Source organism: Sphingopyxis sp. YR583, assembly GCF_900108295.1.
Classification (GTDB): Bacteria; Pseudomonadota; Alphaproteobacteria; order Sphingomonadales; family Sphingomonadaceae; genus Sphingopyxis.
The window spans coordinates 55,860-112,436 of sequence record NZ_FNWK01000001.1 but is presented as its reverse complement, the minus strand read 5'-3'; the positions used below and the strand labels follow the sequence as shown (position 1 = coordinate 112,436).

General features: G+C 64.3%; 55 protein-coding genes and 2 tRNA genes (2 of these 57 running past the window's edge). 40 read left to right on the top strand and 17 right to left on the bottom strand.

The genetic code is table 11. The annotated features are described in order from the left end of the window. From dapA to BLW56_RS00500, 13 genes are all read left to right on the top strand, one after another. Positions 1-168 carry the end of a 4-hydroxy-tetrahydrodipicolinate synthase gene (dapA, locus tag BLW56_RS00560; RefSeq protein WP_093508747.1) on the top strand. 708 nt of this gene lie to the left of the window's left edge, so the window shows 168 of its 876 coding nt (coding positions 709-876); the start codon falls outside the window, past its left edge; it ends in the stop codon at positions 166-168. 8 nt (positions 169-176) lie between these two features. Further along, on the top strand, positions 177-662 hold the full coding sequence (gene smpB, locus BLW56_RS00555; protein ID WP_058536096.1) for an SsrA-binding protein SmpB: 486 nt from the start codon (positions 177-179) through the stop codon (positions 660-662). Further along, positions 659-1,282 (top strand): DUF2062 domain-containing protein, encoded by a 624-nt coding sequence (locus BLW56_RS00550; RefSeq protein ID WP_093508746.1) that lies wholly within the window; start codon positions 659-661, stop codon positions 1,280-1,282. Before smpB ends, BLW56_RS00550 begins: the two co-directional genes overlap by 4 nt. Before the next feature lie 96 nt (positions 1,283-1,378). Then, entirely contained in the window at positions 1,379-3,433 is a 2,055-nt protein-coding gene (locus tag BLW56_RS00545; RefSeq protein WP_093508745.1) for a M13 family metallopeptidase, read from the top strand. Between the two features lie 89 nt (positions 3,434-3,522). Continuing rightward, positions 3,523-5,907 (top strand): hybrid sensor histidine kinase/response regulator, encoded by a 2,385-nt coding sequence (locus BLW56_RS00540; RefSeq protein ID WP_256203239.1) that lies wholly within the window; start codon positions 3,523-3,525, stop codon positions 5,905-5,907. Beyond that, positions 5,897-6,250 carry a response regulator gene (locus tag BLW56_RS00535; RefSeq protein ID WP_093508744.1) on the top strand — a complete coding sequence of 118 codons (354 nt, stop codon included), beginning with the start codon at positions 5,897-5,899 and terminating at the stop codon, positions 6,248-6,250. Before BLW56_RS00540 ends, BLW56_RS00535 begins: the two co-directional genes overlap by 11 nt. A 121-nt stretch (positions 6,251-6,371) precedes the next feature. Continuing rightward, the gene (gene recA / locus BLW56_RS00530) at positions 6,372-7,451 is read left to right on the top strand and encodes a recombinase RecA (RefSeq protein ID WP_093508743.1); all 1,080 of its coding nucleotides are present in this window, start codon (positions 6,372-6,374) and stop codon (positions 7,449-7,451) included. A 162-nt stretch (positions 7,452-7,613) separates the two neighbouring features. Further along, on the top strand, positions 7,614-8,429 hold the full coding sequence (gene speB, locus BLW56_RS00525; protein ID WP_093508742.1) for an agmatinase: 816 nt from the start codon (positions 7,614-7,616) through the stop codon (positions 8,427-8,429). A gap of 20 nt (positions 8,430-8,449) precedes the next feature. Further along, on the top strand, positions 8,450-9,076 hold the full coding sequence (locus BLW56_RS00520) for a glutathione S-transferase family protein (RefSeq protein ID WP_093508741.1): 627 nt from the start codon (positions 8,450-8,452) through the stop codon (positions 9,074-9,076). Positions 9,077-9,122: 46 nt separating this feature from the next. Then, complete coding sequence (locus BLW56_RS00515; protein WP_256203238.1) at positions 9,123-9,659, top strand: hypothetical protein; 537 nt, start codon at positions 9,123-9,125, stop codon at positions 9,657-9,659. 124 nt (positions 9,660-9,783) lie between these two features. Continuing rightward, positions 9,784-10,524, top strand: coding sequence for a hypothetical protein (locus BLW56_RS00510; RefSeq protein WP_093508739.1), 741 nt, complete (start codon positions 9,784-9,786; stop codon positions 10,522-10,524). 60 nt (positions 10,525-10,584) lie between these two features. Then, positions 10,585-13,230: an alanine--tRNA ligase gene (alaS, locus tag BLW56_RS00505; RefSeq protein ID WP_093508738.1), complete on the top strand. Its 2,646-nt coding sequence runs from the start codon at positions 10,585-10,587 to the stop codon at positions 13,228-13,230. After that, positions 13,227-13,703: an SRPBCC family protein gene (locus BLW56_RS00500; RefSeq protein WP_093508737.1), complete on the top strand. Its 477-nt coding sequence runs from the start codon at positions 13,227-13,229 to the stop codon at positions 13,701-13,703. The genes alaS and BLW56_RS00500 overlap by 4 nt, the downstream gene beginning before the upstream one ends. On the opposite strand, the gene BLW56_RS00495 is transcribed toward BLW56_RS00500, so the two are convergent. Both BLW56_RS00495 and BLW56_RS00490 read right to left on the bottom strand, forming a co-directional pair. After that, complete coding sequence (locus tag BLW56_RS00495; RefSeq protein WP_093508736.1) at positions 13,700-14,113, bottom strand: holin family protein; 414 nt, start codon at positions 14,111-14,113, stop codon at positions 13,700-13,702. The two genes, BLW56_RS00500 and BLW56_RS00495, sit on opposite strands and share 4 nt — an antisense overlap. A gap of 64 nt (positions 14,114-14,177) precedes the next feature. After that, positions 14,178-14,747 (bottom strand): glycoside hydrolase family 108 protein, encoded by a 570-nt coding sequence (locus BLW56_RS00490; protein ID WP_093508735.1) that lies wholly within the window; start codon positions 14,745-14,747, stop codon positions 14,178-14,180. A 72-nt stretch (positions 14,748-14,819) separates the two neighbouring features. Here BLW56_RS00490 and BLW56_RS00485 point away from each other — a divergent pair, with 72 nt between their 5' ends. Both BLW56_RS00485 and BLW56_RS00480 read left to right on the top strand, forming a co-directional pair. Then, positions 14,820-15,797: an NADPH:quinone oxidoreductase family protein gene (locus BLW56_RS00485; RefSeq protein ID WP_093508734.1), complete on the top strand. Its 978-nt coding sequence runs from the start codon at positions 14,820-14,822 to the stop codon at positions 15,795-15,797. Positions 15,798-15,894: 97 nt separating this feature from the next. Then, entirely contained in the window at positions 15,895-16,221 is a 327-nt protein-coding gene (locus tag BLW56_RS00480; protein WP_177175744.1) for an EF-hand domain-containing protein, read from the top strand. Here BLW56_RS00480 and BLW56_RS00475 read toward each other — a convergent pair. The 4 genes from BLW56_RS00475 to BLW56_RS00460 form a co-directional block, all read right to left on the bottom strand. Beyond that, the gene (locus tag BLW56_RS00475) at positions 16,218-16,991 is read right to left on the bottom strand and encodes a TSUP family transporter (protein ID WP_093508732.1); all 774 of its coding nucleotides are present in this window, start codon (positions 16,989-16,991) and stop codon (positions 16,218-16,220) included. The two genes, BLW56_RS00480 and BLW56_RS00475, sit on opposite strands and share 4 nt — an antisense overlap. 78 nt (positions 16,992-17,069) lie before the next feature. After that, positions 17,070-18,125: a proline racemase family protein gene (locus BLW56_RS00470; protein WP_093508731.1), complete on the bottom strand. Its 1,056-nt coding sequence runs from the start codon at positions 18,123-18,125 to the stop codon at positions 17,070-17,072. Between the two features lie 27 nt (positions 18,126-18,152). Then, on the bottom strand, positions 18,153-18,896 hold the full coding sequence (locus BLW56_RS00465; protein WP_177175743.1) for a sulfite exporter TauE/SafE family protein: 744 nt from the start codon (positions 18,894-18,896) through the stop codon (positions 18,153-18,155). A gap of 115 nt (positions 18,897-19,011) precedes the next feature. Then, a tRNA-Pro gene (locus BLW56_RS00460) sits at positions 19,012-19,088 on the bottom strand. A gap of 258 nt (positions 19,089-19,346) precedes the next feature. Here BLW56_RS00460 and yajC point away from each other — a divergent pair. Genes yajC through secF form a run of 3 tightly spaced genes read left to right on the top strand, consistent with a single transcriptional unit; the run spans position 19,347 to position 22,338 of the window. Beyond that, positions 19,347-19,676 (top strand): preprotein translocase subunit YajC, encoded by a 330-nt coding sequence (gene yajC, locus BLW56_RS00455; protein ID WP_052182143.1) that lies wholly within the window; start codon positions 19,347-19,349, stop codon positions 19,674-19,676. 55 nt (positions 19,677-19,731) lie between these two features. Then, positions 19,732-21,345: a protein translocase subunit SecD gene (gene secD / locus BLW56_RS00450; RefSeq protein WP_093508729.1), complete on the top strand. Its 1,614-nt coding sequence runs from the start codon at positions 19,732-19,734 to the stop codon at positions 21,343-21,345. A 12-nt stretch (positions 21,346-21,357) separates the two neighbouring features. Beyond that, positions 21,358-22,338 (top strand): protein translocase subunit SecF, encoded by a 981-nt coding sequence (secF, locus tag BLW56_RS00445; RefSeq protein ID WP_093508728.1) that lies wholly within the window; start codon positions 21,358-21,360, stop codon positions 22,336-22,338. A 63-nt stretch (positions 22,339-22,401) separates the two neighbouring features. Here the strand turns inward: secF and BLW56_RS00440 are convergent, their stop codons facing one another. Then, positions 22,402-23,577, bottom strand: a complete 1,176-nt coding sequence (locus tag BLW56_RS00440; protein WP_177175742.1) for a glycosyltransferase — start codon at positions 23,575-23,577, stop codon at positions 22,402-22,404. Next, positions 23,578-24,138 (bottom strand): helix-turn-helix domain-containing protein, encoded by a 561-nt coding sequence (locus BLW56_RS00435; RefSeq protein ID WP_093508727.1) that lies wholly within the window; start codon positions 24,136-24,138, stop codon positions 23,578-23,580. It abuts the gene before it with no gap. Between the two features lie 88 nt (positions 24,139-24,226). On the opposite strand from BLW56_RS00435, the gene BLW56_RS00430 reads away from it, so the two are divergent. Next, a complete protein-coding gene (locus tag BLW56_RS00430) occupies positions 24,227-24,709 on the top strand; it encodes a DUF6456 domain-containing protein (RefSeq protein WP_093508726.1) in 483 nt (160 codons plus the stop codon). Here the strand turns inward: BLW56_RS00430 and BLW56_RS00425 are convergent, their stop codons facing one another. Beyond that, entirely contained in the window at positions 24,710-26,485 is a 1,776-nt protein-coding gene (locus BLW56_RS00425; RefSeq protein ID WP_093510705.1) for an ABC-F family ATP-binding cassette domain-containing protein, read from the bottom strand. It lies immediately after the preceding gene. A 134-nt stretch (positions 26,486-26,619) separates the two neighbouring features. Here BLW56_RS00425 and BLW56_RS00420 point away from each other — a divergent pair, with 134 nt between their 5' ends. Continuing rightward, complete coding sequence (locus tag BLW56_RS00420) at positions 26,620-27,366, top strand: SIMPL domain-containing protein (protein WP_093508725.1); 747 nt, start codon at positions 26,620-26,622, stop codon at positions 27,364-27,366. A gap of 19 nt (positions 27,367-27,385) precedes the next feature. Here the strand turns inward: BLW56_RS00420 and BLW56_RS00415 are convergent, their stop codons facing one another. Then, complete coding sequence (locus tag BLW56_RS00415) at positions 27,386-28,066, bottom strand: prolyl hydroxylase family protein (protein WP_256203237.1); 681 nt, start codon at positions 28,064-28,066, stop codon at positions 27,386-27,388. Between the two features lie 102 nt (positions 28,067-28,168). On the opposite strand from BLW56_RS00415, the gene BLW56_RS00410 reads away from it, so the two are divergent. The 13 genes from BLW56_RS00410 (at position 28,169) to BLW56_RS00355 (ending at position 38,341) form a co-directional block, all read left to right on the top strand. Next, a tRNA-His gene (locus tag BLW56_RS00410) sits at positions 28,169-28,245 on the top strand. 96 nt (positions 28,246-28,341) lie between these two features. Next, on the top strand, positions 28,342-29,391 hold the full coding sequence (locus tag BLW56_RS00405) for a Glu/Leu/Phe/Val family dehydrogenase (RefSeq protein WP_093508724.1): 1,050 nt from the start codon (positions 28,342-28,344) through the stop codon (positions 29,389-29,391). A gap of 49 nt (positions 29,392-29,440) precedes the next feature. Then, the gene (locus BLW56_RS00400; RefSeq protein WP_093508723.1) at positions 29,441-29,794 is read left to right on the top strand and encodes a YbaN family protein; all 354 of its coding nucleotides are present in this window, start codon (positions 29,441-29,443) and stop codon (positions 29,792-29,794) included. 174 nt (positions 29,795-29,968) lie between these two features. Next, positions 29,969-30,703, top strand: coding sequence for a heme ABC transporter permease CcmC (ccmC, locus tag BLW56_RS00395; protein ID WP_093508722.1), 735 nt, complete (start codon positions 29,969-29,971; stop codon positions 30,701-30,703). A gap of 3 nt (positions 30,704-30,706) precedes the next feature. Next, entirely contained in the window at positions 30,707-30,862 is a 156-nt protein-coding gene (locus BLW56_RS20255; protein ID WP_143043317.1) for a heme exporter protein CcmD, read from the top strand. Further along, positions 30,859-31,296, top strand: coding sequence for a cytochrome c maturation protein CcmE (gene ccmE, locus BLW56_RS00390; RefSeq protein WP_093508721.1), 438 nt, complete (start codon positions 30,859-30,861; stop codon positions 31,294-31,296). Before BLW56_RS20255 ends, ccmE begins: the two co-directional genes overlap by 4 nt. Continuing rightward, positions 31,293-33,263 carry a heme lyase CcmF/NrfE family subunit gene (locus BLW56_RS00385; protein WP_093508720.1) on the top strand — a complete coding sequence of 657 codons (1,971 nt, stop codon included), beginning with the start codon at positions 31,293-31,295 and terminating at the stop codon, positions 33,261-33,263. Before ccmE ends, BLW56_RS00385 begins: the two co-directional genes overlap by 4 nt. After that, entirely contained in the window at positions 33,260-33,790 is a 531-nt protein-coding gene (locus tag BLW56_RS00380; protein WP_093508719.1) for a DsbE family thiol:disulfide interchange protein, read from the top strand. The genes BLW56_RS00385 and BLW56_RS00380 overlap by 4 nt, the downstream gene beginning before the upstream one ends. After that, on the top strand, positions 33,787-34,221 hold the full coding sequence (locus BLW56_RS00375; RefSeq protein WP_093508718.1) for a cytochrome c-type biogenesis protein: 435 nt from the start codon (positions 33,787-33,789) through the stop codon (positions 34,219-34,221). The genes BLW56_RS00380 and BLW56_RS00375 overlap by 4 nt, the downstream gene beginning before the upstream one ends. Further along, entirely contained in the window at positions 34,218-34,913 is a 696-nt protein-coding gene (locus tag BLW56_RS00370) for a tetratricopeptide repeat protein (protein WP_256203236.1), read from the top strand. Before BLW56_RS00375 ends, BLW56_RS00370 begins: the two co-directional genes overlap by 4 nt. A 39-nt stretch (positions 34,914-34,952) precedes the next feature. Next, positions 34,953-36,914, top strand: a complete 1,962-nt coding sequence (locus BLW56_RS00365) for a potassium transporter Kup (RefSeq protein ID WP_093508717.1) — start codon at positions 34,953-34,955, stop codon at positions 36,912-36,914. 102 nt (positions 36,915-37,016) lie between these two features. After that, the gene (locus tag BLW56_RS00360; RefSeq protein WP_093508716.1) at positions 37,017-37,865 is read left to right on the top strand and encodes a hypothetical protein; all 849 of its coding nucleotides are present in this window, start codon (positions 37,017-37,019) and stop codon (positions 37,863-37,865) included. After that, the gene (locus tag BLW56_RS00355; protein ID WP_093508715.1) at positions 37,865-38,341 is read left to right on the top strand and encodes an AHH domain-containing protein; all 477 of its coding nucleotides are present in this window, start codon (positions 37,865-37,867) and stop codon (positions 38,339-38,341) included. Before BLW56_RS00360 ends, BLW56_RS00355 begins: the two co-directional genes overlap by 1 nt. Before the next feature lie 31 nt (positions 38,342-38,372). Here BLW56_RS00355 and BLW56_RS00350 read toward each other — a convergent pair whose 3' ends face one another. After that, entirely contained in the window at positions 38,373-39,077 is a 705-nt protein-coding gene (locus tag BLW56_RS00350; RefSeq protein ID WP_093508714.1) for a glutathione S-transferase family protein, read from the bottom strand. 4 nt (positions 39,078-39,081) lie between these two features. Next, the gene (locus tag BLW56_RS00345; RefSeq protein WP_177175741.1) at positions 39,082-40,245 is read right to left on the bottom strand and encodes a CaiB/BaiF CoA transferase family protein; all 1,164 of its coding nucleotides are present in this window, start codon (positions 40,243-40,245) and stop codon (positions 39,082-39,084) included. Between the two features lie 118 nt (positions 40,246-40,363). On the opposite strand from BLW56_RS00345, the gene BLW56_RS00340 reads away from it, so the two are divergent. Next, entirely contained in the window at positions 40,364-41,266 is a 903-nt protein-coding gene (locus BLW56_RS00340; protein ID WP_093508712.1) for a hydroxymethylglutaryl-CoA lyase, read from the top strand. Here BLW56_RS00340 and BLW56_RS00335 read toward each other — a convergent pair. After that, positions 41,263-42,174 (bottom strand): EamA family transporter, encoded by a 912-nt coding sequence (locus tag BLW56_RS00335; RefSeq protein ID WP_093508711.1) that lies wholly within the window; start codon positions 42,172-42,174, stop codon positions 41,263-41,265. The two genes, BLW56_RS00340 and BLW56_RS00335, sit on opposite strands and share 4 nt — an antisense overlap. Before the next feature lie 211 nt (positions 42,175-42,385). On the opposite strand from BLW56_RS00335, the gene BLW56_RS00330 reads away from it, so the two are divergent. Beyond that, positions 42,386-43,408, top strand: coding sequence for an acyl-CoA dehydrogenase family protein (locus tag BLW56_RS00330; RefSeq protein ID WP_093508710.1), 1,023 nt, complete (start codon positions 42,386-42,388; stop codon positions 43,406-43,408). On the opposite strand, the gene BLW56_RS00325 is transcribed toward BLW56_RS00330, so the two are convergent. Next, positions 43,405-44,535 carry an acyl-CoA dehydrogenase family protein gene (locus BLW56_RS00325; protein ID WP_177175740.1) on the bottom strand — a complete coding sequence of 377 codons (1,131 nt, stop codon included), beginning with the start codon at positions 44,533-44,535 and terminating at the stop codon, positions 43,405-43,407. The two genes, BLW56_RS00330 and BLW56_RS00325, sit on opposite strands and share 4 nt — an antisense overlap. A 49-nt stretch (positions 44,536-44,584) precedes the next feature. Continuing rightward, positions 44,585-45,334 (bottom strand): helix-turn-helix transcriptional regulator, encoded by a 750-nt coding sequence (locus BLW56_RS00320; protein ID WP_093508709.1) that lies wholly within the window; start codon positions 45,332-45,334, stop codon positions 44,585-44,587. A 148-nt stretch (positions 45,335-45,482) separates the two neighbouring features. On the opposite strand from BLW56_RS00320, the gene BLW56_RS00315 reads away from it, so the two are divergent. Both BLW56_RS00315 and BLW56_RS00310 read left to right on the top strand, forming a co-directional pair. Then, positions 45,483-47,921, top strand: a complete 2,439-nt coding sequence (locus tag BLW56_RS00315; RefSeq protein ID WP_256203235.1) for a TonB-dependent receptor — start codon at positions 45,483-45,485, stop codon at positions 47,919-47,921. A gap of 14 nt (positions 47,922-47,935) precedes the next feature. Further along, positions 47,936-48,835 carry an oxygenase MpaB family protein gene (locus BLW56_RS00310; protein WP_256203234.1) on the top strand — a complete coding sequence of 300 codons (900 nt, stop codon included), beginning with the start codon at positions 47,936-47,938 and terminating at the stop codon, positions 48,833-48,835. Here the strand turns inward: BLW56_RS00310 and BLW56_RS00305 are convergent. Further along, a complete protein-coding gene (locus BLW56_RS00305; RefSeq protein ID WP_093508706.1) occupies positions 48,832-50,526 on the bottom strand; it encodes an N-acyl-D-amino-acid deacylase family protein in 1,695 nt (564 codons plus the stop codon). The genes BLW56_RS00310 and BLW56_RS00305 overlap by 4 nt on opposite strands. 23 nt (positions 50,527-50,549) lie before the next feature. Further along, entirely contained in the window at positions 50,550-51,173 is a 624-nt protein-coding gene (locus BLW56_RS00300; protein ID WP_093510702.1) for a helix-turn-helix domain-containing protein, read from the bottom strand. 142 nt (positions 51,174-51,315) lie between these two features. On the opposite strand from BLW56_RS00300, the gene BLW56_RS00295 reads away from it, so the two are divergent. The 3 genes from BLW56_RS00295 to BLW56_RS00285 all read left to right on the top strand — a co-directional run. Continuing rightward, a complete protein-coding gene (locus tag BLW56_RS00295; protein WP_093510701.1) occupies positions 51,316-53,295 on the top strand; it encodes a serine hydrolase domain-containing protein in 1,980 nt (659 codons plus the stop codon). Then, positions 53,295-54,299: a dipeptide epimerase gene (locus tag BLW56_RS00290; protein WP_256203233.1), complete on the top strand. Its 1,005-nt coding sequence runs from the start codon at positions 53,295-53,297 to the stop codon at positions 54,297-54,299. The genes BLW56_RS00295 and BLW56_RS00290 overlap by 1 nt, the downstream gene beginning before the upstream one ends. 250 nt (positions 54,300-54,549) lie before the next feature. Next, positions 54,550-56,577, top strand: the 5' portion of a protein-coding gene (locus BLW56_RS00285) for a TonB-dependent receptor (RefSeq protein WP_256203232.1). The gene runs 135 nt beyond the window's last position; only the first 2,028 of its 2,163 coding nucleotides appear in the window; the start codon lies at positions 54,550-54,552; its stop codon lies off the right edge, out of view.

Below are 56,577 nucleotides of genomic sequence, written 5' to 3'. Positions count from 1 at the left end.
GATCTGCACAATGCGATGTTCTCCGACACCTCGCCAGGACCTGTAAAATATGCGCTGTCGCGCGTGCATGACTGGTTTTCGCCCGAAGTGCGCTTACCTATCATTGAGGCGAACGACGCGTCGCGCGCCGCCGTCGATGCCGCGCTGTCCGCGGCTGGAGTAATCTAGGTTTCGTAATGGCCCGTCCGCAGTCCGCCGCCGAATTCGACAAGAAGAAAGTCGTCGCCGAAAACCGGCGCGCGCGGTTCGACTTTGCCATCGATGAGGTGTTCGAGGCGGGGATTGCGTTGCAGGGGACCGAGGTCAAGTCGCTGCGCTTTGGCGAAGGCACGATTGCGGAGAGTTATGCCGAGGTAAAGGGGCACGAGGTGTGGCTGGTGAACAGCAATATCCCCGAATTCAGCCACGGCAACCGGCACAATCATGAACCCAAGCGCCCGCGCAAGCTGCTGCTCAGTGGCCGCGAGATCAACAAGATGCACGCCGCGGTCGCGCGGCAGGGAATGACGCTTGTCCCGCTCTCCATCTATTTCAACAGCCGCGGCCGCGCCAAGGTCGAACTCGCGATCGCCAAGGGCAAGAAGGCGCACGACAAGCGGGAGTCGATCAAGGAACGCGACTGGAAACGTGACAAGCAGCGGTTGATGAAGGACCGCGGATGAGCAGGGGCAAGCCGAAGGACAAGGCGGCGGTGATGAACTGGATCCGCCGCAACTCCCCGAGCCGCGAGGAACTTCTCGAAAGCCGCTTCATCAGGCCGTTCGCCCATAGGGTCGCGCACAGCCATTTGTGGCGCTTCACGCGCACGTCGGTGCGGCGCGGCACCGCGCTCGGGCTGTTCGTCGGCATTTTCTTCCTGATTCCGGGGGTGCAGATATTGGGCGTCGCGCTGCTCGCGCTGCCGTTCCGCGCCAACATCCCGATCGGCGCGGCGATGACCTTCCTGTCCAATCCGGTGACGACCCCGTTGATCCTTGCCGCGTCAGTGTGGCTGGGCAGTGCGCTGTTCGGCATGCACACCAACGTGTCGAACCTCTATATCCTCTATGACGAAGGCGCCTCGCTGGTCGAATGGTGGCATTGGTTCACCGCCAATGCGGGCACCGCGCTGCTGGGCGGACTGGCCGGCCTGTTCGTGATCTCCGTCGCGTCGGCGGTGGTCGGCTATATCCTCGCGTCGGTCATCTGGGACAATTGGATTCGCCTCCGCTGGCGCCGCAAGATTCGCCGCGCGCGCGACCAACGACATGAGTCATCGACCAGCGACACAGCCGCCGGTTGAACGCTCAAGCCGCAAGCGTATAGCTGTCCCATCGCTAATCTGCGCCGCATCTGCGCGGTGCGGATTTCCGCTTCATATTGAATACTGGGGAATATCATGACTCTGCATATTTCTTCGCGCCTGATGGCGACCGCCGCGCTTGGCGCGCTGATGCTCGCCGCCGTTCCAGCCGTCGCACAGGAAAAGTCGGTGCCCGCTACCGCTACCGCCGCCGCCAAACCCGAAATCGGCGATTTCGGTTTCGACCTGACGGGCATGGACAAGAGCGTCCAGCCGGGCGACGATTTCTACACCTATGCCAACGGCGCCTGGGCGAAGAACACGAAGATTCCGGACGACAAGTCGAACTATGGCATGTTCACCGCGCTGGGCGACCTGTCGCAGACGCGCACGCGTGAGATCCTCGATGTCGCGAAGGGTGACCCGAACAGCATGATCGGCCGCGCCTATGCCTCCTATCTCGATTCGGCGACGGTCGAGGCCAAGGGGCTCGCGCCAATCCAGCCGTGGCTGAACAAGATCCGCGCCGTCGAAAAGTCGGGCCTCGCGGCGCTGCTCGCCGAAGCCGATCGCAGCGGCGTCCAGCATTTCTTCGGCGGCTATGTCGGGCAGGACGACAAGAATCCCGACGTCTATACCTATATCATCTTCCAGGGCGGCATCGGCATGCCCGACCGCGATTTCTACCTGAAGGAAAATGAGCGCAACACGTCGCTGCAGGCGGCCTATCTCAAGCATCTCGAAAATGTCCTGACGCTGGCGGGCGAAGCCAATGCCCCGGCGCGCGCCAAGGCGATCTATGATTTCGAAAAGCAGGTCGCGACCGTCCACTGGGACAAGAACGACAGCAGCGACGCGGTCAAAGCCTATAACAAGATGACGGTCGCGGAGCTTGCCAAGGCCGCGCCGGGCTTCGACTGGTCGACCTTCATCCGCGGCATCGGGGTCAAGGAAGACACGCTGATCGTATCGCAGCCGAGCGCCTTCACGGGCGAAGCGAAGCTGCTTGCCGACGCGCCGATCGCGGTGATCCGCGACATGCTGATCGTGCGCAGCCTCGACAGCTTCTCGGGCGTTCTGCCCGATGCGGTCGCAAAGGAAGCCTTCTCTTTCTACAGCACCGCCCTGTCGGGTACCCCGCAGATGGAAGAGCGGTGGAAACGCGGCGTGGACTTCACCACGGGCAATCTCGGCGACGCGGTCGGCAAGGATTATGTCGCGAAATATTTCCCGCCCGAAACCAAGGCGGCGATGGACGAACTGGTCAAGAACGTCCTCGGCGCGATGGGCCGCCGTATCGACGGCCTGACATGGATGCAGCCGGCGACGAAGGTCAAGGCACGGAAGAAACTCGCCAATTTCACCACGAAGATCGGCTATCCCGATCAGTGGAAGGATTATGGCACGCTGGAAATCCGCGCCGACGACCTGTTCGGCAATGCGCTTCGTTCGAACCAGTTCGCACATGACGACAATATCGGTCATCTCGGCGGCCCGATCCGTCGCTGGGAATGGTTCATGACCCCGATGACGATCAACGCCTATGCCAATTTCGGCATGAACGAGATCGTCTTCCCCGCCGCGATCCTCCAGCCGCCCTTCTTCGATCCGCATGCCGACGCCGCGGTCAACTATGGCGGCATCGGCGCGGTGATCGGGCATGAGGTCAGCCACCATTTCGACGACCAGGGCGCGAAATATGACGAGACCGGAAAGCTTGCCGACTGGTGGACGCCGGAGGATGTGAAGGCGTTCGAGGCGGCGGGCCAGGCTTTGATCGCGCAATATAACGCCTATGAAATCCTGCCCGGCGAGCATCTCGACGGCAAGTTTACGCTGGGCGAGAATATCGGCGACCTTGCCGGCCTGACGATCGCCTATGACGCGTACAAGGCGTCGCTCGGCGGCAAGGAAGCGCCGGTGATCGATGGCCTGACCGGCGACCAGCGCTTCTTCCTCGGCTGGGCGCAGGTGTGGCGGCGCAACTACCGCGAGCAGAATCTGTCGCAGCGTATCACGACCGATCCGCATTCGCCGTCGATCCAGCGGACTTGGGTCTCGCGCAATCTTGACCCTTGGTATAAAGCCTATCAGATCAAGCAGGGTCAGAAGCTCTATCTGGCACCGAAGGACCGCGTCCGCATCTGGTGATGCACAATCAGGAAAGATAGCCGTTGACCGTGCAAAGCCTGCCCTCCGCTGATGGTGATGTCATCAGGGGGGCGGGTTCCGCCGGACCCTTGGCGGCGCCGGCGGGCCTGTCGCAGGTCGACAAGGCGGCACTCGGCGGGCTCGCCTTGCTGTCCGCCGCGTTGCTGTTCTGGGCGACGGGCAATATGATCCTGGCGGCGGGCTTCCTGGCGGGGCTCGCTGTATCGGCGGGCGGGGTGCTGCTCGCGCGCCGGTTGTTTCCGGCGGCGGTGACCGGCGAAGCGGTCGCACCCGACTGGACGATGCTGCGGCAGGCGGTGAATCACGACGATGTCGCGATCGCGGTCACCGATCGCGGCGGGCGGATGGTCTGCGCCAACGATCTTTTCGGAACATGGTTCAATGGCTTCGTGACGCCGCCCGGCCTGCCGCTGGAAGGACGCGGGGCCGAAACGCTCAAGAATGCCGGTCGTATCGCGTGGCGCGATGGCGAGGGTTATGCCGACGACCTCGCCGTGGGGCCGCTGCAATTGCGTGCGCAGGTGACGCGGGCGGGGCAGTCGGACGATTATCTGGTCTGGCGCTTTTCGGCGCTCGAACGGCTCGACCTCGTTGCCGAAATCATCCGTCATCTCGACGGTCCCGCCGGCCGCACGCTCGGTCATGCAGGGGTAATGGCCGCGCTCGTCAGCGCCGAGGGACGCTTGCGCGTCGCCAATCAGGCCTTCCTGCTTCGCGCGCTGGGCGAGGATGATGCGCGCCACTATGCTGGCCGCGACGTCGCGCCGATGATCCGGCTCGACGATGCCGGGGCGCTATATTTTGCGCGCGAAGGTGATCGCGCGACCCCCGTGCGATTGATCCAGATCCCGCTCGCGTCCGCCGACAGCAACACGCCGATGCTGCTCGCGATGCTCGACGAGGAAATGGGGCCGACCGATCGCGGCACCGCGCAAACCTACGTCGAAACTTTGCTCTCGCTGCTGCCTTTCGGGCTCGCCATGGTCGATCGCGACGGGCGCTTTCTCTATATGAACCGCGCCTTTGTCCGCGCTGCGAGCCTGCCCGAGGGCAAGATGCCGCGCTACCCCGGCGACATCGTCGTCGGAGAGGACAAGGGCGCGCTGTCCGACATGATCCGCCGCCACAGCAGCGGACAACAGGTCGGGGGCGATCTTTCGATCCGCCTCGCGGGGCAGAGCGGCGAGCCGGTGTCGATGCGCGTCGTCGGTGTGCGCGGACTCGGCGAGGCGGCGGTGCTGCTCAGCCTCAAGGATTCGAGCGAGGAGTCGCGGCTCAAACGCCAGGTCGCGCAGGCCTCGAAAATGCAGGCGGTCGGTCAGCTCGCGGGCGGCGTCGCGCACGACTTCAACAATATCCTGACCGCCGTTCTCGGCGCGTGCGACCTGATGCTGATGCGCCATACGCCGGGCGACAGCGACTATGACGATATCCAGCAGATTCGTAGCAACGCCAACCGTGCCGCCAGCCTGACGCGGCAATTGCTTGCCTTTTCGCGGCAACAGACGCTGCGCCCGCAGATCCTCCAGCTGCCCGACGTGATTTCGGAGGTGTCGCACCTCCTGAAGCGGCTGATCGGCGAAACGGTGCAATTGTCGGTGCATCATGGCCGCGGTTTGGGCGCGGTGCGCGCCGACCCCGGCCAGCTCGAGCAGGTGATCATCAATCTCGCGGTAAACGCGCGCGATGCGATGCCCGGCGGCGGGACGCTGACCATGGAAACCTTCCCCGTGTCCGCCGCCGACGTGCGGCAAATGGGCAATGAATTCATGCCGCCGGCCGATTATTGCGCGCTCAAGGTCAGCGATACCGGAACCGGTATTCCGCCCGATGTGCTGCCCAAGATTTTCGAACCCTTCTTCACGACGAAGGATGTCGGCAAGGGTACCGGGCTCGGGCTGTCGACGGTTTACGGGATCATCAAGCAGTCGGCGGGGTTCATCTTTGCCGACAGCAAGCTGGGGGAGGGGACGAGCTTTTCGATCTATCTGCCCGTCCATCGCGCCGAAGGCGAGGCGCCCGTCGTCGTGCCGCCGCCGGTCAAGCCCAAGAAGAGCCAATGGGGCACCGGAACGATCCTGCTCGTCGAGGATGAGGATATGGTGCGCGCGGTTGCGGAACGCGCGCTGACCCGTGCGGGTTATAACGTCGTCACCGCCGCGCAGGGTGAAGAAGGGCTCGAACGTTTCGCGCAAATGGAGAAGATCGATTTGATCATCAGCGATGTTGTCATGCCGACGATGGACGGTCCGGCGATGGTGCGCGCCATGCGCGCCAAGCGACCCGGTCTGCCCGTCCTGTTCATGTCGGGCTATGCCGAGGAGCAGCTGCGCCAGTCGATCGACATCGACAATGTCGCTTTCCTGCCAAAGCCCTTCTCTGTCGCGCAGCTCGCCGAGGCGACTTCGGCCGCGCTCGACGATGCCGCGCATCGGGTGTCCAATGGCGAGTGATCAACGCATCCTGCTCGTCGAGGATGATGTGCTGATCGGCATGATGCTCGCCGATATGTTCGACGCGCTCGACCTGCCCGAACCCGCGCAGGCGACCACGAACGAGGAAGCGCTCGCCTTCATTTCCGGCGAACCTCTCGGCGGCGCGCTGGTCGATATCAACCTTGGGGACGAAAAGGGCTGGCCGGTCGCCGACGCGCTTGCCGAACGCGGCATTCCCTTCGCTTTCACCTCGGGCGGAGGCGACGTCATTCCGCCCGCGCATGCGCATCGCAAGCTGATCACCAAGCCGTTCCGGATCAGTGACATCGAAGCGGCGCTGAAGGATTTTTCGGCGGAATAGGGGCATTTTCTTCCCGTTCCATTTAATTTTGTTCCCCGCTTGTTCACTGAGAACAAATGTGGTACATAGTTCCGGCGTTGCGATGCTTCTGCTGTCGCTCTAGAGCTGGAAAGGGACGGTCATGGCCGGACAATTGTCACTCGTCGAATCGGGGAAATCAGTGAACAACACGGACAGGCAGAAGGCGCTCGACGCCGCGCTCGCGCAGATCGATCGCGCGTTCGGCAAGGGCTCGGTAATGAAATTGGGCTCGAAGGAAGCCATGCAGGTCGAGGCGATCTCGACCGGCTCGCTCGGCCTCGACATCGCGCTCGGCGTCGGCGGTTTGCCGCGCGGCCGCGTCATCGAAATCTATGGTCCCGAAAGCTCGGGCAAGACGACGCTCGCGCTGCACACGCTCGCCGAAGCGCAGAAAACGGGCGGCACCGTCGCCTTCGTCGACGCCGAACATGCGCTCGACCCCGTCTATGCCCGCAAGCTCGGCGTCAACATCGACGAACTCATCGTGTCGCAGCCCGACACGGGCGAGCAGGCGCTCGAAATCGTCGATACCCTTGTACGATCGAACGCGATCGACGTGCTCGTCGTCGACTCGGTCGCCGCGCTCGTTCCGCGCGCCGAAATCGAGGGCGAGATGGGCGACAGCCACGTCGGCCTGCAGGCGCGTCTGATGTCGCAGTCGCTGCGCAAGCTCACCGGTTCGATCAGCCGTTCGCGCTGCATGGTGATCTTCATCAACCAGCTTCGCATGAAAATCGGCGTGATGTACGGCAACCCTGAAACCACGACCGGCGGTAACGCACTCAAATTCTACGCTTCGGTCCGCCTCGACATCCGCCGCACCGGCCAGATCAAGAATGGCGACGAGATCGTCGGCAACACCACGCGCGTCAAAGTCGTCAAGAACAAGGTCGCGCCGCCGTTCAAACAGGTCGAATTCGACATCATGTACGGGCAGGGCATTTCCAAGATCGGCGAAATCCTCGATATCGGCGTCAAGGCCGGGCTCGTCGAAAAATCGGGCGCCTGGTTCAGCTATGACTCGATCCGTATCGGTCAGGGCCGCGAAAATGCGAAGAATTTCCTGACCGAAAATCCCGAACTGCGCGAACGGCTCGAAGCCGCGATTCGCAGCCGCACCGACGCGGTGGCCGAGGAAATGATGGCCGGCCCCGACGACGAGGGCGACGACGACAATTGATAGTCCTCCGGCCGGTTCGCTTCGGCGGACCGGCCGGCTAACGGCGGCGGGCCTCCAGCCCCCTCCTTGCCCCATTGGGGTGCCTGCATTCCCTCTCCCCTGCAGGTCGGCCCGCCCGCCGTTGATCCTTGCGCCGCCCTTGCCAGCGGCTACAAGCGGCGCATGCCCGCGATCCGCCTCTTCGGCTTGCCCACCGACATCAACAGCAGCTTCGAACGCGGCGCCGCCGCCGGCCCCGCCGCGATCCGCGCGGCGCTGTGGAGCGACCGCGGCAATATGGCGAGCGAACTCGGTCCCGAGATCGGCACCGACATCGCGCTCACCGACGACGGCGACCTGTCGCTGACCGAAGACACCGCGCAGGACGACGCCGCGATCCGGCGCCACATCGCCTATGTGCGCGAAGATGGTGAAGTTCCGCTCGCCCTCGGCGGCGACCATGCCGTGACCTTTCCGCTCGTCGAGGCCGCGGCGGCTTGCCATGGGCCGGTGACGATCCTCCATTTCGACGCGCACCCCGATCTCTACGATGATTTCGCCGGAAATCCACGCAGCCACGCATCGCCTTTCGCCCGCATTTGCGAGGCGGGATATGTCAAAAGGCTGGTGCAGGTCGGTATCCGTACGCTCAACGCCCATTGCCGCGAGCAGGCGGCGCGCTTTGGCGTCGAGATCATCCCGATGGCGGGTTTTACCCCGGATATGGTGCCGGTCCTCGAAGGGCCGCTCTATATTTCGATCGATCTCGACGGTCTTGACCCGTCGGTGGCGCCGGGCGTCGCGCACCCGGAACCTGGCGGGCTCACGGTGCGCGAGGTACTGGCCGTGCTGCACAAACAAACCTCGCCTATCGTCGGCGCCGATATCGTCGAACTTCACCCCGGCCGCGATATCGGCGATGTCACCGCAATTTTGGGTGCCAAGCTGGTGCGCGAACTTGCGGCACTGATCGACCGCAACGGGCCGTACCGTACCTGAATGTCCAGAGGAGCATGTCCATGAGCCTGATCGTCCACCATCTGAACAACAGTCGCTCGCAGCGCATCCTGTGGCTGCTCGAGGAAATCAGCGCGCCCTATGAGGTCAAATATTATGATCGCGACCCGGTGACCAACCTTGCGCCGCCTGAATTGCTCGCAGTTCATCCGCTCGGCAAGTCGCCGGTGATCGAGGATGACGGCCGCGTCGTGACCGAATCGGGCGCGATTACCGAATATCTGTGCGAGCGGCATGGTGGCGGACATCTGGTTCCCGAACGTGGGACCGACGATCATATCAGTCACCTTGAGTGGCTGCATTTCGCCGAGGGGTCGGCGATGACGCCGATCCTGTTGCGCATCTATACCGCACGCCTTGGCGAAGCCGCTGCGCCGATCGAGCCGCGGATTTCGCAGCAACTCGATTCGCACTTCGCCTATATGGAAAGCCGTGTCGGCGAGAGCGGCCATTTCGTCGGCGACAGCCTTTCCGCCGCCGACATCATGCTGAGCTTCCCCGCGGAAATCGCTATCATGCAGGGGATGGCGCCGCGCTACCCCAAGCTCGCGGCCTTTGTGAACGCCTGCCACGATCGTCCGGCATGGCGCCGCGCACGCGAAAAGGGTGGCGCCTATTATGGCTATTGATTTTCGAGGCCGTGCTTTTCTTTTTGGCGCGGCACTGATCGCCGTTATGCCTGCCGCAATCGCGGCGCCGCCGACGCTCGCGCCGGAGTTCGAACGCGAGATCGTCGCGCCCGAAGACCGCGCGTTCAAGCCGTCGCCGTCCGACGAAGAAGGGGCGATCGACCGGTTCGCCGAATATACGCTCGCGCTGGAGAAACGCGATTTTGCCGCCGCTTATGCGATGCTGCGGCTATCGTTCCAGGCGTCGAACCCGCGGCTCGAATGGGAAATGAATCTGCGCAAGCGGGCGACGCTGTGGGCCGACGGACAGATACGGCCGCTGCGCCTGAGCTGGTATCTTGATCCCGCGGGACAGCCCGCCGGGCTCTATGCGGCGTTCGATTTTCGCGGCGATCGCAAGGACGGAACAATGGATTGCGGCTATGTCGTCGTCCATCGCGCCACGCCGGTGGACGGCTGGACGGTTGTGCGCACCGACACGTCCGAAGTCCCGGCCGACCTGATCGAAGACGGCGTGCCCAAGGCCGATGTGCTGCGGCAACTGCCCTGTTACCTGGGCAAGGGGATCGCGACAAACTTCTGAGACTGCGAAGAATTAAGCTTGCATCGGTGCGCTCTCCCCAACAGGATGGCCACGTGTCGCGAAGGGAATCTTCGACCTTTGCGGCATAGGGTCGCGGTTCGAAGGAATCGTTGGGGGTTTTTACATGACGGCCATTATTCTCGCGGCGCTTATGGCGTCCGCGCAACCCTTGCCTGCAATCAAGGTCGATGCGGTGCCCGGAAAGGGGTATGCAGCGACCGTGGCGAAGATCGATGCAGACCAATATGATCCGGTCGTCGACCGCATCAAGGTGCTTGCCGGGCAACGCTGCGGAGCCAAGAAGGTCCGCTTTGGCCGCTATTTTTTCGACAACCGGATCGACGTCGAGCGCGGCGTCACGGTCATCACGGACTTCCGGCAGGCCTTCACCTGTTACGATCCGGCGACCGATCCGTACAAGCCCGTTCCGGCTGATTGGAAAGCGAGCGCCGCTGACACAACCTCGGCGACGCGTTTCGCGCAGCGCTTCGTCGACAATCTCGACGCGGGCAATAGCGCATTGCTGGCGAAGTTGATGGATCCGCAGCTTGAGGCGACCGCAGCCGAGATGAAGCGGTTCAGCGACGAGGCAAAGATGCACCAAACGGGGACCGGCGAATTTTCGGTGCGGCTCGACGGCTGGTTGAACAATCCGCCCGACGCCGCCTATCCGGGCGCCTATGCCTATTTCGCGGTGTTGAGCTCGCATCCCGGGATCGCTGGAACCTGCGGCGGTATCTTGCTTTATCGCGTGCGCGAGGGCGAATATCAGATCTCGCAATATGATGTGCGTTACATCTCGCAATCGCTGATCGACGACGCTGGCTATAGCGACGAAGAACTCAACCGACTCTGTCAGCGCTAGGCGAAGGGCGCGGCGCGTATCTTGCTTGAGAAACGCGCCGCGCCGCACTAGATCGCGGGCATGACATCGACCAACGACATTCGCCGCTCTTTCCTCGACTATTTCGGGGAGGCACAGCATCATATCGAGCCGTCGGCGCCGCTGGTGCCGTATAATGACCCGACGCTGATGTTCGTCAACGCGGGCATGGTTCCATTCAAGAATATCTTCACCGGGCTGGAGAAGCGTCCTTATAGCCGCGCGGCCTCGTCGCAAAAGTGCGTCCGCGCAGGCGGCAAGCATAACGACCTCGACAATGTCGGCTATACCGCACGGCATCATACCTTCTTTGAAATGCTGGGGAATTTTTCCTTCGGCGACTATTTCAAGGAACAGGCGATCGAGCATGCCTGGACGCTGATCACCAAGACTTGGGGCCTTAAGCCCGAGAAGCTGACCGCGACCGTCTATCATACCGACGACGAAGCGTTCGACCTGTGGAAGAAGATCGCGGGCCTGCCCGAAGAGCGCATCATCCGCATTCCGACGAGCGACAATTTCTGGTCGATGGGCGACACGGGGCCGTGCGGGCCGTGCAGCGAAATCTTTTATGACCATGGCGATCATATCTGGGGCGGTCCGCCGGGCTCTCCGCAAGAGGATGGCGACCGGTTCGTCGAGATCTGGAATCTGGTGTTCATGCAATATGAGCAGATGCCGGGCGGCGAGCGCGTCGACCTGCCGCGCCCGAGTATCGACACCGGCATGGGGCTGGAGCGCGTCGCGGCGGTGTTGCAGGGTGTCCACGACAATTATGATACCGACACGTTCAAGGCGTTGATCGCGGCGTCGGTGGACCTGACGGGCGTGCCCGCAGAGGGGGCAACGCAGGCGAGCCACCGCGTTATCGCCGATCACCTTCGTGCATCGAGCTTTCTTGTCGCCGATGGCGTGCTGCCGTCGAACGAAGGGCGCGGCTATGTGCTGCGCCGGATCATGCGCCGCGCCATGCGCCATGCGCACCTGCTCGGCGCCAAGGATCCTTTGATGCACCGGCTGCTGCCGTCGCTGACCGCCGAAATGGGGGCCGCCTATCCCGAACTTATCCGTGCGCAGCCGCTGATCGCAGAGACGCTGGAGCGTGAGGAAACCAAGTTCCGCCAGACGTTGCAGAATGGCCTGCGTTTGCTCGACGAAGCGACCGTCGGCATGGGCAAGGGCGATACGCTGCCGGGCGAGGTCGCGTTCAAACTCTATGACACATACGGCTTCCCCTATGACCTGACCGAAGACGCCCTGCGCGCCGCGGATATTGCGGTCGATCGTGCGGGTTTCGATGGGGCGATGGCGCAGCAAAAGGCGGCGGCACGCGCGGCGTGGAAGGGCAGCGGCGAAAAGGCGTCGGACGAAATCTGGTTCGACCTGGCCGAAACCAACGGCAGCACCGAATTCACCGGCTATACTTCGACGGCTGGCGAGGCGACCATCATTGGCCTCGTCAAGGACGGCAAGCCGGTCGACGAAGCCAGGGCGGGCGACGAAGTCACCGTGCTCACCAACCAGACGCCCTTTTATGGCGAGAGCGGCGGCCAGATGGGCGACGCCGGCACGATCGCGACGCTGGAGGGCGCCAAGGCGTCGGTCAGTGACACGGGCAAGCCGCTCGGCCGCCTGCATACGCATCAGGCAAAGCTCGAGGCGGGGACGCTGAAGGTTGGCGACACGGTGCAACTCACCGTCGATGCCGCGCGGCGGGACCGGATCCGCGCAAATCACAGCGCGACGCACCTGCTGCACGCGGCGCTGCGCAATCGTCTGGGCGGACATGTGACGCAGAAGGGGAGCCTTGTTGCCGAGGATCGCTTCCGCTTCGACTTCTCGCACCCCAAGGCGCTGAGCGCCGATGAGATCGCGCAGATCGAGGCTGATGTGAACGCACAGATTCGCGGCAACGATGCGGTATCGACGCGGCTGATGACGCCCGACGATGCCGTCGCGGCGGGCGCGCTCGCGCTGTTCGGCGAGAAATACGGCGACGAAGTGCGCGTGCTCTCGATGGGGGCGGCCGACGATCATCATTATTCGGTCGAGCTTTGCGGCGGGACGCATGTTCGCGCGCTGGGTGACATCGCCCTATTCAAGATCGTTAGCGAAAGTGCCGTTTCCTCCGGCGTCCGACGCATCGAGGCGCTGACCGGCGAGGCGGCGCGCATCTGGCTCAATGGTCGCGACGAAGCGTTGAAAGCCGCCGCCGCCGCGCTCAAGACCGCGCCCGACGACGTGCCGGCGCGCGTTGCAGCGCTTGCCGAGCAACTCAAGAAGGCCGAGCGCGAGCTGGCCGACGCGAAGAAGGCACTGGCGATGGGCGGTGGCGGCGGCGCTGCTGCGGGGCCCGCAATCGAGCAGATCGGCGATGTGGCCTTCATAGCGCAGGTCGTCGACGGGCTCGATCCCAAGGAATTGCGCGGTACGGTCGATGGCCTCAAGAAACAGGTCGGCAGCGGCGTCGCCATGCTGGTCGCGGTCAATGACGGACGCGCCTCGGTCGCGGTCGGCGTAACCGACGACAAGACTGGTAGCGTCAGCGCGGTCGACCTGGTCAAGGCTGCGGTCGCGGCGCTCGGCGGGCAGGGCGGCGGCGGGCGGCCCGACATGGCGCAAGGCGGCGGCCCTGACGGCGGCGCGGCGAACGATGCCGTGGCGGCCGTCAAAGCGGCGCTCGCTTGAAACCGACAAAGAAGACGCGGCGCACCGATCATGCCGAAAGGCTGATCGCGGCGCCGTTGGTCGATGTCTTCGCGGCGTTCACGAGCGCAGCGAAGCTTGCGCGATGGTTGCCGCCCGAAGGGGCGACGGGGACGTTCGAGCATGTCGACCTGCGCGCCGGCGGCGGCTTTTTGATGCGGCTTACCTTCGACGACGCCGATGTCGAGACCAAGAGCGACGACGACAGCGATGTCGTGGAAGTCTATATCCCGATACTCGACGACGGGCGGCTGGTGGTATGGCAGGTCGAATTCGAGTCCGACGACCCGCGTTTTTCGGGGACGATGGAAATGCACTGGTATCTGTCGCGGCAGAGCGGCGGCACGCTGGTCACGATCGACGCGCATCACGTGCCGCCGGGTATCTCGGCGAAGGATCATGTCGAGGGGTTGAATAGCTCGCTCGCCAATCTGGCGGGGGTGGTCGAGGCTTAGCCTTCGACTCCCTTCGCTTTGCCCCACGCACGCGCCGCCGTGTACCCCAGATACCCCGTCCCGAAGAGCGCGTAGAGCGACTCCGGAATGCCCGCGAGATAGGCGTTCATGCCGTCGGCGATACCCTTCGCCATTTCGGGCCGTGCCGCGGCGATCAGGCCCATCGGGATCGCCCAGAGCAACAGGGCATACATGACATAGAGGAAGCTGGGCCGTGCACGGCTGGTCCAGGGGTCGGTGCTGTTCGCCTCGGCGACGATCGCGGTCATCTGTGTGCGTATCGCTTCCATTTCCTGACTGCCCTCCATTTTCAGGAGTTCGAGCTTGGCGCGGTCGCGCGCCTCGGGGTCGGGGATGATCTTGTCGATCAGCTTGGCGATAGGGCCGATCAGGCCTTCGATAATGCTCATGTCGCTTCTCCTTTTTGCTTGGAAAACTGCGGAACTTCATTCGTGATTCACATGTCTGTCGACGTCAGTTCTCGCCGACGCGGTTGGCCAGCCAGCCGTAGAGAAAGGCCTCCTGGCTCGGGCGGCGTTCGGCGAGCGCGATGTAGCGTTCGCCCTGCAGCGCCTCCATCGCGCGGAGCAGGACGATCTCGCCGCCCTTGCCGCGTGCTTTCAGAAAACCGTCAAGCGCCGATAGCGTGCGCGGCCCGATTTCGCGGTCGACCGCGATATCGGGATAGTCGCGCGCGGCGCGATTGAGTGCGTTGAGCGCGCGCTGAAGGAAGCCGGCGGCTGTGCCGGTGCCCATGTTGACGCCGGTGTCGAAAAGTTCGGCGGCGATTTTCGCAGCGCGGAGTGCCACCCTGTCGAAGCCGGGACGCAGCCAGTAGAGGCGGCGATAGATGCCCGCGGCCTCGCCGCGCGGCAGGTCGCGCATCGGGCCCGCATAGCCCTGCGCCCGCGCGACCGCTTCGGTTATGCCCCAGCAGGTGGGGCCGCCGCGATCGGCTGGGTGGTTTACATATCGACCTTCGCGGTCGATGACGGCATCGATCAAGGCGTCGGCGGCGCATGTCGATGGATCCGGTCGTGGCATGATTCGCTCCTATGGTTGATTGAACGAGTAAAACGAACCATATTGGAATATTGTAGGAAAGGGATTTTGCCGATGCGGGCAATCGAGGTTCGAGAATTGCTTCCCGATCATGCCGGCGTTGCGCTTGCAGATTTGCCGATACCGGAGCCTGGAGCCGGGGAAGTCCGCGTGCGGGTGCGCGCGGCAGCGATCAACTTTCCCGACCTGTTGATGACAGGCGGCGGCTATCAGTTGAAGCCCGACCTGCCCTTCGTCTCCGGGCTCGAATTTTCGGGTGAAGTGGACGCAGTGGGCAAGGGGGTTTCCGATTGGGCGGCGGGCGACGCGGTCGTCGGCGGCAATCGTTTCGGCGCGATGGCCGAATATGTCGTGGTGCCGGAGGAGGTGCTGCGTGCGAAACCCGGCGCATTGGGCTGGGACGAGGCGGCGGCTTATCCGGTCGCCTATCTGACCGCCTATGTCGCGCTTATTCGCTGCGCGCAGGTCGAGCCCGGCGAGTGGGTGCTGGTGCACGGCGCTGCGGGCGGGGTTGGGCTGGCGACCGTGGACCTGGCGAAAGCTTTGGGCGCGCGCGTGATCGCGGTCGCGAGCAGCGCGGAAAAGCGCGATGCGATTGCGCGGCATTACGCACCCGACGCCGTTATTTCGGCCGAGCCGGGGTTTCGCGACGAGGTGAAGGCGCTGACCGGCGGCAAGGGGGCCGACGTGATCTTCGACCCGGTTGGCGGCGACATCTTCGATGAATCGACGCGCTGCATCGCGTTCGGCGGTCGCCTGCTTGTCGTCGGCTTCACTTCGGGGCGCATCCCGGAGGTGTCGGTGAATATGCCGCTGATCAAGGGCTTTTCGGTGGTCGGCGTGCGGGCCGGCGAATATGGTCGGCGCTTTCCCGAGCGCGGCGCGGAGAATGTCGCAGCGATCGACGCGCTGGCGGCGGCGGGGAGAATCCGGCCGCACGTCCATGCCGCGCTAGACCTTGCCGACTGGCGCGAAGGCTTTGCGATGATCGAGCGGCGCGAGGTTGTGGGCAAGGTCGTGCTGAAACCGTGACGAGCCGAAGGTGCTGGCATAGTTTTGCGACATACGGGCTGGCATGTCCGCTCCGGGGCGTCCCGGCGCTGTTGCCGATATGACCGAAGGACATGGAATGAAGAAATTGACGATGCTCGCCGCAGGCTTCGGGCTGGCGGTTCCGGCCATTTGTGCAGCGCAGCCGCCGCACGATGGTGGGCGCATGTTTGCGATGATCGACGCGAATGGCGACGGCAAGCTGGACAAGGCCGAAATCACCAAGATGGCCGAGATGCGCGCGCAGCGTCAGGGAGATCCGACGCTCGCTTCCCCCGAACAGGTCGACGCCTTTTTCAAGTATCTCGACGCCAACGGTGATGGCGTGATCGACAAGGCCGAAATGGAAGCGCGGCAAAAGGCGCGGGCGATGCCGCCCCCGCCCGAGGAGAACGAGCAGCCCTAAAGGAGCGTCCAGAGCGGATTGGCGGGGTCGGCGAGCAGCTTGGCGGTCAGAGCAAAGGACATGACGACAAGCAAGGGCCGAACCCCGCGTCCGCCAAAGCGGATCGCGAGCCGCGCGCCGAGCTGATTGCCCGCGACATTGGCGGCGGCCATCGACAGGCCAAGCAGCCATAGGACATGGCCGCCGACGATCATTGCGAGCAGGCCGGCGATGTTGGTCGCGAGATTGAGGAACTTCGTGTTGCCGATGGCGCGAACGAGCCCGAGCCCGCCGAGCGCGACAAGCGTCAGCGTCAGGAAAGAGCCAGTGCCGGGACCGAAAAAACCGTCGTAGAAGCCGAGCGCCGCGACGATCAGGGTGATCCCGAGGGGGCCGACACGTGCGTGGCGATCGACGCTGCTCATCGATGGTGCGAGCAGGAAATAGAGCCCCATCGCGATCAGGAGCAGCGGGACGAGCGCGGCAAGGAAGTCGGAGCGGACATATTGCACCGCGGTTGCGCCGAGTACCGAGCCAGCGAAGGCGCTTGCCGCGGGCACGGCGAACCGGCGAATATCAACATGCCCTTCGCGCCAGAAGGTCAGAAAGGCCGATGCGGTGCCGATCGAGCTTTGCAGCTTGTTGGTCGCAAGCGCGGATACCGGCGGGACGCCTGCCGCCATCAGCGCGGGAATGCTGAGGAGGCCGCCGCCGCCCGCCATCGCGTCGACCGTTCCGGCGAGAAAGGCAACGGCGATCAGGAAGGCAAAGATTTCGGGCGCGAATTCCATGCGGGCGCTCCTAGATGCGATCGCCGATCCTGACCAGCATCGCGCGGCGCCAAATAGTAATGCGGCCGGTGCGGAACCTCAGTCCGGTACGGTCAGGTCGGCAAGCCGGCGCGGGAGCGCGAAGCCTGCACCGAAGCGGTCGCCGGGCTCCGCGATCATTTCGCTCCGTCCCGAATACCAGGCCTGACCGCTGACCCGAACGCGCGACATGGCTGCGAGGCCGGTTCCGGTCATTGCGGCGAGCGTTCCGGTGAAGCCCTCGCCCGACACGCCGCGGATTTCGCAGCTGTCGCCGATCGTCATCTCGCCCTTTGCGGCTGCGAGCGCGATGCGCGCCGTCACCCCGCTGCCTGTGGGCGAGCGGTCGATCTGCCCGTCGGCGAAAATACAAAGATTATAGCTGGGCTGGCCACCGTGCGCGCCGAGCGCCACATCGTCGGTCAGGATCGTGCCATAAAGGAAGCCGAGATCGGCTTCGATCGGATGGATAATCGGCGCGCCGGCGCGGATCGTTTCGGTAATTGCGGTCGCCGCGTGCACGAGTTCCGTTAGTGGGGTTTCCATCAGCGACAGGCCAATGCGGCTTGCAGGCAGGATAGCATAGAAGGCGCCGCCGAAAGCGATATCGACACGGACCGAGCCGAGCCCGGGGGCGTCGATGGTCCGGTCGAACGCGTTGGCGAAGGATTCGACGCTCTGAAACGCGACGCGGGCGATGCCGTCTTCACCGGCCTCTACTTCGACGCCGATGACGCCGCAGGGTGCCTCAAGTTCGAAGCCGGCCTTGCCGTCGACGAGCCTCACGCGCCCGGTGTCGACCGCCCAGCGGCCGATCGCGATCGTCGCGTGGCCGCACATGGTGCTGTAGCCCTCCTGGTGCGTGAACAGCACGGCCAGATCGGCGTCCGCCGCGCTGGGCTCGGTCGGGATCACGCCGTACATGCCGTCATGGCCGCGCGGTTCCAGCATCAGCATGGTACGCAGATGGTCGAAGCGCGTCTGTGCGTCGCGCCGTTTTTCTAGGATCGTGTTGCCGATGAGTGGCGGGTAGCCGGCTTCGACGATGCGGACAGGTTCGCCCGCGGTGTGCATGTCGACGATGCGGATGGTGGCTGTTTCGCGATTCGCTGTCATACCCGTATCTCGGGCGCGAGCCGGGGATCAAGCAAGCGCGATCTGGATCGCCTGGAACAGAAAGGTCGCGCCGATGATCGTGACGATCCAGCGGCGACTGGAGCGGAAATGTGCGTCGCTGATGCGGTCGAGGATGGCGCCGCCGACCATGATTCCCGCCATCGATGCGAAAACCGCGATGGCGGTGACGGACAGTGGGACAATCTCTTGGGCCGAGGCGCTGAGCAGAAGGGCGCCATAGACGAGGATTTTCGATGCGTGGCCGATCGCCTGCATGACGGCCTTTGTGGCGACGACCTGATATCGGTTCAACTTCGTATGGATGAAGAGCAGGTCGGTCACCGGCCCCGACACGCCCGAGACGAGAGCGAGCCCCGTCGAAACGAAGCCGCCACCGAGCGCGTGCCAGCGATTGGTCGCGTCGAGCGCCAGCCAGCGTTCGGGAAGCCAGACGAGGATCGGCATCAGCCCAAGCCCGAGGAAGACGTAGAATTTCGTCGGGGTGAAGATGACCAGCGAGAAAAAGCCGATCGAAGCGGCGGCGCCGAGCCCGAACCATAAAAGGACGGGCCATGCGACATGCGCGCGATGGAGTATGACACGCCACAGATTCGACGCGAACTGGATCACACCGTGGAGTGCAAGCGCGGTTGTCACCGGCAGGATCCATGCGAGCGCGCCCATGAAAACAAGGCCGCCGGCCATGCCGAAAATGCCCGAAAGGATGGAGGTCAGGAATGCGGCGGCAACGATCAGAAGGCCTGCCTGCATATCCTTCGCTTTCCGTAGGCGCGATCCGCGCGTAGATGACGGGCGTCGCCAGCGGTGCGCCGGCCCACCCATAGCGCGCTATCCTGTCAGAATCCTGTCAGATTATCAGTTAAATTGGTCGGGACGAGAGGATTCGAACCTCCGACCCCCACACCCCCAGTGTGATGCGCTACCAGGCTGCGCTACGTCCCGACCGGCCCGATTGGGCAGGCGAGGCCCCTAGCGCGGGTTGGCGGGCGATGCAAGCGGCGATGGCCGGTTATTGTCATGATCGGCATCGCGGGGTTGATATGCCGGGCATCATTCCCATTTCGAGCCTGCTTGCCAAGGGGGAAGGCGCGCGCACGACCGGTTGCGCGCAAGGCCCCTGCGTGATAGGCGCCGCGCCATATTTGCGCGCCGGTTCCGGAGGGGAATGGGCGCTGCCTACCAACGGAAAGTTTTTCACTCATGTCGACGCAATTGCTTCTGACCCAGGCGGCCGGATCGGGCGGCGGGGCTGCCGGTTTCCTGATGCTGGTGCCCTATCTGCTGATCTTCGCGGTTTTCTGGTTCTTCCTGATCCGCCCGCAGCAGGTTCGCGCGAAGGAACATCGCGCCAAGGTTGCGGCGGTGAAGCCGCGCGACCAGGTGGTGACGGGCGGTGGTATCGTCGGCAAGATCACGCGCGTCGACGATGATTTCGTCGATGTCGAAATCGCACAGGGCGTGAAGATCAAGGTCGTGAAATCGACTCTGGCCGACGTCCTGCAGCCCGGTGGCAAGCCCGCCAACGACTGACGCGGCGGTGGCCGCGTTCTTCGCGGCCCCGCTCTTGCTATCGGATCATTAGACCATGCTCGATTTCCCGCGCTGGAAGACCATCGGCATCAGCATCATCCTGCTGCTCGGTATCATCTTTTCCATCCCCAGCTTCTTGCCTGAAAAGACGGTGAACAGCCTGCCGTCGTTCCTGCAGGCGAAGGTCAATCTGGGCCTCGATCTGGCCGGCGGCAGCCACTTGCTGCTCGAGGCCGACGTCGACGACCTGCGCAAGACGCAGCTCGCGAACATGGAAAAGACTGTGCGTGCCGCTATGCGGGGCGAAAGCGGGCCTGACGACGATATCGCGATCGGCGAACTGTCGACGTCGGGCGGGAAGATCAGCTTCCTTGTGCGTGACCTCGCGAAACTCGACGAAGCGCGCGAACGCCTGTTCAACGAGACGCGGGGCGCACAGCTGACGGGCCAGCGCGACTGGACGGTCACGGTCGTAAATTCGACGCGGATCGAGATGACCCCGACCGGAGCCGGGCAGGCACAGGCTGTCGCGAACGCGATGGATACCGCGCGCGATATCATCGACAAGCGCGTCAACGCGCTCGGTACGCGCGAACCGACGATCATCCGCGAAGGCACCGACCGCGTCGTCGTGCAGGTTCCCGGCCTACAGGATCCCGCGGCACTCAAGGAACTGATCGGCAAGACCGCGCGGCTTGAATTCCGCATGGTGGACGCCAACGCCGATCCGGCCGAAGCTGCTGCGGGTCGTGTCCCGGTTGGCAGCGAAATCGTACCCTATGCCGAGGGCGAGGGCAGCGGTGCCGCGTTCGAAGTGCTGCGCCGACAGGTGATGATTAGCGGCGAGCAGTTGATCGACGCAAAGCAAAGCTATGACCCGCAGAACAACCAGCCGGTCGTTTCGATCCGCTTCGATTCGGGCGGCTCGAGCACCTTTGCAAAGGTGACGGCGCAGAGCGTCGGCAAACGTTTCGCGATGGTCCTCGACGGCAAGGTGCTGTCGGCGCCGTCGATCAACGAACCGATTTTGGGCGGCAGCGCCCAGATTTCTGGCAGCTTCAGCGTCGCGAGCGCCAATGCGCTGGCAATCTCGCTGCGTTCGGGCGCCCTGCCGGTGAAGATGACCGTCGTCGAAGAACGCACGGTGACCCCGGAGCTTGGTGCCGACTCGATCCGCAAGGGCGCGATCGCCGGGATCATCGCCACGGTGTCGGTGCTGGTGCTGATGCTTGTCGTTTATGGCCGCTTCGGCGTCTATGCTTGCGTCGCGCTGGTCTTTAACGTCTTCCTGATCATCGCGGTCATGGCGGCGTTCAATGCGACGCTGACGCTTCCGGGCATCGCGGGCTTCGTGCTGACGATCGGTGCCGCGGTCGATGCGAACGTGCTGATCAACGAACGCATACGTGAGGAGTTGAAACGCGGGCGAAAGGTCTTTCAGGCGATCGAACTCGGATATTCCGAAGCCAGCCGCGCGATTTTCGACGCCAACGTCACGAACGTCATCGCCGCCGCGTTGATGTTCTGGTTCGGATCGGGCCCGATCAAGGGCTTCGCCGTGGTTTTGACCATCGGCATCGTCACCAGCGTTTTCACCGCCGTTACCGTCACGCGCATGTTCGTCGCCCATTGGCTGCGGACCACGCGTCCGACGTCGATCAACATTTAAGGGAGCGAAACGATGCGCTTGCTAAAACTCGTTCCTGACGACACCAACATCGATTTCCTGCGCTGGCGGAAACTCGCCTCGTTCATGAGCTTTTTCCTCGTGGCGGTGTCGATCGCTCTGGTCGCGGTGAAGGGGCTCAACCTGGGCGTCGATTTCGTCGGCGGCCAGTCGGTTCGCGTCGAATTTACCCAGGCGATGCCACCGATCGACGAAATCCGTGAAAAGGTCGGCGATATCGGCCTTGGCGAAGCGACGATCCAGCAGTTCGGGTCCGACAAGGCGGTATCGATCCGTACTGCGTTGCCCGAAGGCGACAAGGCCGCAGCCGAACGCGCGGGGCAGCAACTGGTCGCGGGGATCCAGAAGGCCTTTCCGACCGCGAAGACCGGATCGGTCGAAACCGTGTCGGGCAAGGTGTCTGGCGAATTGATCCGCACCGGTGCGATCAGCCTTGGGCTCGCGATTCTCGGCATTTCCATCTACATCTGGATACGCTTCGAATGGCAGTTCGGCGTCGGTGCGCTCGGGCGCCTTTTCCACGAGGTTTCGCTGACCTTCGGCCTGTTCGCGGTGACGCAGATGCAGTTCGACCTGAACAGCGTCGCGGCGCTGCTGACGATCGTCGGCTATTCGCTGAACGACACCATCGTGGTCTATGACCGAATTCGCGAGAATCTGAAAAAATACAGGAAGATGGAGATCGTTCCGCTCCTCAACCTGAGCATCAACGAGACGCTGTCGCGTACCGTAATGACGACCGTCGCGATGGTGCTGGCGCTCGGCATGTTGTTGCTCTTTGGCCCCGATGTGATTTTCGGCTTTACCGCAGCGATGCTGTTCGGCGTGTTTATCGGCGGCTATTCGTCGGTGCTGATGTCGACGCCGGTGCTGGTGTGGCTGAAGGTCGGGCCTGACAGCTTCATTCCGCGCACGTCGGCGGGGATCGAGGGCGGCGAACGCGTCGAACGCAAGGACGACGGCGCGGTCGTCTGAGGCGATCTTGTTCGGTGAAATTGACGCCGGTCCGCTCGGAAGAGCGGGCCGGCGTTCCCGTATCTAGCGTCGGGCGCAGCCGCGCAGATGCGCGGCGAGTTCGCGTCCGTTGCGATCCCAGTCGAAGCGGCCGTCGAGGCTTGCCGCCACACTGGACGGTTCGGGCGGGTTTGCGAGGATGGTCCGGACCGCGTCGGCGATTGCCGCCGGGGTGCGGCCGACGATGCGGCCGGCGGCGGGCGAGGTCACCAGTTCGGCGGCGCCACCCGCATCGCTGATCACGATCGGCGTGCCGCAGGCAAGCGCCTCTACCCAGGCATTGGCGAGGCCTTCGCTCGCCGACGGCATGACCACCGCATCGGCGGCGCGATAAAGCTGTGGCAGGTCGGCGTTGGCGACTGGGCCCATGAAATGGATGCGCGCCTCAACGCCGAGTGTGCCTGCGAGTGCGCGGTATCGGTCTTCTTCGTCGCCGGCACCTGCGAGCCAATAGTCGACGCCGGGCAGGGCGGGCAGCGCCTCGATCACCAACTTCTGTCCCTTGCGCGGGATGAGCGCGCCGACGGTCAGGATAGCGGGCGTGTCGTCCTTGCCGAGTGCGGCGCGCGCGGCCGCGCGTTCTCCGGGGTGGAAGCGTGCGGTATCGATGCCGGTATAGTGGACCGCGATCTTGGCCGGATCGATGCCGATTTCCGCCATGTCGCTGCGCATGGCGTCGGAGACGGCGAGCAGGCCCGCGGCTTTCTCGCCCGTTTCGATCACCTGCGGCCGGGTTGCCGGATGGTGGCCGAAGTGGCTGATATCGGCGCCGCGGGCCTTGGCCGAAAAGGGCAGGCCGAGCGTGCTGGCGACGCGCATTGCGGCGGGGCCATCGGGGTAGAAAAATTGCGCATCGACGACATCGAATGGCTGCTCTCGCGTGGAGGAAAGGACCGCGCGCGCGACCTGCGCCGGATTGAAGCGCGCGCCGAAACGCGGGATCAGTGTAAAGCGCGGACGCAGCACGGTGAGTCCGTTCCATTGCTCGCTGCGCGGAAGGCTGCGCAGCGCGCGATAGCGTTTGTGTAGGGAGAGCGGGAAGGGCGGCAGGCCGACAGGGGCGACGACGATCAATTGGATGCCCGGCTGTGCCGCAAGCGCGCGCAGGCTCTTCTCGACGAACAGCCCGAAATTCGGCCGGGCGGCGTCGGGAAACAGCGTCGCGATCGACAGGACGCGCAGTGGCGGAACGACGGGCACTCAGAGCGTGCGGAGCAGGCGAGTGGCGACAGCGGCCCACGGCGGATTGGAAACGACCTGCTGGCGCTGGCCGGTACCGAGCGGGAGAAGATGGAGTTTCTCTCCGTCGACGTTGAGCAGGCGGGCAAAAAAGAAGCGGCCGGCGGGACGCGGGACGAGAAGATCGCGGTTGAGCACGCTGCCCCAATCGCCTTCGATCCGGCGGCACCAGATTTCGTCTCCCGCCCGATAGTCGCCGATCGATGAGGTGACGCGGACCGCGACCATATCCTCGCCCGGGCGTGCGGTGAGCGCCTGTTCGACGCGGGTGGGCGCCAGCGCCCCCTCGGCGCCGAGGAGCGCGGTGATCGTGAGCTGCGTATCCTGCGGTAGCTGGACGAGTTCGGCGGCATCGACGCCCAGCGCGGCGGCGATGCGGTTCATCCAACCAAGCGACAGGGTACGGGTCCCCGTTTCGAGCCGTCCGATCGTTTGCGCGGTGGTCGGCGGAACGCAGCGCTGGCCGACCTCCTCGAGCGTCAGGCCCTTGGCGCGACGGACGGAACGGATACTGTTGATCATGGGACCGATCCTTGAATAACCAAATCGGTTTCTTCTTTCCTACAAAATATTCCAGTGTCAAGCCCGGCGTGCAGCACAGGAGAATCGCATGACTACACGCCGCCTCGAAACGCGCCTCCACCCCGACGACCGGATCGATCCCGGTAAGGCAGGGCCACAGGTAATGCGGCATGTGACGGTGAATGTCTGCGAAAGCCCGATCGCCTGGCTGGCATCGCGTGGAATGTTGACGGGGACGCAACTTGCTGCGGGTGAGCGGTTGCGCGGCGATTATGAGCGCGCGGGGCTGGCGGCTCGGGTGACGATGCGGTGGGGCGCCGCGCCGCCGGGAAAAAGCCGGGGCGGCGCGCGGGCGTCGGATGCGTCGCTGGCGCGGATCGACGCGCACAAGCGCTTTCATGCGGCGCTCGATGCCGCGGGCCCTGGGCTGGCCGACATTTGCTGGCGCGTAATCTGCGCGGGTGAGGGGATCGGCGGCGCGGAGAAGGCACTGGGGTGGCCCGCGCGATCGGGCAAGCTGGTGCTGGGGCTGGCGCTCGACCGGCTGGCGCGATTCTACGGAACGGGGTGATCAGCCCAGCGCTTCGACCTCTTCGGCGAGCGCCAGCCAACGATCCTCCGCGGCGGCCTTCTCGTCGCGCAGCTTGTCGAGTTTTGCGGTGAGTGCCGTGAAGCGCGCATTGTCGCGCGTAAAGAGGCTGCCGTCGGACAGTTCGATCTCGATTGCGCCCATTTCCGTCTCGATCTCCTCGATCCGGCCGGGGAGGAGGTCGTAGTCGCGCTGGTCCTTGTAGCTCAATTTCTTGCGCGCGGTCGGTGGTGGCGGCGGCGCGGCGGTCGCCGCTTTCGTCTTCGCGGCATTGGGTTTGACCCGCTTCGCTTCCCAATCGGCATAGCCGCCCGCGACGATATCGACCTTGCCCGACCCGTCGAGGCCGAGCGTCACGGTGACGGTTCGGTCGAGAAAATCGCGGTCGTGGCTGACGAGCAGCACGGTGCCGGCATAGTCGGCGATAACTTCCTGCAACAGGTCGAGCGTTTCGAGGTCGAGGTCGTTCGTTGGTTCGTCGAGCACGAGCAGGTTCGATTCGCGGGCGAATTCGCGCGCAAGCAGGAGGCGTGAGCGTTCGCCGCCTGACAGCGCACCGACGCTGGCCTCCATGACGCCGGGGTCGAAAAGGAATTCCTTCAAATAGCCCTGAATATGCTTTTTGATCCCGCGCACCTCGACCCAGTCGCCGCCGTCGGCGAGGATGTCGCGGACGGTTTTTTCCGGCGACAGCAGGCTGCGCTGCTGGTCGATGACGATGCCGTCGAGCGTCGGGGCGAGGGTGATGCTGCCTTCATCGGGCTGAATCTCGCCCGTGAGCAGCTTGAGCAGAGTCGATTTGCCCGCGCCGTTTGCGCCGACGATGCCGATGCGGTCGCCGCGCTGGACGCGGAAATCGAGATTCTTGATGATCGTGCGATCGCCGAAGCTTTTCGACACACCCTCGGCGACGATCACCGATTTCGAGCGGACATCGTCGTTGGCGAGACCGAGCTTGGCGACCCCGGGGCCGCCGATCATCGCGGCACGGGTCGCGCGCATTTCCTTGAGTTTCTCGAGCCGGCCCTGATTGCGCTTGCGGCGCGCGGTGACGCCGCGTTCGAGCCAGTGCGCTTCAAGGCGCAAATTCGAATCGAGGCGCTGTGCGGCGCGCACTTCTTCGGCGGCAACGGCGTCGCTCCACTCTTCGAAGCCGCCGAAACCGATTTCCTTGCGGCGGATGCTGCCGCGGTCGAGCCACAGCGTCTGGCGCGTCAGGCGCGTCAGGAAGGTCCGGTCGTGGCTGATCGCGACAAAGGCGCCGGTATAGCGCGCGAGCCAGCTTTCGAGCCAGTCGATCGCGGCGAGGTCGAGATGGTTGGTCGGCTCGTCGAGCAGCAGCACGTCGGGATTTTGTGCGAGCGCGCGGGCGAGCGCCGCGCGGCGACGCTCGCCGCCCGAGGCGCTGGCGGCGGTGCGGGTCATGTCGATACCGAGCTGATCGGCAATCGCGGCGACTTCATGCTCCTCGGGTGCGTTCGGCGCGGCAACGGCGAAATCCATCAATGTCGAGAAAGACGAAAAATCGGGTTCCTGTTCGAGCATCACGACATGCGTGCCCGGCACGATCACGCGCTTGCCCTTGTCGGCATCGATCTGTCCGGCGAGCAGTTTGAGCAGCGTCGTCTTGCCCGCGCCGTTGCGGCCGATCAGCGCGAGCCGGTCGCGTTCGCCGACATAGATGTCGAGATCCTGGAACAGCCAGCCGCTGCCCTGCACAAGGCCGAGGCCTTCATATGAAAGAATGGGAGCTGCCATGATGAACGGCGCGCTACCGATACGTTCAGCATCATGCAAGCGCACTCAGCACAAAGGCCGGAACGGGTCTGCTCCGTCTGCGTTACGGGGCGGACATCACAGATGACCGGAAGCCCGGTTCACAGGAGAATGAAATGACGAAGCAAATGTTCGCCGTTATGGCAACCGGACTGGCGCTGATGGCGGCAACGCCCGCGCTCGCGCAGCAGGGAGGTTCGACGGTGACAGCAGCAACGATCCAGGGCCCGATCCTGGCCTTCGCGGTCAGCGAGGAAGTGCGTTCGCGCCCCGATCAGGCAACGGTCGGTGCCGGCGTGACGACCACCGCACCGACCGCGGTCGAAGCGATGCGCCAGAATGCCGCCGCGATGGACAAGCTGATTGCCGCCGCGAAAGCACGCGGGATCAAGGCCGAAGACATTCAGACGAGCGGCATCAGCCTGTCGCCGCAATATGATTATAACAACCGCGGTGACGGCCAGCCGCCGCGCTTCCTGGGTTATCAGGTGAGCAACACGGTGCGCGCCACGACACCGAAGATCGAAGACATCGGCCCGCTGCTCGATGCCCTCGTCGCGGCGGGCGGTACTAACATCGACGGTCCCTTCTTTGGTATGAAGGATCCTGACGCGCAGCTCGTCGGCGCGCGCGGCACCGCGATCAAGGCGGCCGAAGCGAAAGCGCAGGACTATGCGCGGCTCGCCGGGTTCCGCGGCGTCGAACTGGTATCGATCAGCGAAGGCGGCAGCTTTGGACCGCAGCCGCCGATGCCAATGGTGCGCATGGCGATGGACGCCGGTTCGGCGAAGGCGACCCCGGTCGAACCCGGCCGCGTCTCCAACACGCTGACGCTGAACTTCCAGTACCGCCTGGTCAAGTGAAGGCGGGGCGGGAGCTGGCTTAGGCCAGTTCCCCCTCGGCCCACGGCCAGGGGCGCTCGCGAAACCATTTGGTGATAATATATTTGCGTCCCTTGCGCACCTTCATCCCGTGGTGGAGCGTTTCGGGGTTGGCGGTTCCGTCGGGCCGCACATTGTTCCACGCGAGCAGCTTGCCCTTCTCGGGCTGGTGCATCTTCCCTGTCGCTAGAAAACGCGTCGCGCCGCCCGCATCGGGTTCGTTAAGGTAGATCATCAGCGTCCAGCTACGTTGACCCGGTATCGCGCAATAGGTTTCCCAGTCGGCGCCGTGCGGATCGAAATAATCGGTGTGCGCCTTGAATTCCTGTCCGACGTCATAGCGCTGTCCCTGCATCGGTTCGCCATATTCGCGCGGGATGCCGGTGAGGTCGTGGAGTCGGTCGTTGACTGCGACCACGATCGGGTCGCGATGATCGAGGTCGCAGGTGGTGCTGGTGCGAAATGCGTCGTCGCCATTGGGATCGGCGATCGTTGAAGGGCGCACGTCGCGGTCGATCTGCGCGATCAGTGCGGCGCAGGTTTCGGCGTCGAGAAAGCCGGACAGCATGAACTGTTGCAGCTTTGGCGTCGGTGCGCGGCGGATGCCGGGGACGGCGGCGAGCCGCTCGGCGGTGCGGTCGGCGCCCGAGGTCGCCATGTCGACATGTTCGTTGCCAGCCATGGCGTGCTTTTAGTGGTGTCCGCGTGAGCGAACAATGCTTGACGAAGGGGGAGGGCGCGCCTATCGCCGCGCGCTGTCGCAGGCGGTTTCGCCCGACGTGTGGCGACCATAGCTCAGTTGGTTAGAGCGCCGGTTTGTGGTACCGGAGGTCGCGGGTTCGAGCCCCGTTGGTCGCCCCATTTTCTCTATCATTGCGCATAGACGCTTTTGGGGTGACTCGGTGCGCCTGTTGCATTATTGCTTGTTCACGTAATTTTTTAACGTGAGGATGAAATATGTCCGCTGTCTGGGATTTCGCCGATTTCGACGATCATGAGCATGTTCACATGTTCCGTGACCGGCAGAGCGGGCTGACGGCGGTCATCGCCGTCCACTCGACGCACCTCGGCCCGGGCGCGGGCGGCGTCCGTTACTGGCATTATCCGCAGCGCGCGGCGGCGATCACCGATGCGCTGCGCCTGTCGCGCGGCATGAGCTACAAGAATGCGATGGCGGGCCTGCCGATGGGCGGCGGCAAGGGCGTGATCCTTGCCGACGAAAATGGCGTCAAGACCCCCGAGCTGCTTGCCGCCTTCGGCCGTGCGGTCGATTCGCTCGGCGGTGCCTATGTAACCGCCGAAGATGTTGGCATGTCGGTCGCCGACATCGTCGCGATTTCCCATCAGACCAAGCATGTCAGCGGCTTACCCGTCGCGGGCGACGAAGTCGGTGGCGATCCTGGCCCGCAGACCGCGCTCGGTGTCTATCTGGGTATCCTCGCCGCGATCAAGCAGGGACTCGGCGCCGATAGTGCAAAAGGGGTGCGTGTTGCGATTCAGGGCGTCGGCAGCGTGGGCGGCGGGGTCGCGAGGCGGCTGGCCGCCGATGGCGCGATCCTGACCCTCGCCGACGTCAATCTGGCGCGCGCAAAGGCGCTGGCGGAAGAACTGGGTGCGGAGCTGGCCGATTCGGCGGCGATTATGGAGATCGAAGCCGACGTACTGAGCCCGAATGCGCTCGGTGCGATCCTGACCGAGCAAAGCATCGAGAAGCTGCGCGTACCGATCATCGCAGGCGGTGCGAACAACCAGCTCGCGACTGCCGCCGACGGACAGCGGGTGCACGATCGCGGGATCGTCTATGCCCCCGATTATGTGATCAATGCGGGCGGGATCATCAACGTCGCGCTCGAATATCTGGGGCAGGGCAACCGCGAGGAAGTCGAGAGCCGGATTCATCAGATTCCGGGTCGGCTTGCCGAAATCTGGGCTGAGAGCAAGGCGAGCGGCGCGCCGGCGTCGGCCGTTGCCGACCGGATGGCGCAGAAGCTGATCGGGCGCGGCTGATATCTTCGAGGGCTGGCGCGGGGTTCGATTTCCGCTAAGCCAGCCCTTGATGAAACGGCATTTCTATCTGGTCGCAGGCTGGGCGTCGTTGGGGCTTGGCGCGATCGGCGCCTTTCTGCCGCTGCTGCCGACGGTGCCGTTCGTGATTCTCGCGGCCTTCTGTTTCGCGCGCTCGTCGCCGCGGCTCGAAAACTGGCTGCTGACGCACCCGCATTTCGGACATCATATCGTCGCCTGGCGCGAAAAGGGCGCGATCAGTCGCAAGGGCAAGATCGCCGCAACCGCCGCCTTTGCCTTCAGCATCGTGCTGGCCGCGATCTTTTCGCCCTGGCCGTGGGTGATGGTTCCGGTGCTTGCCGCGGCGGTGACCGGAAGCTGGATATGGACGCGCCCGGAGGGGTGAGTTTCGGGCGAGGTGCCCCGCCAATTTGACATGGCTCAAAGGCAGCAAGCAGGCACGGCGTTAATCGACGACGGTTGACGGTGTGCGCCGGAGCGGCAAAAGAGGAGCCGCCGGGTCGCGCCGGGCAAATTGCTGGACCCCTTTCTCTGGCTCGCTTAAGGACGACGCGACCCGATGCATGCTTACGCCAACCCCACGCGCTTTCTTGCGATTGCCAAGCCGCTGACACCGTGGCTGCTGAGCATCGGGCTGTTGCTCGTGCTCGCGGGCTCGTGGGCCGGATTGGCGATGGTTCCCGGCGACTATAAGCAAGGCGAAACCGCGCGGATCCTGTATGTTCACGTGCCGTCGGCCTGGCTCGGCATGGGCGGCTGGACCTCGCTTGCCATCGCGGGGCTGATCCAGCTCGTGTGGCGCCACCCGTTGTCGGGCATAGCGGCGCGCGCCATCGCCGTACCCGGCATGTTGTTTACCGCGCTTTGCCTTGCGACCGGATCGATCTGGGGGCGCCCGACCTGGGGAACCTGGTGGGAATGGGACGGGCGGATGACCTCGATGCTGGTCCTGCTGTTCCTTTATGCGGGCTTCATTGCTTTGACGAGCGGCGACGACGGGCAGCGGCAAGGCGGATCGCTGTCGCGCGGCGCGGCGATTTATGCGCTGGTCGGCGCGATCAACATTCCGATCATCAACCGCAGCGTCGTGTGGTGGAATAGCCTGCATCAAGGGCCGAGCATCACGCTGCGCGGATCGAGCATCGACGGCGCGCTGTTATGGCCGCTGGGCTTGACCGTGCTTGGTTTTTCGTTGCTATTCGGTGCCATCGTGCTGATGCGGATGCGGCGGATCATCGCCGACAACCGCGTCGCGGCACGGCTCAGGCGGCTGGCGGACGACGAGGGGATTTGACGCGTGACGGGGGTAATCAGCGGGGGCGGTCAGTGGGCGTTTGTCGCCGCGGCCTATGGGCTGACGGTGTTGCTCACCGGCGCGGTGCTGTGGGCAAGCTGGCGCGCAATGAAAAAGGCCGAGAAGCGCAGCGACGCGCTGCGAAAGGATCGTAAGTGAAGGCCAAGCATCAACGGCTGGTTCTGGCGCTGGTCGCGCTGTGCGGCGTCGGCGGTGCCGGCGTGCTCGCCGCGAGTGCGCTGCGCGACGAGGCGGCCTATTTCCGCACGCCGGTCGAGATCGAGGGTGGCAAGGCCGCGGTCGATGAGCCGATGCGGCTGGGTGGGATGGTCGCCAAGGGGAGCATCAAACGCCAGAGCGACGGGCTGACGATCCGCTTCGTCGCAACCGACGGCAAGGCGTCGGTGCCGGTCGAATATACGGGCATCGTCCCCGACCTGTTCGGCGAAGAGAGCGGCATGGTCGCCGACGGCCGGATGCGCGCCGACGGGACATTCGTCGCCGACCGCATCCTCGCGAAGCATGACGAACGCTATATGCCGCCGCAGATGGGTGACATGCCGAAGAATATGAAGGCCCCGGCTGCGACATGATCGCCGAACTCGGTCTGGCCCTGTTGTGGATCGCGGCGGCGCTCGCCTGTCTGTCGCTTGTTGCGGGAACGCTTTTCCTGCGCGGCGGATCGAAGGATCTGGCAGCGCTGGTGCGCCCGGCCAGCGTCGCGCAAGGCGTGCTGACGGCGGTTGCGTTCGGCCTGCTCATTGCATTGTTCGTGCGCTCCGACATGTCGGTCGAGCTTGTCGCGCGGAACAGCAACAGCCTGAAACCGATGATCTTTAAGGTCGCGGGAACGTGGGGCAACCACGAAGGATCGATGCTGCTGTGGCTGATGATCCTGTCGCTGTCGGGCGGGCTGATCGCGATTTTCGAAAAGCGGCTGCGCGAGGACACGCTGATCGCGACGCTGGCCGCGCAGGCCGCGCTGAGCCTCGGCTTCTTTGCTTTCCTGCTGTTTTCGTCGAATCCGTTCAAACGTTTGCCGGTAGCACCGCCCGACGGGCAAGGGCTCAACCCGTTGCTGCAGGACATCGGGCTCGCCTTCCATCCGCCGACGCTTTACGTCGGTTATGTCGGGCTATCGGTCGCGTTCAGCTTTGCCGTCGGTGCGCTGATCACACGCGAGATCGGCCCCGCCTTTGCCCGCGCGATGCGTCCGTGGGTGCTGGGAAGCTGGATCTTCCTGACCCTCGGCATCACCGCGGGCAGTTACTGGGCCTATTATGAGCTGGGCTGGGGCGGCTGGTGGTTCTGGGATCCGGTCGAGAATGTCTCGCTCGTGCCTTGGCTCGCGGGTGCGGCCTTGCTTCATTCGGTGGCGGTGACCGCCACCCGCAACGCGCTGCGCGCGTGGACCGTCATGCTGGCGGTTGTCGGTTTTTCGATGTCGATGGTTGGCACGTTCATCGTCCGGTCGGGGCTGCTCACCAGCGTTCACAGTTTCGCGGTCGATCCCGAGCGCGGCACGTTCCTGCTCGCGCTGATGGCGATTTATATCGGCGGGGCGCTGACCCTGTTCGCGCTCCGCGCCGGAAGCGTCGCCGAGGGCAAGAAATTCGCGCTGCTGAGCCGCGAGGGTTCGCTGGTGATCAACAATCTGTTGCTCACGACGATCCTCGCGCTCGTCCTGCTCGGCACGCTCTATCCGATCGTCGCGGAAGCGATGGGCGAGAAGATTTCGGTCGGTCCGCCTTATTATAACAAGGTCGCCGGGCCGCTGGCGCTGATCCTGTGCCTCGTGATGGTGGCCGGGCCGCTGCTGAACTGGCGCAAGGACGACGGCACGAAATTATGGTCGCGGCTCCCCGCCGCGATCCTCGCGGGCGCAGCGGTTCTCTTCGCGCTCATCCTGTTCGGCGGCAAGGTCGGCATCTTGCCGCTGCTTGGCATGACCGTCGCGGGGATTGTGGCCGTTGCGAGCCTGGCGCCCCTGTGGGGTCGCAACCTGCGCCGCACGCCGTTGCCGACATGGGGCATGGTGGTCGCGCATTTCGGCGTCGCGGTGTGCCTTGCCGGCATGGGCGCCGAAAGCGCCTTCATCAAGGAAAGGCTGGTCGCCGCGGCGCCCGGCGAGGTGGTGAAGGTTGGCGATTTCAAGGTGACGTTCGTTGGCGTCAAGCCGGTGGCAGGCCCCAATTATACCGCGATCGAGGGGACGTTGGTGGCGACGACCCCGTCGGGCGCAAGCTTCACGATGAAGCCCGAAGCGCGCACTTTCCCCGGGCTGATGGGAACCGCGCCGACCGAAACCAACGAGGCCGCGCTGCTGACGCGGCCGGGCGGGCAGCTCTATGCGGTGCTCGGCCAGCCGGTGACGAGCGACGACGGCAGCGCCGACCGTTACCAGATCCGCCTGTGGTGGAAGCCGCTGGTGTGGTGGATATGGCTCGGCGGCGCGCTGATCGCGATCGGCGCCGCGCTGTCGCTGCTGGGGCGTGCGCAATTGCTGAACATCTGGCGCGCGCGTCGCGCCCGCAAAGCCGGGGAGCGTTTCGCGCCATGAAGAACCGCTGGGTCCTGTTTGTACCGCTGGCGATCATGGGGTTGCTGTTCGGCGCCTTCGTCTATCGGCTGGTGACGCCAGCCGAAACGCTGATCCAGTCGCAATGGATCGACAAGCCGATGCCGCTGTTCGACCTGCCGCCGGCGACTGCCGGTGTCGCGGGGCTGAAAAGCAGCCAGCTTGCCGACGGACGCCCGCGGCTGGTCAATGTGTTCGCAAGCTGGTGCATTCCGTGCCGCGCCGAAGCGCCGCAGCTCGAAGCGCTGAAGGCCGCAGGTGTTCCGATCGACGGGATCGCCATCCGCGACCGCCCCGAGGATGTCACGATGTTCCTGCGCGAATATGGCAATCCGTTCGACCGCATCGGGTCGGACATGCAGAGCAGCGTCCAGATCGCATTGGGATCTTCGGGCGTGCCCGAAACCTTCCTGATCGATGGCAAGGGAATCATTCGCGAACAGATTCAGGGCGTGATCCTTGCGGAGCAGGTGCCCGAGATCGTCGCGAAGCTTGAGGCGATGAAGTGAGCCTGCGGTTCGTCCTTCTTTGCCTACTGGGCGCGCTGGCGCTACCGCTGGCGGCGCAGGACCGGCTGCCCCCCGCGCCTTATGCGTATCAGCAACTCAAGGATCCTGCCGACGAAGCGCGTGCAAAGGCGCTGATGGAGGAATTGCGCTGCCTCGTCTGTCAGGGGCAGTCGATTGCGGATAGCGATGCGCCGCTGGCGGGCGATATGCGCCACGAAGTGCGCAGCAAGATCGCGGCGGGCGAAAGCCCGGCGGAAATCAAGACATGGCTCGTCGCGCGTTATGGCAATTGGGTCAGTTACGATCCGCCGTTCGACGGCGCGACGGCGCTGCTTTGGCTCGGGCCCTTGCTCTTCCTCGCGCTCGGCGGATGGCTGGCCTTCGGTCGCTTTCGCCGCAATGCGAACGACGAAGAGGAGGGCGCGGCATGATCTGGCTCTGGGTAGTGCTCGTCGCGCTTTTGACCATTGGCGGCATCTTCTGGCTCGGCAAGCTGCCTGCCGCAGCGCGGCCGCTGGCCGGGGCCGCGGTGATGCTCGGGCTGGCGGGCTATGCGTTGCAGGGCCATCCGTCGCTTGCCGGCAAGCCGGTCGCGGCGCCCGAGGAACCCGAAAGCTTTGGCGACGCGCTGACCGACCAGCGGCAGGGCATGTCCGAACGCTTTGGCCCGGCCGCGCAGTGGCTCGGCATGTCCGACGGTTTTGCGCGCACCGGAAAGACCGAACTTGCGGCGAAGACGCTCGAGAAGGGACTCGAGAAATATCCCGACAATGTCGACCTTTGGGTCGGGCTGGGCAACGCGCTCGCGGCGCATGGCGGCGGCATGATGTCGCCCGCGGCGGCGCTTGCATTCGACGAGGCAGCGAAGCGCGATCCGTCGCATCCGGCGCCGCCCTTCTTTGCGGGTCTTGCGCTGGCGCAGGGGGGCGACCTGAAAGGCGCCGAAGCGGTGTGGAGCCAGCTTCTTGCGCGCAGTCCGGCCGATGCGCCCTGGCGGCGCGACCTCGAGATGCGTCTTGCGCAACTGCGTCAGGCGCTTGGGCCGCAGCTTCCTTCCGAAGCGCCGGCCGAAACTCCTGGTGAAACTCCGGCCGATGCACCGGCCGGGGACGTCCCGAATTGAAACCTATTCCAAAGGCTCAGGCTCGTCTAAAGGCGCGCGATGACTGCTGAGTCGCAACAGGCGGCGGATAGCGCTCCACGCGCTGCCACTGCTGCCGCCGAAACGGCCCATTACGGCCACGGACATCATGGCGATGGCAAGCTGAAGCTTGCCGTCGGTGCAATCGGCGTCGTGTTCGGCGACATTGGCACGAGTCCGCTTTACGCGTTCCGCGAGACATTTGCCGGGCATCACCCGATCGAGCCCGACCGGCTGCACATCTATGGCGTGCTGAGCCTCGTCTTCTGGTCGATGATGCTCGTCGTCACTTTCAAATATGTTCTGACGATCATGAAGGCCGACAACAAGGGCGAGGGGGGCAGCCTTGCGCTCCTCGCGCTGATCAGCCGTTCGTCGGGCGAAAAGCGCTGGACCTGGCCGATCATCTTGCTTGGCGTGTTCGCGACCGCGCTTTTCTATGGCGACAGCATGATCACCCCGGCGATGTCGGTGCTTTCGGCGACCGAGGGGCTGAGTTACGTCAACAAGGGCTTCGAGCCTTATATCGTGCCGATCGCGCTGGCGATCCTGATCGGTATTTTCGCGATTCAGTCGCGCGGGACGGCCAAGGTCGGCGCGCTGTTCGGGCCGATCATGCTCGCCTATTTCACGATGCTTGCGATCCTGGGGATGATCCACATCGTCGACCATCCGGGAATCATCCTCGAGACGCTGAACCCGGTGAACGCGCTGCGCTTCTTTTATGTCGACGGTTTCACCGCCTTCATCGCGCTCGGCGCAGTCGTACTCGCGGTGACGGGGGCCGAGGCGCTTTACGCCGACATGGGGCATTTCGGGCGCGGGCCGATCGGGCTGAGCTGGCTGACCTTTGTCCTGCCCGCGCTGATGCTGAACTATATGGGGCAGGGGGCGATGGTGCTCGAGGCAGAGATGGGGCCGCGCGCCGACCTGATCGCCGATCCCTTTTTCCAGATGATGCCCGAGGCTTGGCAGGTGCCCGTCGTCATCCTCGCGATCCTCGCGACGATCATCGCAAGCCAGGCGGTGATTTCGGGCGCCTTCTCGCTGACCCAGCAGGCGATCCAGCTGGGCTTCATGCCGCGCCTGCGCGTCGAACATACGAGCGCGTCGGCGGCGGGACAGATCTATATCCCGATGGTCAATTGGGGCCTGATGGTGATGGTGATCATCCTCGTCCTCTTCTTCGGATCGTCGAGCAATCTTGCCGCGGCCTATGGCATTGCAGTGACCGGGGCGATGTTCATCGACACCTGTCTGATGAGCGTCGTGCTGTTCACGCTGTGGAAGTGGCCGGCGTGGAAGGCGCTGCCGATCCTTGCGGTCTTCTTCATCGTCGACATCGCCTATTTCGGCGCGAATTTGATCAAAGTGCCCGACGGCGGCTGGGTGCCGCTGGCGATCGGCCTGACCATCTTCACGATGCTGACGACCTGGTCGCGCGGGCGCAAGCTGATGCAGCAGGAAATGGCCGAGGGCGCGATGCCGATCCCGGTCTTCGTCAAATCGGCCGCAAACAGCGCGACACGTGTGCCCGGCACCGCGGTGTTCATGACGTCGAGCAGCGACGGTGTGCCGCACGCGCTGCTCCACAATCTCAAGCACAACAAGGTGCTGCACGCGCGGATCATCCTGCTGACGATCAAGATCGCCGACGTGCCCTTCGTGAAGGAGGAGAAATTCTGCCTGCTCGAAGATCTGGGGCAGGGGTTCCACCGGTTGGTGCTAAATTACGGTTTCATGCAGCCGATCGACGTGCCCGAAGCGCTGACCCGCGTCACGAGCTGCGGCGGCGAGTTCAAGATGATCGAGACCAGCTTTTTCCTGTCGCGGCAGACGCTGATCGCGGCGAGCAAGCCGGGGATGCCTATCTGGCGCGAAAAGCTGTTCGCGTGGATGCTGCGCAATTCGGAAAGCGCGATGGAATATTTCCGCCTGCCGACCAATCGCGTCGTCGAACTGGGAAGCCAGGTCGCGATCTGACGCAGCGGCCGGGATTAACTTCCCGACATGTTCGAATAAGCGTTTGAACATTGTTGCAAGTCTTGCGATGCAGGCGTGAACCCACGAAGGGCGAGCAGCACCATGCATGCCGGGAACAATGATGGCCTGATTCTGCCGGTTCCGCCGGAACCCTTTGCCCTGATTGTCGGAGCGGCGATGCAGCGCGGCGCGGGCGAGAGCATTGAAGCGCTACTACGCCGCATGGGGTTGAAGCCCGAACGGGTCGAAGGCACGAGCGGCGACGCCGAGGCATTGATCGCCGCGCCGCGTTTTCGCCTGACATTCGGAGCTGTGTCGGTCCTCGCCGGGCCTGCCGACGCAGCAGCGCTCGACCTCGCCGATCCCGACCACCCGTCGACGAGCCTGCTCGCCGCGAGCCTGCCGCGCCAATGGCGCGATGGGGGTCTGTGCTGGGTTTTTGTCCCGGAGCGCGAACCCGGACGCAAAGGCGGACCGAAATCGTCGGCCGGCGAGCCGACGCGGATGCGCGAATTTTTCAAGATGATGGTGCTGCTGATCGACCTGTGCGACGCCAGCCACATATTCTGGTCGCCGGCGCGTTTGTGGTCCGACGCCCCGCAATTTCGTGCGTCGATCGCCGAAATGCTGGTCAGCGGGATGCCGCCGATCCTCCATCTCGTCGCATTCCGCCGCAAGGATATCGGCGATGGCGGCGCGAGCATCGGCACGCGGGGGCTCGCGCTGTTTTCCGGGCAGGAACTGGAAGCACGGATACCCGATGGCTGGACGGTCGCCGATATGGTGCGGCGGCTTTCGCGGCTCGCGCTCGACATGATGCTCAACGGGCCGGTCGAGCATGCGCGGACGATGCGCGGTCTGGAGGCGGACGAGTGGGTCGAGATGCTGCCGCCGCCGGGCAAATTGGGTCAGCGATCGACGGTTATCGTCGAGCTCGGCCGCGGTAGCTGATGCCCGGACGCGGCTGGTACAGAGCGCCGCCGCCGCAAACCGGGTTCCAGCGTCATCACCTGATTCCGATCGCGTTGCTTCAGCGCGCCCAGATGGCCGCGATGTTCGAGGAGTTGGTCGGTGAAGGCTTTGCGCTTCAGCATTTCGGTCGCAACGGCCTGATGCTTCCCGCCTGCGAGCCTGCCGCCTTGTTGTCGGGCCACGCGCTGCACCGCGGACCGCATCAGGGATATAGCGATGTCGTCGCGGCGCGGGTCGAGACGATCCGGGCGCATTTCGCGTCCGAGGTGCCGGCCGATCCGCGAACGGCGCGGCGCACTGCGGTTGCGCGATTGCGCCTGTTGCAGGACACGACCCGGCGCGCATTGACCGATCGGCATGGAGCGGGCTTCTGGCTCAACCGCCGCGATCCGATGCGGTTGTTCGTCGACCGCCCCTATCTCGACGATGCGATCGGCAAATTGTTCGGACAGTGACAGGCCGCGTTCGCCGACGTCGCCGACAACCTCAACGCTTCACATGCTGGCGGTCGCCCCACAGGATCGCGCGATGCTCGTCGGTAAAGCCGGTCAGCCCGCCTTCGATCGTCTCGGCGCGCGCGACGCCCGCCTGCATCCCCTCGGCGACCGCGGGGCGCGCCAGCATCGCCGCGCCCCAGCGGTCGACGTTCGGAAAGCGCCCGGCCTTTTCGATGAGCTGACGGCGCAGATAGGGCAGCGTCGCCATGTCGGCGATCGTATAATCGTCGCCCGCGAGCCATTCGGCTTCGCCGAGGCGCTTGTCGAGCACCATCATCAGCCGGTCGACTTCGCGGCTGTAGCGCGCGATCGCATAATCGTGCCGGTCCTTGGCATAATGGGTGAAGTGCGCTTCCTGCCCGAACATCGGGCCGACGCCGGACACCTGAAACATCAGCCATTGCCAGCAGATCGCGCGCTTCGTCGGATCGGCCGGCATGAAACGTCCAGTCTTCTCGGCCAGATAGAGGAGGATCGCCCCCGTTTCCCAAAGAGTGAACGGCGCGCCGCCGGGGCCATCGTCGTCGACGATTACGGGCGTCTTGTTGTTCGGGTTGAGCGCGAGAAATTCGGGGGTGAGCTGATCGCCGGCGAGGATGTCGATATATTCGAGTCGCCAGTCGAGCCCCATTTCAACAAGCGCGATCGCGATCTTGCGCGCATTGGGAGTCGGCCCGCCGTACAGCGTGATCATCGCGTCAAACCTCCCGCCCAAGCCAGCGTTTCAAGATATCCGCCGTATCCTGCCCGACCGCGAGCGGGGCGGGGCGGCGCACGCTGCCCGGGGTCGCCGACAGTTTCGGGAAGACGCCCTGCATCCTGATTTCGCCCAGCTCCGCGTCGGGAACGGTCACGAGCGCATCGCGCGCGGCGAAATGCGGGTCGGCCATCATATCCTCCGCATCAAAGACGCGGCCCGCGGGAACGCCGGCATCGACCATCTTCGCTTCCAGCTCGGCGATCGTCAGCGTCTTCGTCCATTCGCCGATCAGCGCATCGAGTTCCTCCTGCCGCACACCCCGCGCGCGATGCGTCGCATAGCGTTCGTCGCTGGCAAGTTCGGGGCGCCCCATCGCGGCGGCGAGGCGTGCGAAGACGCCGTCCTGGTTGGCGCCGATCAGATATTCGCCGTCCTTGCAGGGATAGACGTTCGACGGCGCGATCGCGGGCAGGGTGGAGCCGGTGCGGCGGCGCTTCGTCCCGCTCGCCGAATAGTCGGAAACCGTCGATTCCATGACCTGCAGCACCGCTTCATAAAGCGCCGAGTCGACGACTTGGCCTTCGCCGGTCTTGCTGCGATGGTGGAGCGCGGCAAGCGCGCCCATACACCCGTAAGTGGCGGCGAGCGTATCGCCGATCGACACCCCCATGCGTGCCGGCGGCAGGTCGGGATAGCCGACGATTCCGCGCCAGCCGCCCATCGCCTCGCCGATGCCGCCGAAACCGGCGCGGGCGGAATAGGGGCCGGTTTGCCCGTAACCCGATACACGCACGACGATCAGCCCCGGGTTCGTCTTGCGCAGTTCCGCGGGATCGAGGTTCCATTTTTCGAGCGTGCCGGGGCGGAAATTCTCGATCAGGATATCGGCTTTGGCGATCAGCTCGCGTGCGAGCGCCTGACCCTCTTCGCTGCGCAGATCGACGGCGACCGAATATTTGTTGCGCGCGATGACGCGCCACCAGCTCGGTTTGTCGCCCTGGCCCCAGTTGCGCATCTGGTCGCCCGTCACCGGCGGTTCGAGCTTGACGATCTCGGCGCCCATGTCGCCGAGCAATTGGCCGCAGAAGGGGCCAGCGATCAGCTGACCCATCTCGACAACCTTGATGCCTTCCAGCGCGCCCCCGCTGCTCGTCTTGCTCATATCATTCCTTTCGCGGTCGACTCTGGTAAGACGACCTGCCTCGCCCATGGCCTTTGTATACTTAGAATGCTATGTAATTTTCAACCTGCTAAATGACTCGGGATAACCAGGACGCAAGATGTTGAAAAATATTGGTGTGGAACTGTTGGAAGTCGGCCCCCGCGACGGGCTGCAAAATGAAAGCGCGATCGTTTCGACCGCCGACAAGCTGGAACTCGTGCGCCATGCGATCGACTATGGCGTCCGGCGTATCGAAGTGACGAGCTTCGTCAATCCGAAGAAGGTGCCGCAACTCGCCGACGCCGAGCAATTGGTCGCGATGCTGCCCGAGCGCGCGGATGTCACCTATATCGGCCTCGTCCTCAACCGGCGCGGCGCCGAGCGCGCACTTGCCGCCGGCCGCATCGACGAACTGGGCGCGGTGTGCGTGACGAGCGACAGTTTCGGCATCCGCAATCAGGGGCAAAGCTCCGACGAATCGCTCGCCGCTGCAATCGAGATCGTGATGCTGGCAAAAGAGGCCGGTCGCGGCGGGCAGATCACCATCGCGACGGCGTTCGGCTGTCCATTCGAGGGCAGGGTCGCGATCGACCGTGTCGTCGAGATGGCGAAGCGTGCCGCCGACGCGTCCCCGCGCGAAATCGCACTTGCCGACACGATCGGCGTCGGCGTTCCGGCACAGGTGTCGGAAATGGTGGGCCGTGTGCGCGAAGCGGTCGGCGACCTGCCGGTGCGCGTCCACTTCCATAACACGCGCGGTACGGGCATCGCCAATGTCTGGGCGGCGGTAGAGGCGGGGGCGGCGACGGTCGACGCGTCGCTCGGCGGGCTTGGCGGCTGTCCCTTTGCGCCGGGCGCGGCAGGGAATGTCGCGACCGAGGATGTGATCTACATGCTCGAAAGAAGCGGCATCGAGACGGGCATCGCGTTGCCGCGGGTCGTCGAGGCGGCCGGATGGCTGGCGGGTGTGATGGGGCGCCCGTTGCCGGGGATGGTCAGCAAGGCGCCCGCTTTCCCCTAGAAAGTTGCGAGCAGCGCCATCACCACACCGCCGACGACGAGCAGCAGGCCAAGGATCTCGTGCCAGCGCACCGGCTCACGCAGGTAGAAATGCGCGAAGCCGATCGTGAAGACGACTTCGACCTGTCCGACGATCCGCACCAGCGCCGCCGGTGCTGCAGCGAAACCGATGTACCAGCAGGCTGAACCCAGCGCCGACAGCAATCCGACCTGGCTCGAATTGCGCCATGTGCGGCAAACGGCGCTTGCGGTGTCGCGGTCGCGCAGCAAAACCCACGCGAGGTGCAGTCCGGTCTGGATCGCCATCACGACGACGAGTGTGACGAGCGCCGACCCGATCAGGTCGACGCCATGGAGTTCGGCGGTCGCGAGCTTCACCGCGATCGCCGCCAGCGCGAACATCGATCCCGCGCCAAGACCGCAAAGCGCGGCCGGCTGGCCGAGGGCGCGCCAGACCTCACGCCCCGAAACGCCGCGTCCGGCGAGCGCGAGCACCAGCACCCCCGCGACGCCACCGACGATCCCGATCCACGCGAGCAGCGGCAATCGCTCGCCGAGGAACAGCGCGGTGACGAGCGCGGCCTGCACCGCTTCGGTCTTTGAAAAGGCGGTGCCGACGACAAAGCCGCGATGACCGAACGCCATGATGAGCAGGATTGTGCCCGCCATCTGGGTGATCGCCCCGGCGACCGCGAAGCCGGCGAAGGTGGTACCGAACGCCGGGAATTTATCGCCCTGAAGCGTCAGCCAGATGGCGGCGAAAATGAAAGCGAAGGGCAAGCCGTATAGATAGCGCACCAGCCCCGCGCCGCTGACGCTGAGTTCGGCGCGCAGGCGTTGTTGCAGCGCGGTGCGCCACGCCTGGAACAGACCGCCGAACAGCGAGGCGGGAAGCCAGATCGGGTTCATGCGATCCCCCCGTCATGCCCGTTTCGTCCGACTCGTCCCGCGCTGCCCATGCCGCGCCATGCAATAGTTTTATTACTAAGTATATGGTGCGCCGGCGATCGCGACGTCCGACCTGTTACGCCAATCAGCTAGACCCGCGGCGCGGCAGGTTGCAGGACAGGGGCGGGAGAGAAAATGACGCACAACCATTCCGCCGGGCCCGCGATCTGAGATGGCCGACCTCGACCTGCCGCTTTCGGACGAGCAACAGATGCTGCGAGGCAGCGTCCAGCGCTTCCTTGCCGACAAGGCGCGCCCGGGATGGCGCGATCTTTCGGATTCGCTCGGACTAGCGGGCATAGCACTGCCCGAAAGCGTCGGGGGTTTCGGCGGCGGGCCGATCGACATTGCCGTCGTGATGGCCGAGCTGGGGCCAGCGCTTGCGGGTGCCGACTGGCTTTCGCATGTCGCCGCAACGGTGGTTCTGGCGGGCGTTGCCCCCGATCATCGGGCGCTGGCCGACCTCGCGGCCGGCAGCCGCCGTATCGCCATCGTCTGCACCGCATCGACCGCGGCGATGCCAGTGGTCGAAGGCGGGCTGGTTCGGGGTAGCGCCGCGCTGGTTGCGGGGGCGGCCGAGGCCGACCTTATCCTCGTCGCGAATGAAGAGGCGGTGCTGCTTATTCCCGCCGATGGCGACAAGGTCGAACAGCGGCATCGCATCATGCACGACGGCAGCGTATCGGCCGACCTTGCCTTCACGCTCAAGCCCGGCGACGCGTCGCCGCTGGCGAGCGGTGACGCCGCGCGCCGATGGACCGACTATGCGAATGATCTGATCCTCGCCGGACGCTGCGCCGAGGCGGTCGGGCTGATGCAGCGCATGATCGCCGACAGCATCGATTATCTCGGGCAGCGCAAACAGTTCGGTACCGCGATCGGCCGCTTCCAGTCGCTCCGCCATCGCGCCGCCGACATGCAGCTCGCGGCAATGAAGGCTGCGGCGCTGACCGAGGAGGCCATTGTCGCGGTCGATCAGGGACGCGCCGATCGCGCGCAGGCGGTCGGCGCCGCCTGCATCGAGGTCGGCGACGCGGTGCGGATCGTCGGCGAAAGCGCGGTACAGATTCACGGCGCGATGGGGCTCACCGAAGAACTCAGCCTCGGCGGACATTTCAAGCGCGCGCTCGCGATTGCCGCGGCATTCGGTCCGCGCGCCGATCAACTCGCGCGCTTTGCCGGAGCGGCGTCCTAACCCAGCATCGTCCGCGCGATCAGGTCGCGCTGGATTTCGTTCGACCCGGCATAGATGGTCGCGGCGCGATCGTTGAGATAGCGGGGCACCGCAACCGCCAGCTCGGCGGGTGCCTGTCCGTCGGCATCGGCCCATGCGGCATGGCCTGCGGCCTCGCACGCGAGCGTATCGATCCGCTGCGCGGTCTCGGTTCCCAGGATTTTGAGCGCCGAGGCATAGAGCGCCGCGCTGCCGCCGACGCCGCGCATCGCCTTCATTTCGAGCGCCTGCAAGGCTTTCAGCGACACAGCCTCGCGGTCGAGCTGCGCGCGTAGCACCGGATCGATGTCATCGCGGGCGCGCAGCCGTTCGAGGCGTCCAATCAGCCCAGGCGCATATCGGCCGCCGCGCTCGAAGGTCAGCAGATGCTTTGCGACCGACCAGCCCTCATTCTCGCCGCCCAGCCGGTTTGCCTGCGGCACGCGGACATCGTCGAAAAAGACCTGGTTGAACTCATGGTCGCCGGCGAGCGTGCGGATCGGTTCGACGGTGAGCCCCGGAGTAGTCATGTCGAGCAGCACGAAGCTGATCCCCGCCTGCGGCTTGCCCTCGTTCGATGTCCGCACCAGCGCGAACATGCGGTTCGCGAAATGGGCATGCGTCGTCCAGATCTTCGATCCGTTCAGGATATAGTCGTCGCCGTCGGGCACCGCGCGCAACTGCAGCGCGGCAAGGTCAGATCCCGCGCCGGGTTCGGAAAAGCCCTGGCACCAATAATCCTCGCCCGACAATATGCGCGGCAGATAGTGCGCGCGCTGTTCGGGGCTGCCATAATGCATGATCACGGGCGCGACCATCTTGAGGCCCATTGGCGCCAGATTGGGCGCGCCGGCCCGTGCGCATTCGGCGGCGAAGATATAGCGTTCGATTTCGCTCCAGCCCGGGCCGCCGAATTCGGCCGGCCAATCGGGCGCCGCCCAGCCATGCGCATGGAGGATGCGCTGCCAGGGCAGGGAAATCGCGGGATCGATGAAAACGCTCGTCGCGCGCGCCGCAGCGCGGCGGATGTCATCGGGCAGGTGCGCCGCGAGAAAGCCGCGAACCTCTTCGCGAAATGCCGCCAGCGCCGGGTCGTTCGGCATATCCATGCGACGGGCTTAGGGCCTTGTGCGATGACCGGCCAAGCTGGCACCTGCGTCAGGCCGCGCGCGCGCCGACGAAACCGAGCCCTGCTGCGATCTGGATCGACTGCGCCCGGCCGGTTGCGCCGAGCTTGCCGGCGGCGTTGCGCAAGTGGAAACGCACCGTCGATACCGACAGCGACAGGATGATCCCGATTTCGCCATCGGTCTTGCCCGCTGCCGCCCAGCGCAGGCACTGCACCTCGCGCCGCGTGAGCGTTTGCGGCACGGTGGCGTTGCGCGGCCGTCCGCGTGCTTCGTTGTGCGTCGCGATCAGTTTCACCGCGAGATTGTGCAGATGCCCCGCCTGCGCGGCGAAAATTGCCTCGACCCCGATGGGTTCGCGCGAACACCAGAAGACCGCACCGACCAGCCCGCGTGGCAGATGCACCGGCGCGATGATTGCCTCGCCGAAATTGGGAGTGTTCCGCGCCTGTGAGCAATCGACTTCGTCGAGCAAATGGGTCGCGCGCCAGGTGCCGAGGCGCCCGTCGCTGTAATAGAAGGGCTCTGCGACGAGACGCGCCGCGGTCAGGAAGGCCAGTTGCAGCGCCAGCTTGCGATCGCGCCAATAGGCGTAGCTCGGGTCGACCCAGTGAAAGCTGGTCTCGGCATAGGGGCGACCTTCCTCGTCGCTCATCGGTTCGGGATCGCCAAGGTCGGCCTGCGCCGCGACATAGGGGAGACCGATCGCATCGCCGGCTGCTTGCACAGCCGCGATCAGCGCGGGCATTTCTGCCCAGCATTCGGCCCTCTGATCGGTCACGCGTCTGTCCCTCCGCTATCCTGACACAGGTGTCAGCTTGTTCGACCGGCCGCAATCCTTTGTTCTGTCACGGTCCGGTTTCGCACGACGCTCGCACAAAGACGGGCCCGGCGACAAGGTGTTTGAGGGAGGATGAGTGATGAAGGCAATGCGTATTTTCCTGGCCGCGGGTTCGGCGATGGGCATCGCGCTGGCGGCGCCGGCGTTCGCTGCCGAGGAAGCGCCGGCCGATACGGTTGCAAGCGAAGGCGACATCATCGTCACCGCGCAACGCCGAGCCGAATCGATGAACGACGTCGGCATGGCGATCCAGGCGGTCGACGGCGCGACGCTGGAAAATCTGCGCGTCACCGATATGCGCGACCTGACCACGGTCGCGCCGAGCTTCACCGTTTCGCAAAGCTATCAGGGCGTGCCGACCTACACGCTGCGCGGGATCGGCTTCAACACGATCAACCTGTCGTCGACCTCGACCGTCGGGACTTATGTCGACGAAGTCGCTTATGCCTATCCGATCATGAACACCGGTCCGGTGATGGACCTGGAGCGCGTCGAGGTGCTCAAGGGGCCGCAGGGCACGCTCTATGGCCGCAACACGACCGCGGGCCTGATCAACTTCATCACCGCGAAGCCGACCGACAGCTTCGAAGGCAGCATCAAGGCCGATCTCGGCAATTACCAGACGTACAACATCGGCGGCCATATTTCCGGGCCGCTCGGCGAAGGCATCGCAGCGCGCATCGCCTTCCGCAGCGAGAATAGCGACAAGGGCTGGCAGGTCAGCAACACGCGGGACGAACGGCTCGGTGAGGTCGAGAAGCTCGGTATCCGCGGTTCGCTCGCGATCGATCCGGCGCCGGGCACGCATTTCGATCTGTCGGTCACCTGGTGGCGCAACAAGTCGGACACGGTCGCGGGGCAGGGGATCGGTTTCACCCCCGCGACCAACCCCACGACGGGCACGAGCAATTCGCGCTTTTTCAACGCGCCGGGGCTTGCCACTTATCTGGCGAACAATTTTCCGACCAAGGCGAGCCAGGCCGACTGGGCGCCCGAAGCATCGCGCTCGGCCGATATCGGGACGGGGCTCGGTCTCGACGGGCCCCTCGCCGAAGACAATCGCTTTTGGGGGCTGAAGCTGCGCTGGGATCAGGACCTGGGCGAAACGATGAAGCTCGTCTCGCTCACCAGCTATAATGATTTCAAGCGCAACGCGCTCTCCGACTGGAGCGGCGCGCCGTTCGAAATCCTGCTCCAGAACACGGTCGGGCGGATCAAGAGCTTTGCGCAGGAATTGCATGTCGAAGGCGCAAGCGGTGCGGTAAACTGGCTGGTCGGCGCCTATTACGCCAACGACCGGATCATCGATTCGAACCGCACGCTGCTCGGCCAGAACGCCAATGTCGGACTGATCCGCGGGGCGGGCGTTCCATTGCTTGCGACCCCGTTCAATTCGGGTGGCTACACCGCGCTCCAGCTTTCGCAGGCGTTCCGTACCTATGAAGATTTCGGGCGCATCCGCACGAAGACGTGGAGCATTTTCGGCAATGCTGACGCCGAGTTGACCGACCAGCTCAAACTGACCGTCGGCCTGCGCTACACCGAGGACAAGCAGCGCTACAATGGCTGCTCGCGCGACTTCAACGGCAACATGCTGCCGAACGTCAACGTCGTGAACCGCGCGCTCTATTTCCAGACCTATGGCGTTCTCGCGCCGCAGATTTCGCAGGGACAGTGCAACACCTTCGACCCCGTCACGGGCACCTTTGGCGAAGTCCAGTCGCTGCTGAAAGAAGACAATCTCGCCTGGCGCGTCGCGCTCGACTGGTCACCCAACGACGATACCCTGCTTTATGCCTCGGTATCGCGCGGCTATAAATCGGGCACGACGCCGATCAATGCCGCGAACCTCGCGCGCCAGAACGCGCCGGTGAAGCAGGAAAAGCTGACCGCCTATGAAATCGGCGTGAAGGCGACGCTCGCCGACCGTGCGGTGCAGGCCAATCTCTCGGCCTTTTATTACGACTATCGCGACAAGCAGATCAGCACCTATTTCGCCGATCCGATCTACACGGCACTGTCACGCCTCGACAATGTTCCCGACAGCGAGGCTTATGGCGTCGAAGGCGAGCTGACGATCCGCCCGGCGACGGGCCTCACGATCGCCGCTAATGCGCTCTATCTGAAGACACGGATCAACGATTACGACGGCACCAACGCCGCAGGGCAGCCCGAGAATTTCGATGGCGCCGAATTTATCTACAGCCCGAAGTTCCAGGGCAGCGTGACAATCGCCTATGACACGCCCGTCACCGACACCGTCAACCTGACGGGCGCAGTCAGCGCGCGCTATCAGAGCAAGTCGAACACGATTTTTGAGGATATCGATCTCTATAAGGTCGATGCCTATGGTACGGTCAACGCGAGCCTTGGTCTGAAGGACGAGAGCGGCTGGTCGGTGTCGCTGTGGGCGAAGAACCTGTTCGACAAATATTATTGGTCGGCGGTCGCGAGCAACGCCAATGTTGTCGTGCGTTTCGCCAACCAGCCGCGAACCTGGGGCCTGACCGTGGGTTATGATTTCTAGAGGAGCAAGGCCGCGTGGCGCGACTGGCGATGCAGAATGAATATCTGGGGACGGCGATCGATTTCGCCGCGCCCCGCGGGGAACCCGCGCTGCTCGCGCCCGACAGCGTCCAGTGGCGTATCTACAAGAACCCGATCGCGCTCGGCATCGGCGGCATCGCTGCGGTGCTGCTCGAATTTGCCGAGCCGCGAATCCGGTCGGGGGTGTGGGACCATTCGACGTATAAGGCGGACCCGATCGGGCGCTCGCGCCGCACCGGGCTGGTCGCGATGCTGGCCTGCTATGGCCCCGCCAGTACGGCAAAGGAGGTCATCGGACAGGTCAACCGGATGCACGGCAAGGTGAAGGGCGAAACCCCCGGCGGCACCCGATATCGTGCGATGGATCCGGTGCTGCTGGATTGGGTTGCGGCAACCGCCTCCTATGGCTTTCTGATGGCCTATGATCGTTTCGTCCGCCCGCTGAGCGATGCCGACAAGGATCGCTTCATGGCCGATGGCGACGCGATAGGCCGCGAGTTCGGTGCGCGGCATACGCCGTCCACCGTCGATGCCTTCATGGCGATGATGGACGATCTCGAACCGCACTTCGAGCCGCACCCGATCATCTTCGAATTTCTCGATATTATCCAGTCGGGTCGCGCCGCGCCCGGCGTCCCGCGCTTCCTCCACCGCGCGATCGCGCGTGCTTCGGTCTCGCTGCTTCCGGGGCATATCCGCCGCAAGCTCGAGCTTGGCCCGCGCTATGATCTGACGCGGCTCGACCGCACGGCGTTGCGTATCGCCGGCCGGCTTGCCGACCGCCATGTCGACCGCGCGGCACCGCATTGTCAGGCGAGCATCCGGCTCGGTCTGCCGCACGATTTCCTGTTCAGGTCACCCGCCGAGCAGCGGCGGTTGCTCGCCGCTGCCTAGGAGCAGCGGTTCCAGCCCGCACCGCGCACGGCGCGCCCGGGCGTCGCGCCGCTATGTTCGCCGTTCCGCAACACGCCGACGCCGTTGACGAAGACGTCGCGCATGCCGACCGAATATTGGTGCGGCTTCTCGAAGGTCGAACGATCGCCGATCGTCGCGGGATCGAAAACCACGACGTCGGCATAATAGCCCGGTTTGAGCGCGCCGCGATCCTTGATGCCGAGATTGCTCGCGGGCAGGGTGGTGAGGCGGTAGACCGCCTGTTCGAGCGAAATCAGCTTCTCGTCGCGGACATAGCGACCGAGCAGGCGCGAGAAATTGCCATAGGTGCGCGGATGCGCACCCGATTTCAGGAAGACGCCCTCGGCCGCCTGCGACGCGGCATCGGACCCGAAGCTCATCCACGGGAGCTGGATCTGCTTGCGCACATTGTCCTCGGACATCAGGAAATAGACGGTGCCGACGCGCGACCCATCTTCGACGACGAGGTCCATCGCGGTTTCTTCGGGTGATTTGCCGCGCATCGCAGCAACCTCGGCAAGCGTCTTGCCGGTCAGCGGCTTCAGCGCGTCATTCTTGAACCCCGACAGGATCATCTTGTCGGCGCCCGCACCGAAATAGAGATTTTCCCAATTGTTGCCGGGCTGCTTCATCTCGGCGGCGACGCGCGCGCGGATCGCAGGATCTTTCAGCCGCTCGATCCATTTCTCGAGCCCGCCCGCCTGCACCCATGTCGGCATCGCGGCGTCGAGCCCCGTCGCGCCCGCGGTATAAGTGTACATGTCAGTCGTGATCTTCAGCCCTTCGGCGCGGGCATCCTCGATCTTTTTCACGATCGTGTCGAGCTTGCCCCAATTGCTGCGGCCCGCCATTTTGAGGTGGTAGATTTCGGCCGGTGCCCCCGATCGGCGGGAGATATCGATCAGCTCGTCGACGGCTTCCTCGATCCGGTCGCCTTCGGACCGCATATGGCTGATGTACATGCCGCCGCATTTCGCCGCTTCGCTCGTCAGCGCGACCAGCTCGTCGGTTTCGGCATAAGAGCCGGGCGCGTAGATGATCGAGCTGCCGACGCCCATGGCGCCGTCGTTCATCGCCTGTTTGACGAGCGTGCGCATCCGCGCAAGCTGTTCGGGGTCCGGATCGACGTCGCCTTCGCCCAGTTCATGGACGCGGACCGTCGCAGCGCCGACGAAGCTCGCGATATTGGTCGATACCCCGCGCTTTTCCAGCCAGTTGAAATAGTCGCCGAGGCTCGTCCATTCGATCGGATATTTGATGTCGCCCTGTCGTTCGGTCTCCAGCCGCTTCATCGTGGCGTTCATCGGACCCATCGACCAGCCTTCGCCCATCACCTCCAGCGTAACGCCCTGGCGGATGTCGCTCTGGCTTTTCGGGTCGGCGATCAGCGACTCGGTCGCCCAGCTCAGCATGTTGATGAACCCCGGCGCGACCGCCATGCCCTTTGCCGTAACCTCGGTCTTTGCCGTGCCGTCGACCTTGCCGACCGCAACGATGCGATCGTCCTTGATCGCGACGTCACCGACGACCGGCGCCTTGCCCGATCCGTCATAGATCGTCCCGCCACGGATGATCAGGTCATAGGCCGGTTTCGCGGCGACCGATGCCGGTAGCAGCATCGAACTGCAGAGCAGCATCAGGGAAGGGGCGAACGACCGACGCAATGCCATTGATTTCTCCGCAGATAAGGGGGTTAGCCGTGCAAGCTCATCAAGCTGTCCATCAGCCCGTCGTCGGCACTCGAGCAGACGCCGAGCACCAGCGCCTCCTCAAATCCGTCGGCGACGACATAGGCGTGACCCATCGAGGAATCGATATAGATGCCCTGACCAACCTCGAGCGTGACGGGGTCGTAAAATTCGCTGTGCACCTCGATCCGGCCTTCGAGGACATAGATGAACTCCTCGCCCTGATGATGGACGAGTTCGCCGAATTCGCGCGCGCTGTGCGCACGTATGCGCGTGATGATCGGGATCATCCGTTTTTGCCGCAAATCGGTGCACAGATAGTGATAGTCGTAATTGTCGGTCGTCACGCGCGCGGCGCGTTCGATCGTCCCGATGCTGCGCCGCCCCGTTACGCGCGGCGTCGTATCTTCCTCATCCTCGGCAAACAGATCGGACATGCGAAGGTTGAGTCGCTGGCTGAGCTGCTGCAACTTGTCATAGCTCAGCGTCAGCCGGTCATGTTCGACCTTCGAAAGCGTCGAGACCGGGATGCCCGATTTCGCGCTCATTTCCTTGAGTGTCCAGCCGTTGCGGGCACGAATGCCCTTCATCACTGTGCCGAGCGTCGGCGGCGTCGCCCCATCCGCCATCAGTTTTTCCATTCCATATTTGACAATTTTCCAATCAGGATCATTATGTCCCTATCGGGCCAATAGATGTTGGTCCCTTGGTAAGGGGTCGCGCGGCTTGCTGCAAGATGTGACAGGCCGCGATAATGAAAAGGGGAAAGCGATGCGTTTCATCCGAAAGGCGATGATCGGGCTGGCGGCTTTTGCCGCGCTGCCGCTGGCGGCGCAGGGGCCTGTGCCGGCACCCGCCGTGAAGAAAGCCGAAGCGGCTGCCGTTCCGGTGGCGAAAACCGCGGCGGCGCCAGTTGCGCTTGATGCCAAGGATCTTGAGGCCTGGCTCGACGGCTATCTGCCCTATGCGCTCGAACGCGCGCGCATCCCGGGTGCGGTCGTCGTTGTCGTGCGCGGCAACCAGGTCGTCCTCGAAAAGGGTTATGGCTTCTCCGACGTCGCCAAGCGCGCGCCGGTGCTGCCCGAAACCACGCTGTTCCGGCCGGGGTCGGTGTCGAAGCTGTTCACCTGGACCGCGGTGATGCAGCAGGTCGAGGCGGGCAAGATCGATCTCGACAAGGACGTGAACACCTATCTCGATTTCAAGATTCCGCCCTATCAGGGCAAGCCGATCACGATGCGCAACATCATGACGCACACCGCGGGTTTCCAGGAATCGGTTCGTTACCTGATCAGCAGCGATCCCAAGGCGGTGATGACGCTGAAAAAGCAGATGCCGCTCGCGTTGCCTGATCGCGTTTTCGCACCGGGTACGACGCCTGCTTACTCGAACTATGCCACCGCGCTCGCCGGCTATATCGTCGAGCGTGTCAGCGGCGAACCGTTCGACAATTATATCGAAAACCACATCTTCAAACCGCTGAACATGACGCATTCGTCGTTCCGCCAGCCGCTTCCCGCGGCTCTCGCGCCGCATATGTCGAAGGGCTATCCCGACGTCACGCAGAAGGCCAAGCCGTTCGAGATGGTGATCCCGGCGCCCGCCGGCAGCCTGTCGGCCAGCGGCGCCGACATGGGCAAATTCATGATCGCGCACCTCAACGACGGCGCGGGGCTGCTCAAGCCCGAAACTACGAAGCAGATGCATGATTTCAAGGCACCTGGCGTCGGTCCGCTCAACAGCATGGCGCTCGGTTTCTACGAACAATGGGTCAACGGCCACCGCGCGATCGCGCATGGCGGCGATACCGTCTGGTTCCATTCCTATCTGTGGCTGTTCCCTGACGCCGATATCGGCGTCTACATCTCGATGAACAGCGCCGGGAAACAGGGCGACGCCGGCGCGATCCGTAGCGCTTTGTTCCACAAATTCGCCGACCGCTACCTGCCGGGAACCGAAAAGCCCGGTCAGGTCGATGCGAAGACCGCCGCGCAGCACGCGCAGATGATGGTCGGCAACTACATCAGCAGTCGCGGCTCGTTCACCAACTTCATGAGCCTGTTCGGCCTGCTCGGCCAGACGACGATCTCGCTGACCGAAGATGGCAAGATCACGCTTCCTGCGCTCGACGGCCTTGGGGCCGGCGCGCGCGACTGGGTCGAGGTCGAGCCGTTCGTGTGGCGCGACACCGGCACCGGCGAACGCGTCGCGGCCGAAGTCAAGGACGGCCGCGTCGTGCGCTGGAGCGTCGACGGCGGTTCGCCCTTCATGGTGTTCGAACCCGCATCGTTCGGAGTGAACGCGGCATGGCTCAACCCGGCACTCGTCCTCGCCTTTGGTATCATCCTGCTCGCCGCGCTGGCGTGGCCGGTGCGCGCGCTGGTGCGCCGGAGCTTCAAGGCCGACTTCGCCCTCCAGGGCAAGTCGCTCCGCGCCTATCGCTTGTCGCGCGTCTTTGCATGGCTCGCGATCGGCGCGCTGGCCGGCTGGTTCGGCCTGATCGCGGCCTTCTCGGCCGATATCGGCAGCATCGGCGGTCCGCTCGACTGGCTGATCCAGCTGCTGCGTATCGTGACGCCGCTCGCCGCATTCGGCCTGCTGATCACGGCGAGCTGGCACCTGTGGCTCGGTATCAAGGACAAACGTCGCTGGACGATGAAGCTCGGCGCACTGCTGCTCGCGCTCGCCGGACTGCTGCTCGTCTGGGTAACGCTCGCCTTCCATCTCTATGGCTTCGGGATGGTCTATTGATGGCGACACAGGCCATGCGCGAACTGACGCTCGACCTTCGGGTCGAGCGTTTTCCCTATCATCAGCCGTTCCGTATTTCGGGGCATGTCTTCACCGAGACCGCGCTGCTCGTCGCCGAATTGTCGGACGGGACGCATGTCGGGCGCGGCGAGGGGGCTGGCGTCTATTATCTTGGCGACGACATCGGCCATATGCTGACCGAGGCGATGCGTGTTCGCGATGCTATCGAGGACGGCGCGACGCGTGACGACCTGCAACGGCTCCTTCCGCCGGGCGGTGCGCGCAATGCGCTCGACTGCGCCTTTTGGGATCTCGAGGCGAAGCAGGCGGGGCGCCCAGTCTGGGAGCTTGCCGGGCTGAGTCCGCCGAAGGCGCTCCGTTCGACGCTGACGCTCGGTGCCGACCGCGCGGAGACGATGGCAAAAGCCGCGCTCGCGATCGATCCGGAGGCGCCGGTCAAGGTCAAGCTGACGGGCGATCTTGCCGACGATATCGCGCGCGTCGTCGCGATCCGCACCGCGCGGCCGCATGCGTGGATTGGGGTCGATGCCAATCAGGGCTATGACGTCGAAACGCTCGCCGAGCTGCTCCCGGTGCTGGTCTCGACCCGCGTCGCACAGCTGGAACAGCCGTTGAAGCGTGGGCGCGAGGCCGATCTCGACGGGCTCAAACGTCCGTTGCCGTTCGTTGCCGACGAAAGCGCGCTGTCGCTCGCCGACACCGCCTCGCTCGTCGGGCGGTTCGACGTGGTGAATATCAAGCTCGATAAATGCGGCGGGCTGACCGAAGGGTTGGCAATCGCGCGGCAGGCGAAGAAGCTCGGCCTCGACGTCATGGTCGGCAACATGATGGGCACCAGCCTGTCGATGGCGCCGTCGTACCTTGTGGGGCAGCTTTGCGACATCGTCGACCTCGACGGGCCGACCTTCCTTGCGCGCGACCGCGATCCGGGGGTCAGCTATCGCGACGGCATGGTCCATTGCCCGCCCGAAATTTGGGGATAATGGCTGTTTGTCCCAAACGGGTTGACATTTTTCCGATTAGGACAATAGTTCGTGGAAGGGAATTTCGAGGTGGGGGCGGGGCGATCTTCGTGCTCAGCTGGGCCCGGCACGATCGTGGGGCGTTAGTCGAGCACGGGTCACCGAAAATCTCGAACGATAGCATAATGATAACATAGAGGCCGCGTTGCGGTTCAAGTCTGGGGATGAGACAATGAAACAGGGACTCTGTATTGCCGCAAGCTTGGTCGCCATGGCGGCCGCAATGCCCGCCCATGCCGAAGAGGCGATCGGTGACGAGCGCGACATCGTCGTGACTGCGCAAAAGCGCGAGCAGCGGCTGATCGATGTGCCGCAGTCCGTCAGCGTCGTGTCGGGGGAAGCGCTGGAGAACATCCAGGCGACCAGTTTCGCAGACTATCTGAAGCTTGTGCCCGGCCTGCAACTGAACCAGACCACGCCGGGTTTCGGCCGCCTTGTCCTGCGCGGTGTCAACACCGGCGGCGTTGCGTCGACGGTTGCGGTCTATCAGGATGAAACGACCTTCGGTTCGAGCAGCGGGCTTGTGAACGGGGCAATTCTGGCGGGCGATTTCGACACCTTCGACATCGAACGGATCGAGGTGCTGCGCGGGCCGCAGGGAACCATTTACGGTGCAAGCTCGATGGGCGGCGTCCTCAAATATGTGACACGCAAACCCGAAACCGGATCGTTCGAGGTTCGCGCGCGCGGGAGCGTCGAGGCCACCAAGGGCGGCGATGAATCCTATCTGGGCAGCGCGGTGGTCAACGTACCGCTAGGCGAGACGCTGGCGTTCCGCGCGTCGGGTTTCTACCGCGACTTCGGCGGCTTCATCGACTCGATCGGCACCGGCGGGTCGGACCTCGAATCGAACATCAACAGCTCGAAAAGCTACGGCGGCCGCGCGTCGGTGCTGTTCAAGCCGAGCGAGGGTTTTTCGATCCAGCTTGCCACCTATTTGCAGAACCTGAAGACCGACGCTTCGGGCAGCGTCGACAGCGATCCGTCGACCGGCCGGACGCTCTATGGCCGCCTGACGCAGTCGCAGTTCGTTCCCGAATTCACCGATGTGCGCTACCGCGTCTATAGCGGTATCGTCGATGCGGATCTCGGCTTTGCGAACCTCGTGTCGGCGACGAGTTACAGCACGCTTTCGCAATCGTTCCGCGGTGACCTGACGACGCAGTTCGGCGGATTGGTCGAGGCGGTGTTCGGGACGCCGAACGACTTCTTTCAGGGCCAGTTGACCCGCGTGAAGCGCTTCACACAGGAACTGCGCCTCCAGTCGCCTGAGAATGATAGCTTCGAATGGCTCGTCGGCGCCTATTATACCCGCGAAAAGGGCGTGATCGACCAGAGCTTCAATGCGGTGAACCCCGGCACGCTCACCCCGGTCGCGGGGCTCCCGCTGCTTGGGATCGCGACGATCAACTCGCGCTACCGCGAAATTGCCGGCTTCGCCAACGCGACGATCCACCTCGGCGAGCGTTTCGACCTGACCTTTGGTGGCCGGTACAGCGAGAATAAGCAATCGGCGATCCAGGTGTCCGACGGTGTGCTCGCCGGTGGGCCGAACACGCTGCCGCGGGCACGCTCGTCCGAGAATGTCTTTACCTTCTCGGTCGCTCCGCAGTTCGAGATCAGCGATCAGGCAACGATCTATGCCCGCGTCGCCAAGGGTTTCCGCCCCGGCGGCCCCAACGTGCTGGCGCCGGGGGCGCCGCCCGAACTCGGCACCTATGGCTCGGACTCGCTCATCAGCTATGAACTGGGCGTCAAGGCGGAGACGGTCGACCGCACATTCTCGATCGACATCGCGGCATTCCACATCGACTGGAAGGACATTCAGGTGTTCGGCCAGGTCAACAACTTCGGCGTCAATTTCAACGGCGGCAAGGCGAAGAGCGACGGGCTCGAGTTCACCACGGTGCTGCGGCCGACCGACGGGCTCAGCTTTTCGCTCAACGGCGCCTATACCAATGCCCGGCTGAAGGACGACACGCCGTCGCTGGTTGGCGGTTTGTCGGGCGATCGCCTGCCCTATACGCCCAAATATAGCATCGGGGCGAATGCCGATTATGAATGGGAACTTGGCGGCGACACCAAGGCCTATGTCGGTGCATCGGTGCGCAGCTTGTCGAAGCAGCCCGCGGGCTATGACCTGGCCTTCCGCACTGCCAATGGCCGCCAGCGCTACTTGCCATCCTATGAGATCGTCGATCTGCGCGCGGGCGTCGATTTCGGACCCTATTCGGTCGAA

Coding starts and splice junctions, on each gene's coding strand:
- BLW56_RS00430 (WP_093508726.1), top strand. CDS start 24,227: ATGACTACACGCCGCCTCGAAACGCGCCTCCACCCCGACGACCGGATC.
- BLW56_RS00305 (WP_093508706.1), bottom strand. CDS start 50,526: ATGGCATTGCGTCGGTCGTTCGCCCCTTCCCTGATGCTGCTCTGCAGT.
- secF (WP_093508728.1), top strand. CDS start 21,358: ATGCGCTTGCTAAAACTCGTTCCTGACGACACCAACATCGATTTCCTG.
- BLW56_RS00425 (WP_093510705.1), bottom strand. CDS start 26,485: ATGGCAGCTCCCATTCTTTCATATGAAGGCCTCGGCCTTGTGCAGGGC.
- BLW56_RS00465 (WP_177175743.1), bottom strand. CDS start 18,896: ATGCAGGCAGGCCTTCTGATCGTTGCCGCCGCATTCCTGACCTCCATC.
- BLW56_RS00495 (WP_093508736.1), bottom strand. CDS start 14,113: ATGAGCATTATCGAAGGCCTGATCGGCCCTATCGCCAAGCTGATCGAC.
- BLW56_RS00520 (WP_093508741.1), top strand. CDS start 8,450: ATGAGCCTGATCGTCCACCATCTGAACAACAGTCGCTCGCAGCGCATC.
- BLW56_RS00490 (WP_093508735.1), bottom strand. CDS start 14,747: ATGCCACGACCGGATCCATCGACATGCGCCGCCGACGCCTTGATCGAT.
- BLW56_RS00485 (WP_093508734.1), top strand. CDS start 14,820: ATGCGGGCAATCGAGGTTCGAGAATTGCTTCCCGATCATGCCGGCGTT.
- BLW56_RS00350 (WP_093508714.1), bottom strand. CDS start 39,077: ATGATCACGCTGTACGGCGGGCCGACTCCCAATGCGCGCAAGATCGCG.
- BLW56_RS00355 (WP_093508715.1), top strand. CDS start 37,865: ATGCCCGGACGCGGCTGGTACAGAGCGCCGCCGCCGCAAACCGGGTTC.
- BLW56_RS00535 (WP_093508744.1), top strand. CDS start 5,897: ATGGCGAGTGATCAACGCATCCTGCTCGTCGAGGATGATGTGCTGATC.
- yajC (WP_052182143.1), top strand. CDS start 19,347: ATGTCGACGCAATTGCTTCTGACCCAGGCGGCCGGATCGGGCGGCGGG.
- BLW56_RS00475 (WP_093508732.1), bottom strand. CDS start 16,991: ATGGAATTCGCGCCCGAAATCTTTGCCTTCCTGATCGCCGTTGCCTTT.
- BLW56_RS00330 (WP_093508710.1), top strand. CDS start 42,386: ATGGCCGACCTCGACCTGCCGCTTTCGGACGAGCAACAGATGCTGCGA.
- ccmC (WP_093508722.1), top strand. CDS start 29,969: ATGCATGCTTACGCCAACCCCACGCGCTTTCTTGCGATTGCCAAGCCG.
- BLW56_RS00335 (WP_093508711.1), bottom strand. CDS start 42,174: ATGAACCCGATCTGGCTTCCCGCCTCGCTGTTCGGCGGTCTGTTCCAG.
- smpB (WP_058536096.1), top strand. CDS start 177: ATGGCCCGTCCGCAGTCCGCCGCCGAATTCGACAAGAAGAAAGTCGTC.
- BLW56_RS00420 (WP_093508725.1), top strand. CDS start 26,620: ATGACGAAGCAAATGTTCGCCGTTATGGCAACCGGACTGGCGCTGATG.
- alaS (WP_093508738.1), top strand. CDS start 10,585: ATGACATCGACCAACGACATTCGCCGCTCTTTCCTCGACTATTTCGGG.
- recA (WP_093508743.1), top strand. CDS start 6,372: ATGGCCGGACAATTGTCACTCGTCGAATCGGGGAAATCAGTGAACAAC.
- BLW56_RS00515 (WP_256203238.1), top strand. CDS start 9,123: ATGCCTGCCGCAATCGCGGCGCCGCCGACGCTCGCGCCGGAGTTCGAA.
- BLW56_RS00510 (WP_093508739.1), top strand. CDS start 9,784: ATGACGGCCATTATTCTCGCGGCGCTTATGGCGTCCGCGCAACCCTTG.
- BLW56_RS00400 (WP_093508723.1), top strand. CDS start 29,441: ATGAAACGGCATTTCTATCTGGTCGCAGGCTGGGCGTCGTTGGGGCTT.
- BLW56_RS00470 (WP_093508731.1), bottom strand. CDS start 18,125: ATGACAGCGAATCGCGAAACAGCCACCATCCGCATCGTCGACATGCAC.
- BLW56_RS00480 (WP_177175744.1), top strand. CDS start 15,895: ATGAAGAAATTGACGATGCTCGCCGCAGGCTTCGGGCTGGCGGTTCCG.
- BLW56_RS00405 (WP_093508724.1), top strand. CDS start 28,342: ATGTCCGCTGTCTGGGATTTCGCCGATTTCGACGATCATGAGCATGTT.
- BLW56_RS00380 (WP_093508719.1), top strand. CDS start 33,260: ATGAAGAACCGCTGGGTCCTGTTTGTACCGCTGGCGATCATGGGGTTG.
- BLW56_RS00545 (WP_093508745.1), top strand. CDS start 1,379: ATGACTCTGCATATTTCTTCGCGCCTGATGGCGACCGCCGCGCTTGGC.
- BLW56_RS00300 (WP_093510702.1), bottom strand. CDS start 51,173: ATGGCGGATGGGGCGACGCCGCCGACGCTCGGCACAGTGATGAAGGGC.
- BLW56_RS00345 (WP_177175741.1), bottom strand. CDS start 40,245: ATGAGCAAGACGAGCAGCGGGGGCGCGCTGGAAGGCATCAAGGTTGTC.
- BLW56_RS00325 (WP_177175740.1), bottom strand. CDS start 44,535: ATGGATATGCCGAACGACCCGGCGCTGGCGGCATTTCGCGAAGAGGTT.
- BLW56_RS00295 (WP_093510701.1), top strand. CDS start 51,316: ATGCGTTTCATCCGAAAGGCGATGATCGGGCTGGCGGCTTTTGCCGCG.
- BLW56_RS00435 (WP_093508727.1), bottom strand. CDS start 24,138: ATGATCAACAGTATCCGTTCCGTCCGTCGCGCCAAGGGCCTGACGCTC.
- BLW56_RS00315 (WP_256203235.1), top strand. CDS start 45,483: ATGCGTATTTTCCTGGCCGCGGGTTCGGCGATGGGCATCGCGCTGGCG.
- speB (WP_093508742.1), top strand. CDS start 7,614: ATGCCCGCGATCCGCCTCTTCGGCTTGCCCACCGACATCAACAGCAGC.
- BLW56_RS00550 (WP_093508746.1), top strand. CDS start 659: ATGAGCAGGGGCAAGCCGAAGGACAAGGCGGCGGTGATGAACTGGATC.
- BLW56_RS00360 (WP_093508716.1), top strand. CDS start 37,017: ATGCATGCCGGGAACAATGATGGCCTGATTCTGCCGGTTCCGCCGGAA.
- BLW56_RS00290 (WP_256203233.1), top strand. CDS start 53,295: ATGGCGACACAGGCCATGCGCGAACTGACGCTCGACCTTCGGGTCGAG.
- BLW56_RS00385 (WP_093508720.1), top strand. CDS start 31,293: ATGATCGCCGAACTCGGTCTGGCCCTGTTGTGGATCGCGGCGGCGCTC.
- BLW56_RS00365 (WP_093508717.1), top strand. CDS start 34,953: ATGACTGCTGAGTCGCAACAGGCGGCGGATAGCGCTCCACGCGCTGCC.
- BLW56_RS00415 (WP_256203237.1), bottom strand. CDS start 28,066: ATGGCTGGCAACGAACATGTCGACATGGCGACCTCGGGCGCCGACCGC.
- BLW56_RS00370 (WP_256203236.1), top strand. CDS start 34,218: ATGATCTGGCTCTGGGTAGTGCTCGTCGCGCTTTTGACCATTGGCGGC.
- BLW56_RS00340 (WP_093508712.1), top strand. CDS start 40,364: ATGTTGAAAAATATTGGTGTGGAACTGTTGGAAGTCGGCCCCCGCGAC.
- secD (WP_093508729.1), top strand. CDS start 19,732: ATGCTCGATTTCCCGCGCTGGAAGACCATCGGCATCAGCATCATCCTG.